The organism is Nocardia sp. NPDC051981, from assembly GCF_040680715.1.
Classification (GTDB): Bacteria; Actinomycetota; Actinomycetes; order Mycobacteriales; family Mycobacteriaceae; genus Nocardia.
This window is the reverse complement of the sequence record NZ_JBFAXK010000001.1, coordinates 286,626-344,296: the sequence shown is the minus strand read 5'-3', so window position 1 is coordinate 344,296 and position 57,671 is coordinate 286,626. Positions and strand designations below refer to the sequence as shown.

At 67.6% G+C, this 57,671-nt stretch carries 47 protein-coding genes and 1 pseudogene (2 of these 48 cut by a window edge); 33 read left to right on the top strand and 15 right to left on the bottom strand.

Annotated elements, in window-relative coordinates; translation table 11 throughout:
* Positions 1-500: the beginning of an AMP-binding protein gene (locus AB0L60_RS01515; RefSeq protein WP_364605624.1), read on the bottom strand. 595 nt of this gene lie to the left of the window's left edge; 500 of the gene's 1,095 nt are visible here — the first part of the coding sequence; the start codon lies at positions 498-500; its stop codon lies beyond the left edge, outside the window.
* Positions 501-689: 189 nt separating this feature from the next.
* Between AB0L60_RS01515 and AB0L60_RS01510 the strand changes: the two genes are divergently transcribed.
* Genes AB0L60_RS01510 through AB0L60_RS01500 form a run of 3 tightly spaced genes read left to right on the top strand, consistent with a single transcriptional unit; the run spans position 690 to position 3,420 of the window.
* Complete coding sequence (locus AB0L60_RS01510; protein WP_364605622.1) at positions 690-1,685, top strand: ABC transporter substrate-binding protein; 996 nt, start codon at positions 690-692, stop codon at positions 1,683-1,685.
* Complete coding sequence (locus AB0L60_RS01505) at positions 1,682-3,049, top strand: SagB family peptide dehydrogenase (protein ID WP_364605620.1); 1,368 nt, start codon at positions 1,682-1,684, stop codon at positions 3,047-3,049. The genes AB0L60_RS01510 and AB0L60_RS01505 overlap by 4 nt, the downstream gene beginning before the upstream one ends.
* Before the next feature lie 35 nt (positions 3,050-3,084).
* Positions 3,085-3,420: an MmcQ/YjbR family DNA-binding protein gene (locus tag AB0L60_RS01500; RefSeq protein ID WP_364605618.1), complete on the top strand. Its 336-nt coding sequence runs from the start codon at positions 3,085-3,087 to the stop codon at positions 3,418-3,420.
* Positions 3,421-3,450: 30 nt separating this feature from the next.
* Here AB0L60_RS01500 and AB0L60_RS01495 read toward each other — a convergent pair whose 3' ends face one another.
* Both AB0L60_RS01495 and AB0L60_RS01490 read right to left on the bottom strand, forming a co-directional pair.
* The gene (locus tag AB0L60_RS01495; protein WP_364605616.1) at positions 3,451-5,505 is read right to left on the bottom strand and encodes a M13 family metallopeptidase; all 2,055 of its coding nucleotides are present in this window, start codon (positions 5,503-5,505) and stop codon (positions 3,451-3,453) included.
* A 78-nt stretch (positions 5,506-5,583) separates the two neighbouring features.
* Positions 5,584-7,623: a M13 family metallopeptidase gene (locus AB0L60_RS01490; protein WP_364605614.1), complete on the bottom strand. Its 2,040-nt coding sequence runs from the start codon at positions 7,621-7,623 to the stop codon at positions 5,584-5,586.
* Positions 7,624-7,968: 345 nt separating this feature from the next.
* On the opposite strand from AB0L60_RS01490, the gene rplN reads away from it, so the two are divergent.
* From rplN to AB0L60_RS01470, 4 genes are read left to right on the top strand one after another with little or no spacing between them, the layout of a single operon-like run.
* The gene (gene rplN / locus AB0L60_RS01485) at positions 7,969-8,337 is read left to right on the top strand and encodes a 50S ribosomal protein L14 (RefSeq protein ID WP_033090674.1); all 369 of its coding nucleotides are present in this window, start codon (positions 7,969-7,971) and stop codon (positions 8,335-8,337) included.
* Positions 8,338-8,339: 2 nt separating this feature from the next.
* Positions 8,340-8,654 (top strand): 50S ribosomal protein L24, encoded by a 315-nt coding sequence (gene rplX, locus AB0L60_RS01480; protein WP_040804283.1) that lies wholly within the window; start codon positions 8,340-8,342, stop codon positions 8,652-8,654.
* 1 nt (position 8,655) lies between these two features.
* Positions 8,656-9,222, top strand: coding sequence for a 50S ribosomal protein L5 (gene rplE, locus AB0L60_RS01475; protein ID WP_120741133.1), 567 nt, complete (start codon positions 8,656-8,658; stop codon positions 9,220-9,222).
* 3 nt (positions 9,223-9,225) lie between these two features.
* Positions 9,226-9,411, top strand: coding sequence for a type Z 30S ribosomal protein S14 (locus tag AB0L60_RS01470; RefSeq protein ID WP_029923637.1), 186 nt, complete (start codon positions 9,226-9,228; stop codon positions 9,409-9,411).
* Positions 9,412-9,498: 87 nt separating this feature from the next.
* On the opposite strand, the gene AB0L60_RS01465 is transcribed toward AB0L60_RS01470, so the two are convergent.
* On the bottom strand, positions 9,499-9,858 hold the full coding sequence (locus AB0L60_RS01465; RefSeq protein WP_364605610.1) for a hypothetical protein: 360 nt from the start codon (positions 9,856-9,858) through the stop codon (positions 9,499-9,501).
* 379 nt (positions 9,859-10,237) lie between these two features.
* Here AB0L60_RS01465 and AB0L60_RS01460 point away from each other — a divergent pair, with 379 nt between their 5' ends.
* From AB0L60_RS01460 to AB0L60_RS01445, 4 genes are read left to right on the top strand one after another with little or no spacing between them, the layout of a single operon-like run.
* Positions 10,238-10,447 (top strand): type II toxin-antitoxin system VapB family antitoxin, encoded by a 210-nt coding sequence (locus AB0L60_RS01460; RefSeq protein ID WP_354830522.1) that lies wholly within the window; start codon positions 10,238-10,240, stop codon positions 10,445-10,447.
* An 8-nt stretch (positions 10,448-10,455) separates the two neighbouring features.
* Positions 10,456-10,863 (top strand): PIN domain nuclease, encoded by a 408-nt coding sequence (locus AB0L60_RS01455; RefSeq protein WP_364605608.1) that lies wholly within the window; start codon positions 10,456-10,458, stop codon positions 10,861-10,863.
* Between the two features lie 28 nt (positions 10,864-10,891).
* Positions 10,892-11,140, top strand: coding sequence for a hypothetical protein (locus AB0L60_RS01450; RefSeq protein ID WP_364605606.1), 249 nt, complete (start codon positions 10,892-10,894; stop codon positions 11,138-11,140).
* Positions 11,125-11,439 carry a hypothetical protein gene (locus tag AB0L60_RS01445; protein ID WP_364605604.1) on the top strand — a complete coding sequence of 105 codons (315 nt, stop codon included), beginning with the start codon at positions 11,125-11,127 and terminating at the stop codon, positions 11,437-11,439. The genes AB0L60_RS01450 and AB0L60_RS01445 overlap by 16 nt, the downstream gene beginning before the upstream one ends.
* A gap of 134 nt (positions 11,440-11,573) precedes the next feature.
* Here AB0L60_RS01445 and AB0L60_RS01440 read toward each other — a convergent pair whose 3' ends face one another.
* From AB0L60_RS01440 to AB0L60_RS01415, 6 genes and pseudogenes are all read right to left on the bottom strand, one after another.
* Entirely contained in the window at positions 11,574-13,058 is a 1,485-nt protein-coding gene (locus AB0L60_RS01440) for a plasmid pRiA4b ORF-3 family protein (protein ID WP_364605602.1), read from the bottom strand.
* A gap of 85 nt (positions 13,059-13,143) precedes the next feature.
* Positions 13,144-13,530 carry a hypothetical protein gene (locus AB0L60_RS01435; RefSeq protein WP_364605600.1) on the bottom strand — a complete coding sequence of 129 codons (387 nt, stop codon included), beginning with the start codon at positions 13,528-13,530 and terminating at the stop codon, positions 13,144-13,146.
* Between the two features lie 391 nt (positions 13,531-13,921).
* Positions 13,922-14,341: a type II toxin-antitoxin system VapC family toxin gene (locus tag AB0L60_RS01430; protein WP_364605598.1), complete on the bottom strand. Its 420-nt coding sequence runs from the start codon at positions 14,339-14,341 to the stop codon at positions 13,922-13,924.
* On the bottom strand, positions 14,334-14,588 hold the full coding sequence (locus AB0L60_RS01425; protein WP_364605596.1) for a type II toxin-antitoxin system prevent-host-death family antitoxin: 255 nt from the start codon (positions 14,586-14,588) through the stop codon (positions 14,334-14,336). Before AB0L60_RS01425 ends, AB0L60_RS01430 begins: the two co-directional genes overlap by 8 nt.
* A gap of 267 nt (positions 14,589-14,855) precedes the next feature.
* A pseudogene (locus AB0L60_RS01420) lies at positions 14,856-15,140 on the bottom strand (C-terminal helicase domain-containing protein); the annotation flags it as partial.
* 6 nt (positions 15,141-15,146) lie between these two features.
* Positions 15,147-15,329 (bottom strand): hypothetical protein, encoded by a 183-nt coding sequence (locus tag AB0L60_RS01415; RefSeq protein WP_364605594.1) that lies wholly within the window; start codon positions 15,327-15,329, stop codon positions 15,147-15,149.
* Between the two features lie 742 nt (positions 15,330-16,071).
* Between AB0L60_RS01415 and rpsH the strand changes: the two genes are divergently transcribed.
* From rpsH to map, 9 genes are all read left to right on the top strand, one after another.
* Positions 16,072-16,470, top strand: a complete 399-nt coding sequence (rpsH, locus tag AB0L60_RS01410) for a 30S ribosomal protein S8 (protein ID WP_364605592.1) — start codon at positions 16,072-16,074, stop codon at positions 16,468-16,470.
* Between the two features lie 14 nt (positions 16,471-16,484).
* Positions 16,485-17,024, top strand: coding sequence for a 50S ribosomal protein L6 (rplF, locus tag AB0L60_RS01405; RefSeq protein ID WP_354830514.1), 540 nt, complete (start codon positions 16,485-16,487; stop codon positions 17,022-17,024).
* Positions 17,025-17,027: 3 nt separating this feature from the next.
* A complete protein-coding gene (gene rplR / locus AB0L60_RS01400; protein ID WP_040855278.1) occupies positions 17,028-17,435 on the top strand; it encodes a 50S ribosomal protein L18 in 408 nt (135 codons plus the stop codon).
* A 31-nt stretch (positions 17,436-17,466) separates the two neighbouring features.
* A complete protein-coding gene (gene rpsE / locus AB0L60_RS01395; protein ID WP_364605589.1) occupies positions 17,467-18,111 on the top strand; it encodes a 30S ribosomal protein S5 in 645 nt (214 codons plus the stop codon).
* A 1-nt stretch (position 18,112) separates the two neighbouring features.
* Positions 18,113-18,298, top strand: coding sequence for a 50S ribosomal protein L30 (rpmD, locus tag AB0L60_RS01390; RefSeq protein ID WP_364605587.1), 186 nt, complete (start codon positions 18,113-18,115; stop codon positions 18,296-18,298).
* Entirely contained in the window at positions 18,295-18,738 is a 444-nt protein-coding gene (gene rplO, locus AB0L60_RS01385) for a 50S ribosomal protein L15 (RefSeq protein WP_364605585.1), read from the top strand. Before rpmD ends, rplO begins: the two co-directional genes overlap by 4 nt.
* A 168-nt stretch (positions 18,739-18,906) precedes the next feature.
* Entirely contained in the window at positions 18,907-20,229 is a 1,323-nt protein-coding gene (secY, locus tag AB0L60_RS01380; protein ID WP_354830507.1) for a preprotein translocase subunit SecY, read from the top strand.
* On the top strand, positions 20,226-20,771 hold the full coding sequence (locus tag AB0L60_RS01375; protein WP_356996993.1) for an adenylate kinase: 546 nt from the start codon (positions 20,226-20,228) through the stop codon (positions 20,769-20,771). The genes secY and AB0L60_RS01375 overlap by 4 nt, the downstream gene beginning before the upstream one ends.
* On the top strand, positions 20,772-21,572 hold the full coding sequence (map, locus tag AB0L60_RS01370; RefSeq protein WP_364605582.1) for a type I methionyl aminopeptidase: 801 nt from the start codon (positions 20,772-20,774) through the stop codon (positions 21,570-21,572).
* A 370-nt stretch (positions 21,573-21,942) separates the two neighbouring features.
* Here map and AB0L60_RS01365 read toward each other — a convergent pair whose 3' ends face one another.
* Together AB0L60_RS01365 and dtd are read right to left on the bottom strand one after the other, a co-directional pair.
* Positions 21,943-22,539: an AAA family ATPase gene (locus AB0L60_RS01365; RefSeq protein ID WP_364605580.1), complete on the bottom strand. Its 597-nt coding sequence runs from the start codon at positions 22,537-22,539 to the stop codon at positions 21,943-21,945.
* Between the two features lie 36 nt (positions 22,540-22,575).
* On the bottom strand, positions 22,576-23,019 hold the full coding sequence (dtd, locus tag AB0L60_RS01360) for a D-aminoacyl-tRNA deacylase (RefSeq protein WP_364605578.1): 444 nt from the start codon (positions 23,017-23,019) through the stop codon (positions 22,576-22,578).
* A 116-nt stretch (positions 23,020-23,135) separates the two neighbouring features.
* On the opposite strand from dtd, the gene AB0L60_RS01355 reads away from it, so the two are divergent.
* From AB0L60_RS01355 to AB0L60_RS01295, 13 genes are all read left to right on the top strand, one after another.
* Positions 23,136-25,124 (top strand): WXG100 family type VII secretion target, encoded by a 1,989-nt coding sequence (locus AB0L60_RS01355; RefSeq protein WP_364605576.1) that lies wholly within the window; start codon positions 23,136-23,138, stop codon positions 25,122-25,124.
* On the top strand, positions 25,121-25,909 hold the full coding sequence (locus AB0L60_RS01350) for an ESX secretion-associated protein EspG (RefSeq protein WP_364605574.1): 789 nt from the start codon (positions 25,121-25,123) through the stop codon (positions 25,907-25,909). Before AB0L60_RS01355 ends, AB0L60_RS01350 begins: the two co-directional genes overlap by 4 nt.
* Positions 25,910-26,005: 96 nt before the next feature.
* A complete protein-coding gene (locus AB0L60_RS01345; protein WP_364605572.1) occupies positions 26,006-26,338 on the top strand; it encodes a hypothetical protein in 333 nt (110 codons plus the stop codon).
* Complete coding sequence (locus tag AB0L60_RS01340; protein ID WP_364605570.1) at positions 26,335-26,829, top strand: YbaB/EbfC family nucleoid-associated protein; 495 nt, start codon at positions 26,335-26,337, stop codon at positions 26,827-26,829. The genes AB0L60_RS01345 and AB0L60_RS01340 overlap by 4 nt, the downstream gene beginning before the upstream one ends.
* A 29-nt stretch (positions 26,830-26,858) precedes the next feature.
* Positions 26,859-49,595: a hypothetical protein gene (locus AB0L60_RS01335; RefSeq protein WP_364605568.1), complete on the top strand. Its 22,737-nt coding sequence runs from the start codon at positions 26,859-26,861 to the stop codon at positions 49,593-49,595.
* Between the two features lie 94 nt (positions 49,596-49,689).
* Complete coding sequence (locus AB0L60_RS01330; RefSeq protein WP_364605566.1) at positions 49,690-50,004, top strand: hypothetical protein; 315 nt, start codon at positions 49,690-49,692, stop codon at positions 50,002-50,004.
* 15 nt (positions 50,005-50,019) lie between these two features.
* Positions 50,020-51,621, top strand: coding sequence for a hypothetical protein (locus AB0L60_RS01325; RefSeq protein ID WP_364605564.1), 1,602 nt, complete (start codon positions 50,020-50,022; stop codon positions 51,619-51,621).
* A gap of 32 nt (positions 51,622-51,653) precedes the next feature.
* On the top strand, positions 51,654-53,480 hold the full coding sequence (locus AB0L60_RS01320) for a hypothetical protein (protein ID WP_364605562.1): 1,827 nt from the start codon (positions 51,654-51,656) through the stop codon (positions 53,478-53,480).
* Entirely contained in the window at positions 53,480-54,271 is a 792-nt protein-coding gene (locus AB0L60_RS01315; RefSeq protein WP_364605560.1) for an ESX secretion-associated protein EspG, read from the top strand. The genes AB0L60_RS01320 and AB0L60_RS01315 overlap by 1 nt, the downstream gene beginning before the upstream one ends.
* Positions 54,268-54,606 (top strand): hypothetical protein, encoded by a 339-nt coding sequence (locus AB0L60_RS01310; RefSeq protein ID WP_364605558.1) that lies wholly within the window; start codon positions 54,268-54,270, stop codon positions 54,604-54,606. The genes AB0L60_RS01315 and AB0L60_RS01310 overlap by 4 nt, the downstream gene beginning before the upstream one ends.
* Positions 54,607-54,971: 365 nt before the next feature.
* On the top strand, positions 54,972-55,289 hold the full coding sequence (locus tag AB0L60_RS01305; RefSeq protein ID WP_364605556.1) for a type VII secretion target: 318 nt from the start codon (positions 54,972-54,974) through the stop codon (positions 55,287-55,289).
* Positions 55,286-56,539, top strand: a complete 1,254-nt coding sequence (locus tag AB0L60_RS01300) for a hypothetical protein (protein ID WP_364605554.1) — start codon at positions 55,286-55,288, stop codon at positions 56,537-56,539. Before AB0L60_RS01305 ends, AB0L60_RS01300 begins: the two co-directional genes overlap by 4 nt.
* Positions 56,540-56,635: 96 nt before the next feature.
* Positions 56,636-56,953 carry a PE family protein gene (locus AB0L60_RS01295; protein ID WP_364605552.1) on the top strand — a complete coding sequence of 106 codons (318 nt, stop codon included), beginning with the start codon at positions 56,636-56,638 and terminating at the stop codon, positions 56,951-56,953.
* Positions 56,954-56,963: 10 nt separating this feature from the next.
* On the opposite strand, the gene AB0L60_RS01290 is transcribed toward AB0L60_RS01295, so the two are convergent.
* The 3 genes in view from AB0L60_RS01290 to AB0L60_RS01280 are tightly spaced (each overlapping or abutting the next) and all read right to left on the bottom strand, a layout consistent with a single transcriptional unit that may run on beyond the window.
* Positions 56,964-57,101 carry a hypothetical protein gene (locus AB0L60_RS01290; protein ID WP_364605550.1) on the bottom strand — a complete coding sequence of 46 codons (138 nt, stop codon included), beginning with the start codon at positions 57,099-57,101 and terminating at the stop codon, positions 56,964-56,966.
* Positions 57,098-57,649, bottom strand: a complete 552-nt coding sequence (locus AB0L60_RS01285) for a hypothetical protein (protein WP_364605548.1) — start codon at positions 57,647-57,649, stop codon at positions 57,098-57,100. The genes AB0L60_RS01290 and AB0L60_RS01285 overlap by 4 nt, the downstream gene beginning before the upstream one ends.
* Positions 57,646-57,671 carry the final stretch of a hypothetical protein gene (locus AB0L60_RS01280; RefSeq protein ID WP_364605546.1) on the bottom strand. 5,428 nt of this gene lie beyond the right edge of the window, so the window shows 26 of its 5,454 coding nt (coding positions 5,429-5,454); its start codon lies beyond the right edge, outside the window; it ends in the stop codon at positions 57,646-57,648. The genes AB0L60_RS01285 and AB0L60_RS01280 overlap by 4 nt, the downstream gene beginning before the upstream one ends.

Genomic DNA, 57,671 nt, shown 5'->3' with positions numbered 1-57,671 from the left:
GTGGCCAGTACCAGGGTCGCGCCGTCGGCCAGCGTGGCCAGCAGTTCCACCGCGGCGTCGGTGGTGCCCCAGCGGATGGCCAGCAGCCGCACGTCCGGCGAGCCGTAGGCCCGGTCGATGGGGCAGGAGCGCTGATCGGCGGCAACCGCGCGGCGATCGTCGGCGGCCGCGGCCACCGCGACCGGCTTCATGCCGGTGCCGTGCGGCCCCAGTTCGGCCAGCACCGCGCCGAATTCGGCGGCCGCGGCGATATCGCACAGCACGCGGGCCAGATCGTCGAGCGTGGGCCCTGCGGTCCCGGTGGCGCCGCCGCCGAGGCGTTCGAAGAGTTCGGCATAGGTGAGGATGTGATCGCCGCAGCGCACGGCGGTCCGCAGGGAGGGCACGCGGCGTCCGCACTCGATGAGCATGGAGACCGACGGCACGTCGTACAGTTCGACGCCATTGGCCCATTCGTCCACGAGCCGATGACGCTCGACCGCGGACAAGGTTTCCGGCACCGCTCGCTCCATCGTTCCAAACCCCCGGATTCTAACTTATGCAACCCTAACCTAATCGATCGAGAGCACAATCGACCACCCCTTAGGGGATCGAATCGGCGACAACGGTCCCCATCTCCCGAGAAAATTAGGCTAGGCTCACCTACCGCTCGCCTCGAACGGGCGGCATCGGCAGACAGGAGAGTCACGATGAAGTCGGCGTTCACCGCGCGTAGCGGGCGATCGATCACCGCGCGAGCCGCGATTGCGGCCGTGGTGAGCGTGCTCGCCCTCGGGCTCGCGGCCTGCGGATCGAAGTCCGACGACTCTGCCGCCGGCGGCGGCGAACCCGTCACCATCACCCACGCCCTCGGACAGACCACCGTGACCGGGACCCCGGCTCGCATCGTGGCGCTGGGCAATCAGTGGCTCGACACCGCGCAGGCGCTCGGCGTCACCCCGGTCGGCTACATCGACAACATCGCGGTGCTCAGCAAGGGCGCACCGCCGTGGGAACCGGCCGCGCTGGCAAAATCCACCGCACTGCAGACCACCGGCAACCTCGCCGAACAGGTGGCCGCGCTGAACCCGGACCTGATCCTGGCCGACCCGTTCATCGCCGACGCCAAGACCTATGGCGACCTGTCCAAGGTCGCGCCCACCCTGCCCGGGCTCAGCAAGGAGGCCGTCACGCCCTGGGCCGACCAGGTGCGCGCGCTCGGCCAGGTGTTGCACAAGACCGACGCCGCCGACAAGCTCATCGCCGACCTGAACGGCCGCATCGACGGTATCGCGCAACGCAATCCGGGCCTGAAGAACAAGACCTTCATCAGCTCCTGGCTGGCCGGGCCGTCGCAGCTGATGGTGCTCACCGACCCCAAGGACGGGTCCAGCCGCCTGTTCACCCAGCTCGGCATGACCATCCCGCGGCACCTGGTGGACCAGGGCGGCTCCGGCGGCCGTCTGGCCCTCTCGCCCGAACGCCTCGACGAACTCGACTCCGACCTGCTGCTGGCCGGCTACTCGCCCGGCATGGACGAGAAGTACCGCGGCCTGCCGGGATTCGGCGCGCTGCCCTCGGTCAAGAAGAACTCCGCGGTCTTCCTCACCGTCCAGGAGATCAGCGCCATCAACCAGCCCACCCCGCTGGCCCTGCCCTACCTGCTCGACAAGCTCGAACCGGCTCTCGCCAACGCCGCCAAATGATCCGCACCGGCGACATCCGCTACGCCCTCCGCCCCGGCGTCACCTGCCTGACCGTCCCTGGCGGCGCGGTCCTGTTGAACCCGCCGCACAACGAGAAACTGACCGGGCTCACCCCGGCCCAGAGCCAGGCGCTGAAGACCCTCAATCAGGGCCCGGCGGCGGCGACGTGTGAGCTCGCGGCCGAATCCGACTCGGTGACAACCCTTCTCGACCGGCTGGCCGGGGCGGGCTGGCTGGAGGTCACCGTCCGAGACGGCGACCGGGACCTCTACACCCTGCGTCCCTTCGCCACCCCGCCCGCACGTCCGAGCACAGGAGACGGGCCGCGCACGGTCCTCTCGAAATTCACTGTCATCCACCGCGATCCGGACGGTCTGGTCCTGGAACACCCCACCTCGTGGTGCGACCTTCGCGTTCACGACCCCCGCCTGCTGGCCCTCGCCGCCGGCGCCGATCCCACCGAACTCGGCCTGCCCGAGGCCCTTTCGGCCCGCATCGCCGCCGACCTGCGCTGGGGCGGCTTCACCGCCGACCCCGCCGCCGAAAACCGCGACTTCACCACCCGCAGCTGGAGCGCCCCCGACCTCTGGTTCCACCGGCGCAGCACGCTCGGCTCCCGCACCGTCACCTGGGACAATTTCGGCCCCACGGCATGGGCGAAAGACGAGTTCCCGCAACGCCCGGCGCGGCGCGCGCCCTACCCGGGCGTCCCGATCGCGCTCCCGGCGCCGGACCTCGCCACCCTCCGCGCCACCGACCCGGCCCTGACCGCCGTCCTCGAGGACCGTCGCTCCTGCCGGTCCTTCGACGACGCCCGGCCGATCACCGTCGCCCAGCTGGCCGAACTACTTTACCGCAGCGCCCGCACCCGCTCGATGGAGTCCACCCCGGACGGCGGCGAACTCCCTTCCCGTCCTTACCCTTCCGGCGGCAGCGTCCACGAACTGGAGCTGTATCCGGTGGTCCGCACTGTCGACGGCCTGGCCCCCGGCATGTACCACTACGACTCCTTCGAGCACGCCCTGCGCCCTGTCGCCCCCGCCGATGCCCCCGCGGTTCAGCGACTCGTGCGCACCACCGCGGCCACCCTCGCCAACGCCGCCGAACCCCAACTGCTGCTGCTGATCTCGGCTCGGGCCGGCCGGGTCATGTGGTCCTACGAGTCGGTCGCCTACGCCAATATCCTCAAACACGTCGGGGTCCTCATGCAGACCCTCTACCTCACCGCCACCGCCATGAATCTCGGCGCTGTGGCCCAGGGCTTCTCCGACACCGCCGCCTTCACCGCCGCCACCGGTGTCGACGAACTGGAGGAATGCAATGTGGGCAGCATGATCCTCGGCACCCGTGCGGGGGACCGCTAGTCCGGGTGTCATACCCGGCTGGGAGCATCGAGATCATGACGGCGACCGGGGATCAGGTGCGGGCCGTGGCGCTCGCGCTGGCGCGCACCACCGAACAGTTCGAATGGCAGATGCCCACCTTCCGGGTGGCCGGGAAACTGTTCCTGACCCTGCCCGAGAACGAGACCTCCATGGCGGTCCGGTGCCCCATCGTGGATCGGGACGAACTGGTGCAGGCCGAGCCGGAGAAATTCTGGATCGCCCCGCACGAGGCCGGGAACGCGTGGGTGCGGGTGCGACTCGCCGCCCTGGACGACCACGATGAGCTGACGGCCATCGTCACCGACTCCTGGCGGCTGGCCGCACCCCGGGAACTGGTGGATCCGGCCTGAACGACCGGATCCCGCCGCGATCGTGGTGGGTCAGAAGGTGACGCGCTGGTCCTCGGCCAGGAAGAGCTTGTCGCCGTCCTTGGTGGTGAAGGCCGCGTGGAACTCGGCCTGGTTGCGGACCACCTGGTTGGCACGGAACTCGTCGGGCGAGTGGGAGTCGTTGGCGAGCAGATTCTCGGTGTACTGCGGGGTCTGCTTGGACCGCCAGTTGCGGCCCCAGGATTCGAGCATGGGCTGATAGTCGGGGTTCTCGACGCCGGCCCGCTTCTGGTAGATGCGATAGGCGGCGAAGGCCATCTGCAGGCCGCGGTTGTCGGCCACGTTCTCGCTGAGGGTGAGGGTGCCGTCTACGTGGTGCGCGGGGTCGAGACCCGCGGGGACCAGGCCGTTGTACTGGTCGACGAGCTTCTTGGTGCGGGCGTCGAACTTCGCCCGGTCCTCGGCGGTCCACCAGTCCTTCAGGTTGCCGTCGGCGTCGTACTTGGAGCCCTGATCGTCGAAGCCGTGGCCGATCTCGTGACCGATGACCGCGCCGCCCGCGCCGTAGTTGACCGCCGCCTCGGCCTTCGGGTCGAAGAACGGCGGCTGCAAAAAGGCTGCGGGGAACACGATTTCATTGTTGACCGGCTGGTAGTAGGCGTTCACCGTCTGCGGCGTCATACCCCACTCGGTCTTGTCGACCGGCTTGTCCAGCTTGTCGAACATCTTCTTGGCGCCGAAAACATTGGCGGCGCGCAGGGATTGGATGAGCTGGCCGCGAGTGATCTTCAGCCCGGTGTAGTCCTCCCACTTGTCCGGATAGCCGATCTTCACGCCCATCTTGCCCAGCTTGACCAGCGCGGCGTCCCGGGTGGGCTGCGACATCCACGTCGAATTGGTGAAGTTGTCCTTGTAGGCCGCGACCAGGTCGGCCACCATGTCCATCGCCCGATCCTTGGCCTCGGGCGGGAAATGCTTGGCCACGTACAGCTTTCCGAGCTGCTCGCCCACCGTGCTGTCGACGGTGCCGACCGCCGACTTCCACCGCTCCGGCCGCTGCTGCTGCCCGCTCATCACGGTGCCGAAGAATTCGAAGTTGGCGTCGGAGAGCGTCTTCGGCAGGAACCGGGCGAACTCCCGCACCAGCGCCAGTTTCAAGTAGTCCCGCCACACCGCGATATCCACGTCGTGCCACAGCTGCCCCGCCGCGGTGACGAACGACGGCTCGCCGACGATCACCGTCGCGAACAGGCTCTTGGGCCGATCGGTGTTCCCGGAAAGCCAGGGATCCCAATCGAATTGCGGCGCCAGTGCCACCATGTCGGTCCACGACATCTTGTTGTAGCTGGCCTCGGTGTTGTGCAGTTTGATGTTGTCCCAGAATCCGGCCGCGATCCGCTTCTCCAGATCCAGCACCCGGCCCGCCATGGCCACCGGGTCCGGGAATCCGGCCCCGGTCGCGATCTTCTCCAGGTATGCCTTGTATCCGGCCAGCTTGTCGGCGTATTCGGGCTTGCGATAGTACTGCTCGCTCAAGCCGATTCCGGACTGACCGACCGAGGCGATGTATGCCTTGGAGTTCTTCCGGTCCACCGAAACGCCCAGCCCGATCAGCCCGCCGATCGGCAGCGCGCCCATCACCTTGGCCAGTTCCGGCTTGCCCGCGGCCTTGTCGATGTCGGCGAACATGTCGGCGAGCGGCGTGAGGCCCAGCTGCTCGATGGTGTCGACATCCATCCGGGCGTCGTACAGATCGCGGATCTGCTGCTCGGGTGTGTCCGGCTTGGGATCCTTGATGTCCTCGATGATCTCGCGCAGCTGGCCCTGGACCCGATCCGCGACATCGTCGAAGGTCCCGAACGACACCTTGTCCGCCGGCAGCTGATACTCCTGCAGCCACTTGCCGTTGACGAACCGGTACAGGTCGTCCTGCGGCCGCACCGTCGCGTCCGACCCGGACATGTCGGGGCCGGTGAGCTGGGTCGAGGTGACCGTGTTCTTCGTATCGCTGCCACACGCCGCCAGCGTGGCGACGGCCGGCGCGAGACCGAGCGCGATCAGAAAACGACGACGGTCCATACCGGCCGGACGATCCGACGAACTCACAGGCACTACCTCTCCCCGAAGCTGCGATACCGACGCGAGGCTACCGGGGACGGCGGCCTCGCGCGGGTTGTCGCGTTCTCAGAGCGTGACGCGCTGGTCCGGCGGCAGGTATTCCTTGTCGCCGTCCTTAAGGTGATAGGTGCTGTAGAACTCGCCCAGATTCCGTACCACCTGATTGCACCGGAATTCGGCCGGGGAGTGCGGATCGGATGCGATCTGACTCTGCAGCGCCTCGGTGGTCATCTTGGTGCGCCAGGTCCGGCCCCAGGATTCGAACATCGGCCGATAGTCGGGAGTGTCCGTCCCCTTGCGCTTCTCGGCCATCCGATAGGCCGACAGGGAAATCTCGAGTCCCCGCAGATCCGCCAGATTCTCGCCGACCGTGAGCTCGCCGTTGACGTGCTGATCAGGCGGCAGGCCCGCCGGCACCAGCGCGTTGTACTGCGCGATCAGCTGATTGGTCTTGGCTGCGAAGGCCGCCTTGTCCTCCGGTGTCCACCAATCCTTCAGATTGCCGTCCCCGTCGTACTTGGAGCCCTGATCGTCGAACCCGTGGCCGATCTCGTGCCCGATCACCGCACCGCCCGCACCATAGTTCACCGCGGGCTGGGCATCCGGATCGAAGAACGGCGGCTGCAGAAAGGCCGCGGGGAACACGATTTCATTCCCGCTGGGGTTGTAGTAGGCGTTCACCGTCTGTGGCGGCATGGCCCATTCCGACTTGTCCACCGGCGTCCCCAGCCGATCGAACATCCGCTTCGCCGCGAAAGTGTCCGAGGCGCGCAGGGATTCGACCAGCCTGCCCCTGGTGACCGTGAGTTTGGAGTAATCCTCCCACTTGTCCGGGTAGCCGATCTTAGCGTTGATCTTCCCGAGTTTCGCGATGGCCGCGTCCCGAGTGGGTGGCGACATCCACGTCGAATTCTGGAAGTTCTCGCGATACGCCGCGCGCAGATCGTCGACCATCTCGAGCGCCCGCTTCTTGGCCTCCGCCGGGAAATGCTTGTCCACGTACTGTTTTCCGAGCGCTTCGCCCACGGCGTCGTTGACCGTTTCCACGGCCCGCCGCCACTGCTCCGGCTGTTCCCGCAGCCCCTTGACCACCTTGCCCATGAAATCGAAATTGGCGTCGGCGATCGCCTTGGGCAGATAGGGCGCGTACGCGCGCACCAGGCTCAGCCTCAGGTACTCGCGCCAGGCGGCGAGGTCGACGTCGGCCCACAGCTGCCCCGCGCCGGTCACGAACGACGGTTCGGCAACATCGACCTTGTCGAACATGTTCTTCGGCCGGTCGGTGTTACCCGAAAGCCAAGGTTCCCAATCGAATTGCGGTCCCAGCGCGGTCAGCTCGGTCCAGGTCATCAGGTTGTAGGTCGCGTCGGTATCGCGAGTTCTGACATTGTCCCAATGGAATCCGGCGATGCGGGTCTCCAGGTCCACCACCCGGTCGGCCATCGCCGTCGGGTCCGGAAATCCGGCTCCGGCGGCGAGGCGCTGCATGAACGTCCGATACGCGGCGAGCCGGGCGGCGTATTCGGGCTTGCGGTAGTACTGCTCTCCCATACCGAGCCCGGACTGCTCGATCGAGGGGAGATAGGCATTGGAGTTCTTCGGGTCCGGGCCCACGCTCAGGCCGATGAGACCCACATTGGTGAATCCGCCCATCACATGCGCGAGATCCGGCTTGGTCGCGGCCTTGTCGATCTGATCGAACATGTCCTGCAGCGGCGTCATGCCGAGCGTCTCGATCTCGTCCCGGTTCATCCGCGCGTCGTAGAGGTCGCGGATCTTCTGCTCGTCCGACCCGGCCTTGGGATCGCGGATCCCCTCGATGATCTCCCTCAGCTGACCCTGGACGCGCTCCTGCACGTCGTCGAAGGTCCCGAACGACGACTTGTCCGGCGGCAGCTGATACTCCTGCAGCCACTTCCCGTTGACGAACCGGTACAGATCGTCCTGCGGCCGCACCGTCGGATCCGAGCCGGACATGTCCGGGCCCGTCGGCGGTTTCGACGACTGGGAGTCAGGGGAGCAGGCGGGCAATACGGCCACCGCGGGCGCCAGGCCCAGGGCGATCAGGAACGTACGGCGGTCGAGAGCGATGGGGCGCTCGGACAACGCGAATCTCCTCTACCGGATGATCGGAACAGCTCGGACGTTGCTCGCGCCGACGCTAGTTGACCCGACTGAGGAAAATCTGAATCCGCGCCGAGCCAGGTGTCTCGCCCCCGATTTCACCCTGAACAGGGTCTTCGCTAAACTGTTCCGGTTGCCTGCGGGAGCTATGCCCGCACTTCGGCCGCGAACCCACAGTGGTTGTTCTCCTGTTCGGTGAAAAACCGCTGGCAGGCGCTGCCCCGCGTACCCGCGGAGCGGGCCATTGGCTCAGCTGAAGGGCAACTGACCATGCCCGTCGGGTCGGCAATCCGGCGTGCATATCGTCCAGGTCTAGGAGGAGCTGAAGTGATTCAGCAGGAGTCGCGGCTGCGCGTCGCCGACAACACGGGTGCCAAGGAGATCCTCTGCATCCGCGTTCTCGGTGGTTCGTCGCGTCGCTATGCCGGCATCGGCGACATCATCGTCGCCACTGTCAAGGACGCCATCCCCGGCGGCAACGTCAAGAAGGGCGAGGTCGTCAAGGCCGTCGTCGTGCGCACCGTCAAGGAGCGTCGTCGCCCGGATGGCTCGTACATCAAGTTCGACGAGAACGCCGCGGTGCTGATCAAGGCGGACAACGATCCGCGTGGCACCCGCATCTTCGGCCCGGTCGGCCGTGAGCTGCGTGAGAAGCGCTTCATGAAGATCGTCTCGCTGGCCCCGGAGGTGCTGTAACCATGAAGGTGCACAAGGGCGACACGGTCATCGTGATCTCGGGCAAGGACAAGGGCGCCAAGGGCAAGGTCATCCAGGCCTACCCGGCGACCGGCAAGGTCCTCGTCGAGGGCGTGAACCGCATCAAGAAGCACGTCGCGAACTCCGCGAACCAGCGTGGCGCCAGCTCGGGCGGCATCGTCACCCAGGAAGCGCCGATCCAGGCCTCCAACGTGATGGTCGTCGACTCCGACGGCAAGCCGACCCGCGTGGGCTACCGCACCGATGAGAACGGCAAGCGGGTCCGCATCTCCCGTCGCAACGGGAAGGACATCTGAGATGACTTCTACTGAGAACAAGGTGCAGCCGCGCCTGAAGACCCGCTACCGCGAGGAAATCAAGCCGGCCCTGAACAACGAGTTCAACTACGCCAACGTGATGCAGATCCCGGGCGTGGTGAAGGTCGTCGTCAACATGGGTGTCGGCGACGCCGCCCGTGACGCCAAGCTGATCAACGGTGCGGTCGCCGACCTCACCCTGATCACCGGCCAGAAGCCCGAGATCCGCAAGGCGACCAAGTCCATCGCGCAGTTCAAGCTGCGTGAGGGCATGCCGATCGGCGCGAAGGTCACCCTGCGCGGCGACCGGATGTGGGAGTTCCTGGATCGTCTGATCTCGATCGCGCTGCCGCGTATCCGCGACTTCCGCGGTCTGTCGCCGAAGCAGTTCGACGGCCACGGCAACTACACCTTCGGTCTCTCCGAGCAGTCCATGTTCCACGAGATCGACGTCGACAAGATCGACCGTCCGCGTGGTATGGACATCACCGTGGTGACCACCGCCACCAACAACGAAGAAGGCCGGGCCCTGCTCAAGCACCTCGGCTTCCCGTTCAAGGAGAACTGATCCATGGCTAAGAAGGCTCTGATCAACAAGGCCAACGCCAAGCCGAAGTTCGCGGTGCGCGCCTACACCCGCTGCCAGCGTTGCGGCCGCCCGCACGCCGTCTACCGCAAGTTCGGCCTGTGCCGTGTCTGCCTGCGCGAGATGGCCCACCGCGGCGAACTCCCGGGCGTCCACAAGTCGTCCTGGTGACTTGCTGGTCCTGGTGACCGCGTAATACCAAACCCGAAGGCCCCCACCGAGATCCGTCTCGGCGGGGGCCTTCGGCGCGATGAGGCTTCAGCTGCCGCCGCTGGGGAGATGGCCGCCGAATCCGCCGCGCAACACCCGGCCGCCGGCCGCGGGGACGCCGCGGTCGAGGACGCGGCCGGTGGCGGGGCGGATGAAGCTGCCCAGCGTCAGGCCTACGACCGCGCCGACGGCGGGGTAGATCAGCGACGAGGAATGATGCAGCCAGAAGCGTGAATACGTGTCCTCGTCGGTGTCGCAAAGGTCATCGTCGACCCGTACGTTGGTTTCCGGGTCCATGCAGATCGCCACATCGGTCGGTTCGGTGTCCGCGTAGGTGGTGGTCGGGGCCTGTGTGGTGGTTGTCGGGACCGTAGTGGTCGGGACTCGTGTGGTGGTTGTCGGTCGCACAGTGGTGAGGGCGATCGGCGGCAGGGTAGTGCTAGGGGCCGCACGCTCCGAGGGGGCGGCGACGCACCCACTCGATACCAGCGCGGCCGCCACCGTCGCCGGTAGCAGATATGACACCCGAAGTGAGCGCTTGCGCGGTCTATCGGTGGCTGTCCCGATCTTCCCTGGCATAAAAACCGGTCCTTCCCCCATCGTCAGAGCGGGGAGCCTAGCAATACGGGCGGGCGACCGACACCGGCTTCCTCGTGACCGACCGATTGCCCAGCCGATTCGATCGGCATTGGCGCAACTACTTGCCGGCTGCGCGCACCGTTGCTCGATATCGAGTATATTTGGATCTGATATCACATATATAGGCGAGTCGGTGAGGAGTTCGTCCATGTCCAAACTTCTGATCGAAGTCGATGATGAGGCACTCGCGGAGGCCCAGCGCATTCTGGGCACATCCACCAAGAAGGACACGGTGAATGCCGCACTCATCGAGGTCGCGAAGCGGATCAAACGAGCCAAGGCTCTCGCGGAGCTAGCGGAGATGGGGGAGCGGGGTGATTTCGACATCCTGCTCGAGAAGGGCAACTACCGCCCATGATCCACTACTTGATCGACACTTCGGCCGCGGGACGGTTGTTCTCGAATCCATCTCTGCGCAAGGCTTGGGAAGAGCCACTGACCGCCGGGGTCGTCGCCAGCTGCGACGTTGTCGAACTCGAGTTCCTCTTCAGCGCGACTTCCCTGGCGGACCGACTGCGCAAGAAGGATCTCATGTCCGAGCTCTTCGGATGGGTTGTCATGCCCGACGATGGATGGCAACGGGCTCATCGCATACAACAATCCCTCACCGAATCCGGCCGACATCGCAGCGTAGGCGTCACGGATCTGCTGGTAGCTATCACAGCTGCCACCCATAACCTCACAATTCTCCACTACGACCATGATTTCGAGACGGTCGCCGGCGTGACCGGCCAACCGACACAGTGGATTTCGCCGCCCGGCTCGATTCCGTGACTCCGCTCCGGCTCGCTCGGCCTGCTTGGTGACCTCGGCAGCACCTCCCGCCGAATCCGATCTCGACGCCGCCTCACGCACGGTCCGTATCCGCGAGCGCGAAACCCCCGGCAGCTCAATGGCGCTCCTCCGCTCCAACACCCCGTCGGCCCCGTTCACGATCGCCACCTACCAGGGCGCGGAACTCGATATTCAAACCATGTTGGCCGAGGCCTCTGCGCCCGGGCAGACATTCGACGATCTCTACCTAGGCTGGTGGTTGTGGATCGAAATCTGAAGGTGGCCGAACCGTTGATGGGAGGTGAGGTCCGCGCGGCGGAAAAAGGCCTGGCCGTTGGTAGTTCGGGGGGTGCTGGTAGCCGCTCGGGGATCTACAGCCGCTATCCGCTTGCGGACGGCGTCCGCCTGGACGGCTTCCAACTGCTGGCCCAAAAGCGGACCGAACACGACGCACGCCACGAGGTCGTCGTCATGGGCGGCAAGTCCAACCGTTCTAACCTCGCACTACAACTGAGAAATTGGCGCGAGAACGCCATTCGATGGCGGATATTGCTAGGTTACACCGGTTGTCGGTGACTCGGCAGGTTCGCCTTCGACGACCGGCCACCGGTGCGGGCGGACGATATCTACGCAGATGGGCTGACTGGCAAGCACCACATGGAGTGGCTGGACTCCGCCCGCCGCAAGGGTCTGCTACTTCAACGTCGAATCTACCTACGCTTGCGTGTATTTCGCGCGCCGCGCATGCGCGCCAATGCCGAGTTGATAGCGTTCTTGTCGAATTGCGCGGGGTCGAAATCGTCGGCGGCGTCGAGGCCGAGCCACTCCAGCAGGTCTTCGTGCTCCTGGCCGCTCGGGTCGGCAAGGGTCGCCAGCAGGTTCTCGTATCCCCAGATTCCGCCGCAGTCTTCCGGCGGAGCGGCGCGCCTTCCGCCGGTGCAGCGAGGGTACTCGGCCGTGGCTTCGGCAGGGCCGATGTGCTCGACGAGAATGGTGTGCTCCCAGTCATCGCCGAAGTCGTAGGTGTAGACCAGCTTCGCGCCGCCGCTGGCGACCTGTTCCAACGTCGCCTTGGTCTCGGCGCGACGACCCAACTCGGGGTCCGGCTCGCCGAAATCGCCGAAATCGGTTTCGAATACGTGCAAATGGTCGTCGTCCCATTCGAACGCGACTTGCAACACATCGTGCAGTTCGTTCAGCGGGATGTCGCCCGGTACCTCGAGTCGCCGCCAGATCGGCGGCTTGGCACCGCGTAGGTCGACCCGCAGCCGGTAGATCGGCGCCCGGCCGTCGCGGGTCTTGCGCTTGGCCGGCAGCTTGCGGGGCCTCGGCGAGCCGAGGGGGCGGCCGGCCGCAGTCGTGAACTGGCGCAGCATGTCCAGCAGGTCGTCGGGTGACGACTGCGGGTGGGCCGGAATCGGTTTCGGTGACTTCGGCAGTGTGCGCAGCCGGGCCTGCAACAGCGGGAGCACGATGTGATATCCGGGGCCGTCCTCGTCGCCCAGGTCGATGATGTCGGCCAGGTCGGCGGTGTCGAGATCCTCGCGGTCGTGCGTTGCGCGGCGATCCAGCGCCACCTCGGCGCGCCAGCGGAATTCGGCTGGGCTGAGCGGTGTTTCGTGGAAGGTGAGTCCGGCCTCGCACGCGTGTTGTCGGACCTCGTCGAGTGCGGCCGGCAAATGGTGCGAGTCGATCAGATTGATGCTGGCCGCTGCGCCGCAGTGGTCTGGTTCGACGAGCAGGATGATCGCATGTGACCGGTCCGCTCGGTCGAAACATGCTGACAGTACGAAGGTTTCGTCGTCGGACTCGGTCATGGCCAGGAAGTCTCGGGCGGTCACCGGTTGGGCCAGTTCCTCGATCCACGGCGCGGATCCGCGCGTCGGCAACCGATCGAGTTCGGCGGCGGCCTCCTGCCCGAGGCGGCCCGTACCGAGGGACGCCAGCACAGCCAGCACCGCGGACGCGTTCTCACCCAGGGCGAGGAGCGCCGGAAGCATTGGGGTGATTCCTGTTTCCTCCAGGTCGTCACCGGCCAGGCGGGTGGTCGCCAGCAGCATTCCGCCGAAGAGTTCGGCCTCTACCGGATCGATGAAGTGCTCGAGCGCGTGCAGGATGTCCTGCCTCGCCGTCTCGGGGTCGACGTCGCCGCACTCGCCGCATTCACACTCGGTGGGAGCCTCCGCCGAGCTCACCACTCGAAGGCTGCCGCGTGTCTCTCGCTTCCGGTTCACCCGCCCTACCCTATGTGCGAGCGGCCGCCCGTTCCATCGATTGCGCTCACGTCCGGAACCCGATCAATCTTGGGGCTCCGGTTGAGGGCTGGACGGCCTCGTCCCCACTCGGTTCCGATGCGGTGGCATCGCGCTCGCCCGCGAGAACCCGCCGGCGGCCAGGGCCGCGGCCCGCAGCATCATGGCCGGGGGTGCCGGGGGCGCGCTGTCGACGGGTTCGCCGCCCATCGCCGCCGGGTTGTGGCTCGATGGAAGGGTAGGTCGTGTGGTTTTCGTCGTCGGTGTCGTGGCCGGATTCGTCGAGGATGTTGTGCAGGAACGGGATCCACGCTCCCGGGGTGAGGGTGATGATCGGCTGGGCCGCTGGGTCGTTCGCGGGGGCGCGTAGGTATTTGCTGTCGCGCAGCAGGATCGGGTCGGCGACCGCATCCACTGGGAAACGAACCCCACGACTGCCGCACCAACCGCTCCAACAAAACCTCCAACGGTCCGTTGTCGCCACGCAGCTCGCACGTTCTCGCCTGGATCGAGAGCCGACCAGTCGATCAACTCGGCCGCCGCCGCTTGCCGGGCGGACCGTGACCCGGCGGGCGATGAGGCCCAGGGCGGGATATCGCGAGTCGCCACCGGCCCGGCATTCGGTTCGACCGCGTGCCCGTGGTGCGACGGCATCCCTGTCGCGGCGGCTACGCTGGTCGCCGAACGCCCCAGTGTCGACTCTGAGCCTTCCTCATGCGCCTGGGGCTACCGTCTGATCTCCTACCCGCGAACCATTGGCCGTGAAGGAGATTGGAGCGGCGGTGTCATGTCACGTACGTGGTGACTCACACTTGTACGACGGTCAGCAGCGGTTCCAAACCCTTGAAGTCGTCCGCGTTGCGGGTGAACAGAGGCAGGTCGTTTGCCGAGGCGATGGCAGCGATCATCAAGTCCATTTTGCGGGGTTTCGGGCTACGGCCTGATGCGACAACGAGTTTCGCCATCGACGTGAAGCGTCGAGCGGATGCGGTGCAAAATGGCAGCGCATCGAAGCCGTGTTCGATCGCTAGTAGACGCTCCGTACGAAGGGCGAGTGCCTGGGGTGTTGCCGCTAGAGCTATCCCCAAACCGAGCTCGGCCAGGGTCACCGTGCTGATCCGCGGTCGCACGGGCAGTCTGGAATCCTCGATGAGATCGATATCGATGAGAACGCAGGTGTCGAACAGTCCCTCGGGGCACCGTCCAGCCGATATCGGATCAGTCATCGAGGCGATCCTCGCCGAAGGCGGAGTCGATCTCCGCGCGTTCTTCGGCGGCGGAGCTGCTGCGTCCGATGCGAGCGAGCAGCGTCTTGAGCTCTGTGGTCGTCATGTCCCGGCGGGGGGATATCGGCCTCAGCTCGCCGACCGGTCGCCCGTTGCGAGTGATGACGAAGTCTTCACCGGCTTCCAGGGCATCCATGACGCCCGCACTGCCATTGCGCAGCTCAGCCTGGGTGATGGTTCGAGTCATGCATCAACTATAGCGAGTGATGCTATGCAATGCTATTGCGCTGGCCGGTTCGGGAAGAAGTTGCTGGCAGCGGTCGTTTCGCAGGTACATGCTGCGGATTCGAGCCAGCTGCGGGCATGGTCCGCGGCAGTGTTGACGGCTGGCAGCCTCGACGAGGTGTTCGGGTAGCGAGCGTTGCGATCCCCGCCGCTGGGCGCCTGCTCGGAGGTCCACAATGTGGACCTCGCAGCACGGTCCCTACGGGGCGACGCCGCCACCCCCTCGCCCCTAATCGAACAGCGCCCGGATGTCCTCCGCGCCCAGCGCGCCGCTGAAACCGCCGCCCTCATCCAGCACGCTATAGATCAGTGCGGCCTTGCGCGATTTGAGGCGCATCACCTTCTCCTCGATGGTGTCGCGCGCGATCAGCCTGTACACCATGACGTTTCGGGTCTGGCCGATGCGGTGGGTGCGGTCCACCGCCTGCGCCTCGGTGGCGGGATTCCACCAGGGGTCGAGCAGGAAGCAGTAGTCGGCCTCGGTGAGGTTCAGGCCGAAGCCGCCGGCCTTCAGGTCTGATCAGTCGTCGCGTACCGCCGGCCCTTTGCCGCGGATCGCGCCTTGCAGTTGCCGGGCCTCGGGCGCCCATTCGGCGGACAGCACCCGCCCCTGCTCGGCGTAGTTCAGTCCCCGCCAGAACGTGGTTTCGTCGAAATACTCTTCGAGGCTCAGATCCTCGACGACGAGCTTGTCCAATGACACGGGCGCAGGCTACTCCGTGAGACTCGACCCGGACGCGGCACCGTTCATGCCACCTGGCCCCGCACGTCGCCGGTATCGCACCGCTCATGGTGCGAGGAGAGCGAAAGCCTGACCGTCCCCGCCAAGTCGCGGCCAGGATATCGCCGCATCCAATCCTGTCAACGCCGCGGTGGGTCCGGTAAGACGCGGGGTTGTCCCAGACCGGTGGTAGACGTCGGGCCGTCTACCCCTATCGCGGGGGAGTCGAATCTCGCACCGGCGCAAAGGGTTCACACATGCAGTACACCCAGACCGACGGGCCCGCTCTGCTGCTGGGACACGGGTTCCGTCATCGGTGGTCACGTAGGGCACCGGCCCAACTCCCTTGTCGAGTAAATTCGGACGACTGGTTTCAAGTGCGACTCGCCGGTCGATGGGTCTGTCGCCGTGGTGCCGGACGGCGTCGGACAGGCCACCCGGTATAAAGCTCGGTGACTCGGTCGAAAGACGCCACGTGGTGCAGGTCACCGGCTTCGGATTCGGGCACCCCGATTTGGGGTGGACCAGGACGATTGCCTACACTGGTCCGGTTGCTTGGGCACCTGTGTGTCCGCAGGCGTCTGTCTGCGGCGTGTTCCGGGCGCAAGCGAATCATCCGGTCGGGCGTTCCCGGCTGGACCGCCCCGAATTGTCGTAGGCCCACGACCGCCGATCTCAGACGGTGCTGAATGGGAACCGCGGCAGGAAGGTACCGGTCAAACACATGACCATGACTGATCCGATCGCAGACTTTCTGACCCGTCTGCGCAACGCCAACTCGGCGTACCACGATCAGGTGAAGGCTCCGCACTCGAAGCTCAAGGCGAACATCGCCGAGATCCTCAAGCGTGAGGGCTACATCGCCGACTTCCGCACCGAAGATGCGACCGTCGGCAAGACCCTGATCGTCGACCTGAAGTACGGCCCGAGCCGTGAGCGTTCCCTGCAGGGTGTGCGCCGCGTGTCGAAGCCGGGCCTCCGGGTCTACGCGAAGTCCACCAACCTGCCCAAGGTGCTCGGCGGCCTGGGCGTGGCGATCATCTCCACGTCCTCGGGTCTGCTCACTGACCGTCAGGCCAAGCAGCAGGGCGTGGGCGGCGAAGTCCTCGCCTACGTCTGGTAAGGGAGGTAGGAACAATGTCGCGTATCGGTAAGAAGCCGATCCCGGTTCCCGCCGGCGTCGAGGTGACCATCGACGGCCAGAACATCACGGTGAAGGGTTCCAAGGGCACCCTCTCGCACGTGATCGCCGAGCCGATCACCGTCGCCAAGGCCGAGTCCGGTGAGCTGGAGGTGGTTCGTCCCAACGACGAGCGCCAGAACCGCTCCCTGCACGGTCTGACCCGCACCCTGATCAGCAACATGATCGTGGGTGTGACGCAGGGCTACGAGAAGAAGATGGAAATCTTCGGCGTCGGTTACCGCGTGCAGGCCAAGGGCTCGAACCTCGAGTTCGCCCTGGGCTACAGCCACCCGGTTCCGGTCGACGCGCCCGAGGGCATCACCTTCGCGGTGGAGTCCCCGACCAAGTTCTCGGTGTCCGGCATCGACAAGCAGAAGGTCGGCCAGATCGCCGCGGTGATCCACGGCCTGCGTAAGCCCGATCCGTACAAGGGCAAGGGCATCCGCTACGCCGGCGAGGTCGTTCGCCGCAAGGTCGGAAAGACGGGTAAGTAAGCCATGGCACAAACCGAAAAGCAGAAGGCCGCTCGCAAGCCGATCGGCAAGGACGCATCGACCGCGCGCCGCCTGTCCAAGACGCGTCGTCACTTCCGTCTGCGCAAGAAGGTCGTCGGCACCACCGCGCGTCCGCGCCTGGTGGTCAACCGCTCCTCGCGCCACATCCACGCCCAGCTGATCGACGACTCCGCCGGCAAGACCATTGCCGCCGCGTCGACCATCGAGGCCGATGTGCGCGCTCTCGAGGGTGACAAGTCCGCCAAGGGCGCCAAGGTCGGCGAGCTGATCGCCGCCCGCGCCAAGGCTGCCGGTGTCGAGGCGGTCGTGTTCGACCGTGGTGGTCACGACTACCACGGCCGTATCGCGGCTCTCGCTGACGCCGCCCGTGAAGGTGGGCTGAAGTTCTGATGATCAACACTGCGAACGGAAGGAACGTCTGATGCCGGGACGTCAGCGGCGCGACGGCGGAAACGGTCCCGCCGGACAGAATGGTGGCAGCGACAACCGCGATCAGCGTGGTGGCGGTCGCGACCGCCGCGGCGGTGGCGACCGTCGCGACAATGCCGCCGAGAAGAACCAGCTCGAGCGCGTCGTCGCGATCAACCGCGTCTCGAAGGTCGTGAAGGGTGGTCGTCGCTTCAGCTTCACCGCCCTCGTGATCGTCGGTGACGGCAACGGTCTCGTCGGCGTCGGCTACGGCAAGGCCAAGGAAGTTCCCGCGGCCATCCAGAAGGGTGTCGAAGAGGCTCGCAAGAACTTCTTCCGCGTTCCGATGATCGGCTCCACCGTCACCCACCCGGTTCAGGGTGAGGCGGCCGCCGGTGTCGTCATGCTGCGTCCGGCTTCGCCCGGTACCGGTGTGATCGCCGGTGGCGCGTGCCGTGCCGTGCTCGAATGTGCCGGTATCCATGATGTTCTGGCCAAGTCGCTCGGTAGCGACAACGCCATCAACGTTGTGCATGCCACCGTTGCTGCCCTCAAGATGCTGCAGCGTCCCGAAGAGGTTGCCGCGCGCCGCGGTCTGCCGATCGAGGACGTGGCTCCGGCGGGCATGCTGCGTGCGCGTGCGGGACAGGGAGCCTGATATGGCACAGCTGAAAGTCACCCAGATCAAGTCCAGCATCGGCGCCAAGGCGAACCAGCGGGAGTCGCTGCGCACCCTCGGGCTGCGCGGTATCCGCCAGACCGTGGTGCGCGAGGACAACTCGCAGAACCGCGGCCTGATCAACGTCGTGCGCCACCTCGTTGTTGTTGAGGAGGTTTCCGCATGACCATCAAGTTGCACCACCTGCGTCCTGCCCCCGGTGCCAAGACCGAGAAGACCCGTGTGGGTCGCGGTGAAGGCTCGAAGGGCAAGACCGCGGGCCGCGGTACCAAGGGTACGAAGGCTCGCAAGAATGTCCCGGTCCGCTTCGAGGGCGGTCAGATGCCGATTCACATGCGTCTGCCCAAGCTCAAGGGCTTCACCAACCCGTTCCGCACCGAGTACCAGGTCGTGAACGTCGGTGACATCGCCCGCGTGTTCCCCGAGGGCGGCACCATCGGCAAGGCCGAGCTGGTCTCCAACGGCCTCGTTCGCAAGAACGAGCTCGTGAAGGTGCTCGGCGAGGGCGAAATCGCTGTGGCCGTTCAGGTCTCGGCCGACAAGTTCTCCGGCTCCGCCAAGGAGAAGATCACTGCGGCGGGTGGCACTGCCACCGAGCTGGCCTGACGGTAACCTGAAATAGCAATGGCACCGGGCGAGTCGCGAGCTCGCCCGGTGCCGCTGTTAGAGTTCAAGTGTTGTCTGCCAACACCGTCATGGTTCTCGGCGTTTTTCGGCTAAACCAGCCCATCGCTGAATCCGTGGCCTGACCCATGTCGTTAGCCAGGAGGATCTGTGCTTTCCGCCTTCGTGTCGGCTTTCCGGACCCCGGACTTACGGCGGAAGATTCTCTTCACGCTGGGACTGATCGCGCTCTACCGGCTCGGTGCGTCGCTGCCATCGCCGGGCGTCAGTTACAAGAACGTTCAAGAATGCATCAACCTGGTCAACGGCGGCAATGACGCCGGTATCTACCAGCTGATCAACCTCTTCTCCGGCGGCGCGTTGCTGCAGCTGTCCGTGTTCGCGATCGGCATCATGCCGTACATCACGGCGAGCATCATCATCCAGCTGCTGACGGTCGTCATCCCGCGGTTCGAGGAACTGCGCAAAGAAGGCCAGTCGGGTCAGAACAAGATGACCCAGTACACGCGGTATCTGTCGATCGCGCTGGCCGTGCTGCAGTCGACCGGTCTGGTCGCGCTCGCCTCCCGCGGTCAGCTGCTGCGCGGCTGCCAGAAGGACATCCTGGACGACACCTCGATCTTCGGCATGATCATCATCGTGCTGGTCATGACCGCGGGCGCGGCCCTGGTCATGTGGTTCGGCGAGCAGATCACCGAGCGCGGCATCGGTAACGGTATGTCGCTGTTGATCTTTGCCGGTATCGCGGCGCGAGTTCCGTCGCAGGGCAAGCAGATCTACGACAGCCGTGGCCTGCTCACCACCATTCTGGTCGGTTTCGCCGCATTCGTGGTCATCGTCGGCGTCATCTTCGTCGAGCAGGGCCAGCGCCGGATTCCGGTGCAGTACGCCAAGCGCGTGGTCGGCCGGAAGATGTATGGCGGGTCCTCGACCTATCTGCCGTTGAAGGTGAACCAGGCGGGTGTCATCCCGGTCATCTTCGCCTCCTCGCTGCTGTATCTGCCGAACCTGTTGGCGCAGTTGACCCAGAAGAGTTCCGGTAACCCTGCCAAGTGGCAGGAGCTGATCCAGAAGTACCTGGTCAACCCGAGTAACCCGGTCTACGTGGCGATCTACTTCGCCCTGATCGTGTTCTTCACCTACTTCTATGTCGCGATCACCTTCAATCCGGAGGAGCGCGCGGACGAGATGAAGAAGTTCGGCGGCTTCATTCCCGGCTACCGCCCGGGCAGGCCGACCGCCGATTACCTGAACTTCGTCCTGAGCCGGATCACCCTGCCCGGCTCGCTCTACCTCGGCGCTGTTGCGGTGCTCCCGAACCTGCTGCTGGGCATCGGCTCGGGAGGTGGCGGCGTGTCCAGCCTGCCGTTCGGTGGTACCTCCGTGCTGATCATTGTGAGCGTCGGCCTCGATACCGTGAAACAGATCGAGAGCCAGTTGATGAACCGAAACTACGAAGGGTTCCTGAAGTGAGACTCGTACTGCTCGGACCGCCCGGTGCCGGTAAAGGCACCCAGGCCGAACTGTTGTCGGAAAAGCTCGGTGTTCCGCACATCTCCACCGGGAACCTCTTCCGCACGAATATCGCGGAGCAGACTCCGCTGGGCCGCGAGGCGCAGCAGTACCTGGACGCCGGCAACCTGGTCCCGTCGGACGTGACCAACCGCATGGTCGAGGCGCGCATCGCCGAGCCGGACGCGGTCAACGGCTTCATCCTGGACGGCTACCCGCGCACCGTGGATCAGGCCGAGGCGCTGGAGAAGATGCTCAAGGAGGCCGGCAAGGAGCTCGACGCCGTCATCTCCTTCGTGGTCGACGAGGACGTGGTGGTCGAGCGCATGCTGGCCCGCGGCCGCGGCGACGACACCGAAGAGGTCATCCGCAACCGCATGCGTGTCTACCGCGAGGAGACCGAGCCGCTGCTGGAGCACTACGACGGCCAGGTCGTCTCGGTCGAGGGTGTCGGCGATGTCGCCGAGGTCAACGAGCGGGCGCTGAAGGCCCTGGGTCGCTGAATGGTCTTCGGCCGCAAGAGCAAGCGGGTGGTGCCCTTCCGGACCGCCGGTGAACTGGACGCCATGGCGGCGGCCGGCGCTATCGTCGGCCGCGCGCTGGTGGCGGTGCGAGCCGCCGCCAAGCCCGGCGTCTCCACCTGGGAACTGGACGAGGTGGCCGAGCAGGTCATCCGGGAGGCCGGGGCGGTCCCGTCGTTCAAGGGCTACCACGGTTTCCCGGGTTCCATCTGCTCGTCGGTGAACGACCGAGTGGTGCACGGCATCCCGTCCAAGGACGAGATCCTCGTCGAGGGCGACCTGGTGTCCATCGACTGCGGCGCCATCCTCGAGGGCTGGCACGGCGATTCGGCGTGGACCTTCGGCGTCGGCACCATCATCGAGGCGGACCGCCTGCTCAGCGAGGCGACCCGGCTCTCGATGGAGGCCGGCATCGCCGCCATGGTCCCGGGTAACCGGCTCTCGGACGTCTCGCACGCCATCGAGCAGGGCACCTACGCCGCCGAGAAGTTGCACGACCGCAAGTACGGCATCGTCTCCGGGTACGGCGGCCACGCCATCGGCCGTGAAATGCACATGGACCCGTTCCTGCCCAACGAGGGCGCACCCGGCAAGGGCCCCGAACTCCGTGTCGGCTCCGTCCTCGCCATCGAGCCCATGCTCACCCTCGGCACCACGGAAACCCATGAGCTGGACGACAACTGGACCGTCGTCACCGACGACGGCACCCGAGCCGCCCACTGGGAGCACACGGTCGCGGTCACCGAAAACGGCCCGCGCATCCTGACCCTGCGCCCGGAGTAGGCTCCGCACAACAATTTCCGCACCCGCTTCAGCCCCCGGCTGAGGCGGGTGCGGTCGTTTCCGGCCCATGCGAGTCGGTGATACCGGGTATGCGGGATTCTCGCTGTTCGCATGCCCGCACCGCTCGTAGCGTCGACCGTATGAGCAACACGGGCAACCGAGAAATCATCCGGGCCGTCTTCGAGCAGCTGGCTCTGGGCAACGGTTGCGCCCTGACCGACGCGATGGCCGACGAATGCCGCTGGACCTTTCCCGGATCGTGGTCCTGGTCGGGCACCCGGGGTCCGAAAACCGCTGTGGTGCAAGGTCTCCTGCGTCCTCTCATGGGCCCGTTCGCCGACGGCTACCCTAGGTCCGCCGACAGCGGGATTCAGGACAGTCGAATATGCCTGACCCCCACCAGGATCCGCCGTAGGTCGGTGCGGAGTCTGCCGTCGGTGTTAGGGGCCAGGGTAAGGCCGGAGGCGGCAGCGATGTGGTCGGCGACCTCACGCAGCGAGAGCTCGTCGGTGTGGATGTGGTCGGCGAATTCCGGTCGAGCCAGGGCATTCAGGCAATGATCCACCCGGTCGATGGCGAAGCTCTCGTGCCGCAGCCCGCGCGCCCGTTCCCGCAGCCGCCGCACTACCGTCTCCGGACGCGCCATGAGCGCGAAATGCCGTACGTCGTGACCCTTTTCGCGCAGCCGCCCGACTGTTTCGGCGAAGTAGACGGGCTCGACCACTGTCATCGGCGCGATCACCGGCCCGCCGTGCTTGCTCAACACCAGATCGAATGTCTCGAAGACGCCCTGTCGCCAGGCCGGTAGATCCTGGAAGTCGGGTCGAAACTCCTTGGGGATAACCCGATGCAGCCCGAACCCGACCTCCTCGGGATCGCAGACCACACTTCCGGGCAACCGACGATGCAGCTCGTACGCGGTGTGCGTCTTCCCTCCGCCGAAGGGCCCATTGATCCACAGCAGCATGCCCGCCACCCTAGCCGCGGGGGTTGTTGTCCCAGGTCAGCCTTCGAGCAGGATGGTGACGGGTCCGTCGTTGACGAGCTCGACATGCATGTGCGCCCCGAACCGCCCAGTGGCGACAGTCGCCCCGAGCTTGCGCAGGGTGCTCGCGAAGGTATCCACCAGCGGTTCAGCGACCGGCCCGGGCGCGGCCGCATTCCAGGAGGGGCGGCGGCCCTTGGCGGTGTCGGCGTAGAGAGTGAATTGGCTAATTACCAGTATGGGTGCGGACAGGTCGGCGGCCGAGCGCTCACCGTCCAGAATTCGTAGCCGGAAGAGTTTGTCCGCCAGTGCTTTCGCGGTGGCCTCGGTATCGGTGTGGGTCACCCCGACCAGCGCGACCAGCCCCTGAGGCGCGCCGTGCGCGGCCGGGTCGATGCTCCCGACCACCTCGCCGTCCACCGTCACCCGCGCCGAACTCACCCGCTGCACCAGTATCCGCACGGCAACCATCCTCGCAGAGCGACCCTGAATTTCCTTGCGCGCCATGGCGGGTTCACGAAAGTAGGCTGTGCTGGCATCTAAAGCTCAAACACCAGGCGGAGCGACAGTAGTTAGCGATGGCACCTGACAACAAGAAGCAAGTGTGGGGCACGGACCTGCGGACTCAGATCGACGGGCACACGTTGCAGTTCGAGCCCGAGGCCGCGAAGACCGGGATGAACAAGAGCGCCGACATGATTCAGGCGATGCTCGCGTACAAGCAGGCGGTGAGCGACCTTCAGCTCAACGCGCTTCCGCAGATCGGTTCGGAGTTGGCCGGCAAGGACCTGGCGGAGGGCCTGTCTCGGCGCGGCACCGAGTTGCAGACGATCTTCGGCCAGCATGTCGACATCCTCACCGGAATGATGGACACGTTCCAGGCCGCCGGAGAGGCATACCGGTACGCGGACGATGTCTCGAAAGAGCAGCTGGACAAGGTCGCGGGCACCATCAAGGGACTGGGTGACATCAAGGTTCCGACCACGGCGTCGAACGAGGGACTCGCGCCGCAGAAGGGCTACCGGCTGGGCATGCTGGACGACCACCCGGATGACGACTTCCCCGATGGTCTGAAGGACTGGAGGGACAAGCACAACAAGGACGCGGCCTTCCACGACGACGTCTTCTGCAATTGGCGCAATGGCCAGCAGATGCAGTGGGAAGACCTCATCAAACTGGGCAACACCATCAATCCCGACCCGTATGTCTGGGCGAGCCAGGACTACAAGACGATCGCGGACAAGGTCAAGGGCCGGGTCCAGACCTTCGTCGGCGAGATCGAAGCGCTCGGCAACAGCTGGAAGGGGACCGGTAGCCAGGCGGCGCGCGAGGCGGTCCGCAAGTACGCCACGGACATTCAACCGCTCCTCGATCAGATGGGCACGATGAGCCAGCTGCTGGACTACACCAGCAAATGGATGGCGTGGACCCGGTCGACCATGCCGAAGAAGGTCGAGGACAAGGCGTGCACCGACGACCTCGGCAACTACCGCCGCTACTACGAGCGGGACTACATGCATCCGGGCCAGAACACCCAGGCCTGCATACCGATCATGCCGACGCCGAAGATGGACGCGCCGAAGCCGCCGCCGACGCCCAAGGACGATCCGAAGAACGACCCCAAGGACGATCCGAAGAACGACCCCAAGAACGATCCGAAGAACGACCCCAGCAATACCGGCGGTGGCGGGGGGAGCAACGGCGGCGGTGGCGGGAGCAATGGAGGCGGCGGGGCGAACCAGCCCAAGGGCCAGACGCACCCGCAGAACCCTTACGACCAAAAGCACGACAAGACCGATCCGAACAAGACCGACCCCAACAAGAACCACCCGAGCCAGAATCAGAATCCGAACGGGACCAACCCGAACGGAACGAATCCGAACGGGACCAACCCGAACGGAACGAATCCGAATGGCTCCTACCCCAACGGAACGAATCCGAATGGCTCCTACCCCAACGGCTCCAATCCCAACGCGAGCTCGCCCAATGCCTCCACCGGTAGCTCGGGTAGTTCGGACATGTCGCAGATCACCAGCGCGCTCACGTCACTGCTCACCGGGATGACCACGGGCGTATCGACGCTGTCGCAACAGCTGCCGACCCTGTTGCAGCAGTTGCAGTCAGCCCTGCAGACCAGCGATACGTCCACGCTGGCCCACCTGTTCGGGGTGTCCGAGGACAAGGTGACAACGGCGTTCGCGGCGGTCGAGCAGGATCCGACGAAGCTGGCGCAGCTGGGCCAGCTGCTCGGCCTCACCACCGCGCCGGACACGCCGCAGCCCGCCGCCGGAGTGCCCGACGCGTCGCCGGCGGGTGCCGTGATCACCCCGGTCACCGCGAGGGCCACGGCCGCACCGTCGTTCACCAATTTGTTCGGCGGCACCGCTCTCGGCGGTGACCCCGCCCAGCCGGTGATCGCGGCGGGCGCTACGGACGGTGCCTCCGGCGGGGCCGTCGCCGGGGCCGAGTCGGTGGCCGGACCGGTGACCTTCGTGGAGGCGCTGGCACGGGACCTGGAACAGCGGCTCGAGCTCCCGGAGGCGGCGGTTCCGGTGGTGGAGCAGTGATTTGGGAGTTCACCGACGATGAGTTCAAGGTGCTGTGCAACCGCTACCTGGACGGGTGGATGCCGGTCCCGCTGGCGTACACCAGCCGCACGGAGCTTTACGACGATTACCAGCGTGAACTCGCAGCTCTGGAACCTCAACTGCAAGAGCGCATCAGCGCGGGTCTGAGCGCGGTGTTCGAGGTGGTGCGAGATCCGGAGGTGTTCGTGATCTCGTCGGCGTGGTGTGACAGCGATGTTGACAATCCGGACAAGCGAATTCGGGTGCACGGTGCGCAGCGCGGCCACCGTGCCGTGATGATCACCATGACGCCGGGTGAAACCATTTATCACAGCAGAGGTTTCACGGTGACCGAATGCGAGCCGTCGGAGCTGCCGGGGCTCATCGGCGCACAGTTGCCCACCGCGGACGCGGCCCGCGGACCCTCGGTGCCGATCGTGGTGGAGCCGCAGGAGCGAGATCCGTACGAGGTCAGGCAGTCGTTCGCCTTCGATTCCTTCGACGATTCGAACGATGCGCTGAGCCTGGCCTTTTGGAACCGGCCCGCCGAGTGGACCGGATTCGTCCGGGTGCTGCAGGGCCGGTCCATCTACGGTCCGCGCGGTGTCCTGGAGACGACCGTGTTGTGGCGCGATCTGCCCGGTGACGGGCGGTATGTCATCGACCTGGACGAGACCGAGATGCGGGCGGTGGGCATGAGCACGCAGCAGCTGGTGGATCACATTGCGGGGCGGGTGGAACGGGTGCTGCAGCATATGGAGGCGCGCGGGGAAGAACTGGTGTGACGGCTTCGGGTGGAGCCCAGGCTCCGCCCGAATCGGCACTCTCCGTTAATATTCCGGCTACTGACTGGTTGCCCTGGGCTGACAAGGTCAACTCTTATGAGCGGCAGTCGGCTGGAGTCCTACCATGATTTGCTGATCACGGCCTCGCGGAAGACCGGCGAGGTGCGAGACGGAATCCAGGGTGTCGTGGACGATTTGGAGTCCCGCAGCGCCGCGCTCGGGCAGCCGTGGGGCACCGACAGCCTGGGTAGCCAGTTCGCCAATGGTGCACAGGGATACCTGGCCAGCAAGAAGAACATTGTCGAGGGTGCCACGAACATGGCGGGCACCTTCGGGAATTTCTCGAAGGGGCAGCTTGATTCGGCGGCCGAGCTCGAGAAGACCGAGCAGGCCAATGCCGACGCGTTCAAAGGCCAGTCGCAGCAATGAGCAATGAGCAGGCCAAGGACGATCTCGCGACCATCCTCGACGGATTCGCCGAACAGATGCGCACCATCACCCGGCTGCAGCGCGAGCGCGCGGCGTTGACCGCCTCGGCGACGGCGCGCGGCAAGCGGGTCACCGTCACCGTGAACGCGGACGGCACGGTCATCGAGACCCGATTCGGTTCCGGCATCGAGGATCTCGACTATTCGGAAATCGCCAAAGCGGTTACGGAGGCTGCCCAGCAGGCCGCCGCCGAGGTCGCCCGGATGGGTCGCGATCTCATGGCTCCGGTGTCGCAGAACCGGAACCGACTGCCCAAGCTGGCCGATCTGGTGCCCGGAATGCCCGATCTCAGTAAGGAATTGGCGATTCCGGAGCCGCCGGTCGTCTCGACCGCGCCCCCGAAGTCCCCGGAACGGCTCGGCGGGTACCGGGAATCGACTACCGATACCGAGCAGCCGCGGCGAGGCGGAGCCACCGATTCCGGATGGTGATGCGAACCCGCCGGGTGAGGTAGCGCCGCATGGCCCTCTACCTGCCCCCTGAACTCGAAGGGCTGGGCTGGCTCGTCGGCGTGGAATGGCCCGACGGCAACGAAGACCAGATGTGGGACCTGGCGACCCATTGGAAGGACGCCGCCGAGGGTCTGCGCAGCCAAGTCTCGAAGATGGACGACGCCAAGTACGCGACGTTGGCGGCGTATGTGGACGGCCAGGGCCGCGAATCGATGGCCAAGGTATTCGACGACATGGCCGGGGTCGGAGGCAAGAAGGACGGCAGTACCTCCATCTTGGATTTGGCGGAGTACTACGACCAGATCTCCGAATCCGTGCATGAGACCGGCACCGAGATCGAGTCGACCAAGCTCATGTTCTGGACCTCGCTGGCCATGCTGGCGGGCGAAATGATTGCGGCGTGGGCCTTTCCGCCCACCGCGCCCGCCGTGGAGGCGGCGGCGCAGGCTGCCACCCGTGTCGCGGTGCGGATTATCGCCAAGCGGGCGGTCGCCGCCATCGAGAGGCAAGTCGCCAAGCTGGTGGGTTCGACGCTGGCGAAATTCATGGTGCGGCATTTCTTGCTGGACGCAGGACTGGGTCTTCTCCAGGAAGTGGGCATCGAGGCGTACCAGAACGCGGCCGGGCATCGCAGTGGCATGGACTGGGGCAAGATCGGAGTCACCGCCGTCAGTTCGGCTGCCGGTGGCATCGGGGGTGCCAAGGTCGGCAAGATGCTGGGCGAGCGGTTCGAGAATTCCGCGATGAACCACTTCAAGGCCGCCTTCATCACCGGCACCAGCGCCGGATTGGCCGGTGCGGGAACGGGATTCCTGGCCGGTACCGTGACGCAGTTCGGTCTCGACGCGTACCAGCACGGCTGGGGCGACGCCTGGAAGAACATGGGCAACGCCTTCACTCATTTCGATCCGCGCATGCTGACCGGCGGCATGGCCAATGGCGGTTTCTCGGGAATGAATCACACTGCCGCCAGCAATTTCTGGGAGCCGCGCGTCTCCCGCTGGAGGGCCGGCGTCCCGACCGATCTCGCGAACGTCGGCTCTCATCCCGGTGGGACCGGTTCGGGCGATACCGGCCATGTCGGTGGCGGTGATACCGGCCATGCGGGTGGTGGCGATAACGGTCGAGGTGGTGGTGGCGACAACGGCGGTCCCCGCACCCACCCGGCCGGATTCACCGGGGACTCCACGAATTCCGAGTCGGGAGGACGCCGCGCCGGCGACGGCAGTACCGAGCACCCGCAGAACCACGACGTCGGTGGTGTGAACGCGGGCGGCCGCGACAATTCCGACCGCGGAACGCCCACCGGCGAGCAGCTGGAGACCTCCGGCGACCACGGCCAGCCCGGCAGTCCGCAGCGCGCGCCCCACATCCCGTCCGACACCGGCGCGCCGGTCGAGTCGCACAGCACCCAGCCCCACCCGGGCACTCCCGAAACCACCGGCGCACCGGAGTCCGGCGTCCAAGCGGGTAAGCACGAAAACACGGCCCCGGTAGCCGATTCCGGGCCATTCGCGCAGAACACGGGTACCGCGAACCAGCCCGCCCCCGTCGCATCCGACTCACGTCCCGCCGCGTCCTCTGCCCCGGCCGCCGACTCCCGGTCCACCGCCGCCCCTGCGGACTCGGGTTCCCGGCCGTCCAACACGACGGCGGATTCGGGTGCGCGCCCGTCCGCCACCACGGCGGATTCGGGCGCACGCGATACGTCCGCGCCTTCGGCACAGTCCGATTCCGGCGCGGACACCTCCGGCTCCCGAGCTCCCGCCGATTCCGGCGCGGGCACGACCTCCGGTGCGAGTCCGCACCCCGCCCAGAGCGCCGCACCGCACGAATCGCCCGCCGCTGCGACTTCCTCGCCCGCCGCCCCAGCCGAAGGACCGATCGCCGCGGCCTTGAATGGCGCTGCACCGGCCGCGTCGAGTGGCGCCGCTATCGGTGGAGCGGACCGGTCCGGCGTCCCCACCGCCGCGTCTGCGGCCGGGAACACCCCGGTGAGTGCCTCGTCGACCTCGATCCCGCAGCACAGCGGCTCGACTCCCGAGCCCCGAACCGCGACCCCGGAGGCCCGTCCGTCCCCGACTCGCGCGGGCGACGCCACCGGCCTCCGCCCCGACACCGTTCGCCCGGAAGGCGCTCGCCCGCAAGCAGGTACGGACGCCCGCCCGCAATCCGGTACGGACGCCCGGCCACATTCCGCCACGGGCTCGCGTGCTGCCGCGGCTCAGTCCCGCCCGGACGGTCCGGAAGCCACCCGCCCAGCCGCCCCGGAATCGACTGTCACTCGAGAACATGTCACCGAAGCCGACAGCGGTGCGGCACCCGCCGACGGCACGGGTGACGGGACCGTCTCCGAACGCTCCGAGTCCGAAATCACTGCGGGACAGCATGATTCGCCGCAACGTGCCGCCGATCCCACGGAATCCTCCGAAACGGGCCACCGTGCCGGTGAAGCATCCGCCGACCGTCCGGCCACCGCACTCGAGGAATCGGATCCCCGCCGCGATCAGGATTCGCCCGCCGAGCACCCGAATTCACGCGATGCCGCCGACGAAGATGCCCCGGTGCGCGACGAATCGGAGCCGCACTCCGAGACCCCGCAGCTCGACGAGCAACCCACCGAGCAGCCGAATTCGCGTCATTCCGCCGACGAATCCGATCGCGCACCACACGAATCCGAAACGCGACCCGAAGCCCCGCCGATCCGGGACGAGACAACCTCGCGTGATGAGACGACCCCGCGCGCCGAGGAGACCCCGCATGATGAGGTGACGCCGCGCGACGAGACGGTGTCTCACGACGAGACGGTTCCTCGGGACGAGATGGTGGTCCGCGACGACGTGGTTCCGCGCGACGCTGCCGACTCGCGACCGGAGGAATCCGGTCCGCACGAGGATGATTCGCGCGCGCGGTCGGAGGACGCGCCGCTCGATTCCGAGGATCGGCCTCGCGGCGACGAGGCGACGCCAGCGGATAGCGAGAGCCGTTCGCGCACCGAGGAGGCCGCGGGTGAGCCGGTCGATCGCGCTGTGGACGATTCGGATTCGGGACGATCCGAGTCCCAGCCGACTCGGCGGCCCGACGAGGCCGTACCTGCCGCCGATCGATCCGAACCTGTCGGCGACCACCTGGAACCTGCTGGGAATCGGGCGGAAATCGACGGGCTAGTGTCTGATTCGCCCGAGTCGCGGACGCCCTCGGAGCGTCCCGGCGACGGCGCAGACCACCCACGTCCCGCCGGTGCACACCCCGAATCCGAGTCGCTCGAGGTAGGGGAGTCCACGCACGATCGCGACCGGGACGGACGAGGCGATCACGGTGCGTCCGAGGACGGCCTGCTGGTCGCGCCGATTCCCATGGGGGACCACCCGGTTGCGCGCGCCGGGGAGGGCGACCGCCGGGCCGGCGAACGGCCGCGTGACGGGGCCGAGGAAGGACAGCGCCCTACCGACCGTCCCGCACCTGCGGATCGACGCGGCCCGGCGGATCGGTCGGGCGAGCGACGTGCCGGGCCACCGGAGCGCGGCGACGGCACGGCGGAGCACCCCGGCACCGTGCACGAACCGTCGGATCATCCGGTGTCAGCGCATCCGGACGAGCCCTCTGATCAGGCTGCACCGCAGCAGGATCGGACCAAGCCGGACGCGCACCCGAACCGCGGCCGCTGTGGCGAACTGGCCCTGAAGCTGCTGCGCCAGCTCACCGGCAACGATTCGATCCGGGTGCCGGAACGTCCCGTCGGCCCGGAGGGCATGACCGCGAAGCAGTTGGTCGCCATGGCGGGCGGCAAACTGCGCAGCTACGACGGCGGCCATGACGCGATAGCGGACCAGCTGCGGGAGCTGGGCCCCGGTTCGTCCGCATTGGTTATCGATCACTACGCCGGCCCCATCGACGAACACGGTGTGGGCGCGCACGCCTACCTGCTGGTCAATGAGGGCGGCAAGATCGTCGTGAAGGATCCGGCGGCGGGCCGCGAGCACGGCTTCCCGCCGGAGGTGCCGCGCGAGACCCGGGGCACGCACGCGATCCTGTTCAAGGACGATGGCAAGGCGGTGGATCCGCTCAGCGAGCGGACCCGGCACGGCCTGGATCCGGCCCGGGCGGGCCGTGCGCGTACCCCCGATCAGCCGGACGATATGCGGGCGCAGATCGTGCGCGCACACCAGGTCGCCCGCCACAACCTTCGGGAGGCCATCGAGAACCTGCGCAAAGTGACGGGCCTGCGGGTCGCCGAGTCCGACCTGACCGCGGGCAAACTCGCCGACACGATGCGCGACCTCGAAGGCCGCACGGTGCGCAGGCCCAAGGGCGACCCACAGGCAGCCTTCACCCAATTGCGGGATGCCGCAGCGCGTTTCCACCGCGTGGAAACGCTCGAGCGGTTGGTCAGCGCAGCCGATCTTGCGCAAGCGGCCGATCTGGCTCGTGCCGCTGATCCGGCCCGTGCCGCTGATCCGGCTCGGACATCAGATCCGGCGCAGGCGGCCGACCCGGCTCGCGCTGCTGATTCAGCTCCGACATCCGATCCGGCGCATGCGGGTGATCGAGCTCGCACCGCCGATCTGGCGCATGCCCTCGATTCGGCTCATACACCCGATCCCGCCCACCCGACCGATCCGGCTCACACATCCGACCCCGCGCACGCCGGCGACCCGTCCCACCTGTCCGATCCGGTGCACACACACGCACCCGATCCGGTCGCGGAGGCACGGGAATTCGACCGGCAGGTGTCCGAGGCGATCCGGTCCGGTGAGGTGACCGTGGAGGTCATCAGTGAGGGCGCGCTCAAGAGTGCCCAGCGGGTCGAGATCGTCACCTTCGAAGACGGCACCCAGCTGATTCGCAAGGTGGTCACCACCACCGCGCACGCTGACGCGGAGGAACTCGCCTCCCTGGTCGGCCGGGCGGTCGGGGTGGAAGTTCCGCGCGTTTACCGGGACCCCGAGAACGACCGCATCATCTACATGGATCTGATGCCCGGCGACACCGCGGCGTATCACCATGACGGCGAGGTCAATCCGGCTCTGCTCTATCACGGCACGCCCGAGGGCCTGCACATGGGCCTGTTCGACGCTCTGCTGGAGATCCCGGACCGCAATCCCGGCAACTGGATGGTCAGCCCCGACGGCCACCTCATCGGCATCGACCACAGTCTGGCCTTCGGCAATGATCCCCGGGCCCGCAATCCCATCAGCCAATTCGCTCGCCAGTTCGCCGAGCACGGCCCGAACGGCGAAACGGTTTGGCACGAACACGAACTCACCCGTTCCTGGCTGGCGGAGATCCGCACCCGCCTCGACGCGCTGGCCCCCGAGTTCGAGCGCGCCGGTCGCCCCGACTGGCACGAGGCCATGCGTCGGCGCCTCGATGCGATCGAGCAGCACGCCCGCCCCGACGAACCCGCTGGACGGCCGCATCCGGTGCGGTCCAGCGAAGTCCCGCCGCATCGTGATTCCGAGAACTCGCGGGCCCCTCACGCGGAGGACTCGGTGTCGGGGCGGCGTGACGGTGATCCCGTGCACGACCGCTCGCCGCTGCCCGCGGAGCACGAGGAGCAGCCCGCCGGCCAGGCGGGCCACGAGGGACCGGATTCCACTGCGCACCAGCCCGATTGGTTGTCGGGTATCGACGACGTCTGGTCGGGACTGGATGCAGAGCAGATTGTATCGAGGCTCGAAGAGCGCTGGGGTATAGAGGTTTTCGGGTTCGACTCGGATATTCATCCCGAGGTGCTGCGTGAATACGCGCGAGCCATCGACGGCATGCTCGAGATGTTCCCCGCGACCAATATCCGGTCGATCGGGATCGAGGAGCTGCCGCACAACGTCTATGCCCGGTCGTCACCGGAGAAGGGCCCCGACGGCTGGTACTGCGACAAGATCTCTCTCAATTCGAGTCTCGCGTACGATCCCGCGAAACTGACCCGGATGACCGCCCAGGACGAGAGCACCGGGTTCCACCCGCCGGGTGCGGCCGCCCGTCCGGTCTTCACGCATATCGTGCACGAGTTCGCGCACGCCATGGACTTCACCACCCAGGGCAAGGTCCGCAACAGCATGATGGACGCGTTGGGGGAGCACTATCTGGCCGAGAACGGCGGCAAGATAGTGGGATTCCGGTTCTGGCTGCGGAAAGAGCTCTCGGGCTACAGCCATGACGGGCAGGGCGGCTTCGACCATGCCGAGGCCCTGGCGGAGGCCTTCAGCGACGTCGAAATCAACGGTGCCAACGCGAGCGCACCTGCCAAGGTGATCCACCAGGCCCTCCTCGAAGCCATGGCCGAACGTGAAGCCAAGCACCCCATCGAAGGTCGCCCCGCACCCCGCCGACCCGAGGAGAACGCCCACCCCGCCTCCGATCGGGCTACCCCGCGTGAGCCGGAAAAGCCACGCGATCCGAAGGTACTGCACGATCCGGAAACGCCACGTGAGCCGGAGCCGCCGCATGCCCCGGAGACGCCGCGTGATCCGTCGGTCGCCCGCGACTCGGCCATGGCCCGTGATTCAGGGGACGACCGCGGTCCGGTCGGTGTTCGCGATCCAGACGCGCTTCACGAACCGGCTGTCTCCAGCGAACCTGCTGCGCCACAAGAGAAGTCGATCGAACCGGAGCGGCCGGGCGAGCACGAGCCGTCCGCTGGGCAGAATCGCCCGGACGAGTACGAGCCGTCCGGCAAGGCCCGGCCCGAGTCCGAGGAGGCCGGGCAGCCGGATTATACGACGACGAATCCCCGTGCAAAGGAGGAGATTCCAGTCGTGGGCGGACGGCGCGAAGAGCCCGGGCCGGGCGAGCGGCTCGCCGCGGAGCATCCGGCCGCCGCTGAACCTCGTGGCGAGGAGGTGCGGCCGGACCCTGCGGGGACCGAGCAGCGCCACCGCGGCGAAGTGCATCCGCAGGAGCACCCGGTGGGTGATCCTCATCCAGAAGTAGGGCAGCCCAGGGATTCTCGATCTGGGCACGATGAGGGTCCTGCGGATCGGTGGGCTGATGATGAGGGGCCGCAGCCGGTCGGGCATGAGCCGGAGTGGCTGTCGCAGCCCGAGGACGTCTGGTCGGGTCTGGACTCCGAGGGGATCGCCTCCAGGCTCGAAGAGCGTTGGGGTATAGAGATTTTCGGGTTCGACTCGGATATTCGTCCCGAGGTGCTGCGCGAGTACGCGCGAGCCATCGACGCCATGTTCGAGCTGTTCCCTTCGACGAATCTGCATTCGATCGGGATCGGGGACCTGCCCGAGGGCGTGTATGCCCGGTCGACACCCGAAAAGAGCCCCGAGCACGGCTGGTACTGCGAAAGGATTGTTCTCAACCGGGATCTCGCGCGTAATCCGGCTCTACTGACATGGATGGCCGCTCATGACGAGAGCAGCGGTCATAGCGTGCCCGGTACCGGGTCTCGGCCGGTCTTCGCGACGATCGTGCACGAGTTCGCGCACGCCATGGACTGGACCAGCCAGGGCAAGGCCCGCAGCGCCATGATGGATGCGCTCGGGGCGCACTATATGGCCGAGAACGGCAATATGGCCGGGTTCCGGCAGTGGTTGAAGCGGAATCTCTCGGACTACAGCTACGACGAAAAGGGGAACTTCGACCGCCCCGAAGCGATGGCGGAGGCCTTCTGCGACGTCGTACTCAACGGTGACAACGCAAGCGGGCCCGCCAAGGTGATGCACCGGGCACTCCTCGACGCAGTGACCGACCGCGTCGCCGAGCACCCCGGCCACGACCGCCCCGGAACCCGCCACGACACGGAAACCATCCACGATCCCGCAGCGCCACATGATAAGTCGGCCGAGCCGCAGCGGACGGGCGAACACGTGCCATCCGCCATGCACGATCGCGCGGGCAAGCATGAACCGACCCGCGAAGTTCCCCTCGAAGCCGCCCGCCGCGGCGAGCCGCTGCCGGGCGAGCGGCCGACGCAGGAGCGGCCGACGCAGGAGCGGCCGACGCAGGAGCGGCCGACGCAGGAGCGGCCGACCGGCGGTGGACCCCGGGGCGAGTCCACGCGTCCGGAATCGTCGCGCACCGAGCAGCGTCGGCCCGGCGAATCGAACCCGTTCGATACGCGACCCAGGGACCGTGGGATTTCGGAAGGGGAGGGTCCTGCCGATTCGCGGATCGGTCGGTGGTGGAAGCGCCTCGGCAACGGTGGGGACGCGCATCCGGCTGCCGTTCACGACGGTTCCACTCCGGGTCACGCGCATGAGGGCGGGAACTCGGCTCATCCGCACGAGGGCGAGCAGCCGTCGACCGCGCAGGGTGGCCCGGAGAACGCACCGCCCGCGGAATGGGCCAGGGTTCTGGAGAATCCAGATCAGTTGGGGTCGGTGCCGGTCGATGAGTGGACCAGGATGTGGCCGAACGAAGTCGCGGCGGAGCTGGGTCGGCGCTGGAACCTCGAGGTGCTGGGCTTCGACAATGCGACGGTCCACCCGATCGTTGCGCAGGAGTTCGCGCGCGCCATCGACGACATGCTGCGGCGTTATCCGGTCGGCCGAAACCTCAAACGGGTCCAGATCATGAAGTTCGAGGATGGCCGCCTCGCCCAGGTCGATCCGGGCGTCTCACGCTCCACGCCCGGCAACCTGCTGACGAGCGCCGACGCGATCCAGTTCAGCGCGAAACATGCTGGTGATCTGGCGAATATCTACCGCCTCGCGGAGGATCCGGGCGGTTTCCATCCGCCGAATTCCGCCAGACGCCCGGTGTACGCGACGATCGTGCACGAGTTCGGCCACGCACTGGACTTCGAATCCGGGCAGCCGGGCACCCAGGCGTACCACCGCCCGTCCGATGACGCCCAGCGGGTCCTGCGGGAATACTTCGAGGCCACTCGGCCCGATCTGGGCCGGGAAGAGTTCCGCGCCGCGTTCGAGGACTTCTTGGGCCAGCTCAGTGGCTACAGCCTCTCGGCCAAGGACGAGAACGGGAATCCCGGTATCGGCAACACGGACAGTTTCGAGCCTGTCGAGGCCATTGCCGAGGCGTTCATGGACGTCGAGTACAACGGCGAGCACGCCTCCGAGCCCGCGAAGGTCCTCTACTGGCACCTCATGGACGAGATGGCGAAGTACGGCCGCAACCCGGACTCGTTCCATGTGCCTCCCGACGCGATCTCCAGGCCGACCGTGCCGGCCCGGATCGAGGAACCGAAACTGGCTGTCGCCGAGCCGAACTCGACCACACACGAGCGGACGTTGGTCGACGGCGAGCTGTCAGTCGAGCGCGTCGGTCAGGACGGCGAAACCACTGCCGTGATCCCGAAGCCCGGCGACCCGTCGGGGGAGGAGCCGGTCTCGGGTACGGAACCGAAGGAATCGAACCCGGCTGTCCCGGAGGCCGAGCATCCCGCCGAAACGCCCGACGCCGGTGATGCCGGTGCCGGGGGCAAGGAGCCGCCGGTCCCGCCGCACGGCGACCAGTCCGAGCCGGACCCGGAGAAGGACTCGAAGGGCGGCGACAATGGCACGCCCGCAGGCAAGGACGTGCAGCCCTCTTCGGAGATCGAAAAGCCTATACCCACAGAGCAGTCGGAGCAGCCGAAGTCCGACGAGGAGAACGCCACACCTCCCGACAAGGAGGAGTCGACCCCGGCGGAGGGTGAAAAGCCCGGGCCGACTGGCGACAACGAGGAGCAGCCCGGCGGCAAGCAGGAGCATCCGACGGAGGAGCACGAGTCGACGACCGTACGGAATGAGCCTGCGCCACAACCTGATCCGGCCACACCGGAGCCCGTGGGTTCCGACGGTTCCGGGGCGGTCGTGCCCACCTCCGAGGCCCCGACAGTCGAGCTTCCGCTGCCGGACGGTGAGTCAGGTTCGGGGCGGCCGGATTCGGTGAACCCGGCCGTGACCTCACCGACTTTGAAGGCGGTCGCGGAGTTCTTGGCGCATGCCCCGCTGGAACACAATGCGCGCCAGCGCACTCCGGACGAGCTCGCCTATCTGGCGCGCTTGGCCGATGCGCTGGGCATGGTCGAACCGCTGTCGAAGCGCGCCGATGCACTGGCCTCGCTACAGGAGCTGGCCGAGATGGCCAGGGCACGCGGATTTTTCGGCGACCCGGAGAACGGAACGCCGCCCGCTTCGATGCGGAACCCGCAGGACTTCCGTCCGCTCAGCACCGACGAACGCTATGGCGGTGAGGAGTACTGGCGGTCCGAGGTCGATCCGCGTGAGCTGGCCGCGATCGAGGCGGAGCACCGTGATCTGGGTATCGCCGATCGCCTGAACCGCGCGGAGGCGGAGGAGGCCGCCGCACGACAGGCGTTGGAGCAAAACGTCTCCGGTCCATCGAATGAGCGGCGAGACATCCCGCTGGAGCCGTGGTCGGATCCCGCACACCACGTCGGCGAGCCCCGCGCCCTGACTCTCGACGAGCTCCGGCACGATATCGCGCGGCGTCTGGGGCTTTCGGACGCGGATATCGCGAGGGATCGCCTGCCGGAGACCGCAGGTGAGTTGCAATACCGGAACATGTTGCGCGCCGGTGGAATCGAGGCGCTGGACGAGGCCGCGTCTCGTCATGACGCGGCGACGGATCCCGAGCAGCGCGCGGAGACGGCGAAGGTTCGTGACGAGTGGGCGCGCCTGCTCGGTGTCGATCCCGAGCGTCTCGCGCCGGAACATCGGGCCGCGACACTGGCCGAGCTGCGCAACGAAACCATCCGCCGCGCAGCGGATATCGCCGATCTCATGGCGGCGACCTACCACGAACCGGATCCGTCTGCACCGCAGCGGATGGTGCTGGAGGTCGGTGGCGATCGCGTCCACGTCACTGTCCGCACCGATGCCGCCGGCGTTCGGCACCTGGAATCCGCCGCTCGTCCGACACTGCCGGGCGATCGGCTCCCGGCCACGCGGGAAGCGGTGCGCCCGCCGTTCCTGCGCCGTCTGTGGGATTTCATCCGATCCGGATTCAACGATCAGTACCCGAAGTACGCCTCTGGTTCGGGCCTCGATGGCAAGGGCCAGAAGGAGGTCATCCATGAGGTCGGCGGCTGGCTGCACAACGACTTCCTCGAGCACCTCGACATCAACCCGGCCCGCCTGGGCAAGGAGTTCGCAACCTTCTGGAAGCAGCGCGAGGATCTGCCGTTCTTCAATCGACTCACCGCGCGGGTGGCGGATGTGGCGTCGGAGCTGGTGCCGATGCGCACCCGCGACGGCGGCGAGTACCAACCCTGGCGCAGTGAGGTCGATCCGGCCACGGTGGCGCGCGCCGCCGAAGACCTGCGCAACGCCGGTATTTCGGAGGCTGATCCGCCGGTCGCCGGACAGCACCGCGAAATCGAACCGGCCACCGATCCCGCCGCGATCGCCCAGCGAGAGCACCTGCCGCAGTCGCCATCTGGTGATGAGCACACCGGTGCTGGTCCTGAACACGCTGGTGGACAGCATGATCCGGCGTCCACACAGCCGCGCGAGCATGAGGCCGACCCGCGGGACGCGCTGCCGAAGACCTTGGCCGACGGTCTCGACGTCCGCGATCAGGCATTGCGGGAGGTACTGAATCAGGCTGCGCGCCAGGGCATCGACCTGCGTGCCGCCGATCCGGCGACGCTGCGCCGCCTGGTCGACGAGGCGACGTATGTGCTGCTGCGCCGGGCGGGCGCGGTGGAGGCGCTGTTCGAGGCCGCGCAGCGCTACAACGTGGAGGACGCCCGCGTTCCCTTCAGCCGCAGCGTCAACTTCTTCGACAAGGATCCGCTGGGCCGCTTCCTGCGCGAGCTGGTGCACAGCGATCCGACTCGCAAGGACTGGGCGATCACGAGACTCGCCCGCAAGATCGGGCTGATCGGCAAGGACGATCCGCACTACACCGCGCTGGAGTGGGACGGCACCCCCAATGGCGGCGAACCGGCGCGCAACTTCGACGACCCGTCCCCGGAAGAGCTGACCACCCGCAAGGAGGGCGTGCTCTTCGAGAACGCCCTGATGCGCGACCAGATTCGCGAGGAGCGCTCGAACTGGGCGCAGCTGCTGGGCGTCGGCCTGGACGAGCTGAGCCCGGAGCGGTTGCCGCACACCGTGTCCGAATTGCGCATGGCGGTACGCGAACACGCCGACCAGATCGCCGATCTCGGTCGCGCGGTGGACGAATACCTGCGCGCCGACACCGAAGTGCGCAATACGGCGCAGGGCATGGCCGATGACGCGGCCCGCATCTGGGCGGACGAGCACGGCGGCGTTTCGCTGGACCCCGGTATCGCCGTCCTGCCCGGCGAACCGCCGCGGCTGTTGGTGATCCGTGCCGGTGGTGATCACGAGCAGGTGCTGGCTGCCTACCTGGCCGAGCATCCCGAGGTCGGCCATCAGCTCAATGACGGGCGGCTGCGACCCGATTTCCACCTGGTCACCATGGATGATCAGGGCCGCCTGCACGTGGTGGAGGAATACACGCCCGAGGTCCGCTTCCACGAAGCGGAGATCGGCGGTGAGAAGGTCCCGGCCACCACGGTGCGCGACCATCCATCGCAATCGTGGCGGGTCGTCGAGGGGCGCGGGTCCGGGGAGTCGGTCCCGCACGAGGAACCCTCGACGCCCCCGCGCTCGGTGGACGAATTGCGCACGGCACGTGACGAACTGGCCAAGAAACTGGCGGTCTACCATGAGGATCTCACCCCCGAGAAGCTGGTCGACACCATCAAGGCCATGCAGCTCGACAACGCGCTGCGCGCCGCGCAGATCGAGGGCATGGCGGACTTCATCCGCAGCAGTGACGGCATCGAGTCGTTCCACGATCTGAACGACGCCCTGCAGCAGCTCGCGCACCGCTTGGACCTGGATCCGTCCGAGTTGAGCCCGCAGCGCATGGCCGAGGCGCTGGCCGATCCGGGTCTGCGCAATGTCCGCCGCCTGCAGGCGGTTCAGGATCTGGTCCAGTACGCGGCGAAGGTGCGCGGCATGGACGGGCCCGCCTCGCTGGCCGCGCGCGATCGGCTGGCCGAACGCCTCGGTGTCCCGCCGGAGTCGCTGTTCTCCGACAAATACAACAAGGACACGGATCGGTTCGAGCCCGACCCCAAGAGCATCGAGCCGGCGGCATTGCTGCGGGCGATCAACGACATGATGCACCGTTCGGCGGAGCGGCCGGAACTGATTGCCGCGCTGGCCGAATACGCGCACAGCCTCAGCGAGATCGATCCCTACCACCACGAAATGCGATTCGATCCGGCCACGGATCCCCGGGTCGCCGAGGGCGAACTGCCCATCCACGACGCGGACGCGCCCGCGTTGCTCCGCGACTTCAACAACGAATTGATCGGTGAGGCACCGCGTTCGGATGATCCGTCGAAGGCCGGTTCGGTGTGGGCGCGGCTGCAGGGTCTCGAACTCGGTGACGATCCGAAGCGCCTGGCCAAGGCCTACGAGGCCTATCGTGACGGTAAAATCGAGAAGTTCGAGCGTCCCACCGACGCCGAGACGCGGAAGACCGTGGAGGAACTGCGTGCGGAAGCGCGCACCCGGGCAGCCGATCTCGAGGCCCTGCGGCGAGTCGCGGAGGAATACAACGCGGCGATCGCGCCGATGGAGTCGGAACACCCGCCCGTCCGGCCGAGCGCAGCAGCGGCCGAACTCGACAGCGCGCGTGGCGATCTCGATCGCGCGGGCAAGGCCCGTGATTACGCGCTGTCCCGCATTACACATCCTGACGAGCACGAGCCGCACCTCGACGGCGCTCCGGGCCGCCGGATCGGCCTGGAGGATCTGACGCCGCAGCGGTTGGCGGCCACGATCGAACACCTCGAGCGGCTGCCCATGCCTGGCGCGCAGCGTCCCGGCCATGAGCAGCGGATCGCCGAACTACGCGCTGCCGCAGAGCATTACAACGCCACCGAGGCCCGTGTCCGGGCGGCGGAGCACGAGCTGAACCGGTCCCTGATGGCGGGCGCCCGCCCGGGCGAGGCCCCGATGGACACCTTGCGCCGCGAGCTCGATCAGGCGCTGCGCGATCGCGATCGTGCGCTGCGGGGCGTGCGCGTCGACGCCGCGGATCTGACACCGGAACGCTTCCGCGACGCCCTGGACGAGGCGGCCCAGTACGCGCGCACGCCCGAAGCTCAGCAGGCGGCCGCCGCCCGCATCCAGGGCCTGTACGACGCGACGGTGCGGGTGCATCAGATCGAGGAACTTATCGCGGGCCACGAGTCGGCCGCCGCGGAGCGGGCCCGGGCCGCCGAGTCGTCGCTGGACACGGCCCGCCGGGAATCGGCAGCGGCACAAGAGCATCTCGCCGCCGCCCGCGCCGAGCGCGATGCCATCATGGCCGCCCCGAAGCCGCAGGGCGCCGAGGAGTTCGCGGCTCACAACGAGGCCCTGCGCGCGGCCCTCGACCGGGTCGATCGCGCCCAGGCCGTTGCCGATCGCTGGTCGGCCGAGGCGCGCCGCCTGGAATCCGCCGCCGCCCGTGCCGCCGTCACACCGCACGAGGCCGCCGCCCGGGCTCGAGACGACGCCCGCGCGGCACTACGCCGGGCGGTCACCGACTTCCGTGCCGCGACGAACCTGCGCGTCGCCGAGTCCGATCTCACTCCCGCCCGCCTCGATTCGACCCTCGAAGAACTCCAGGGCAAGACCGCCCTCCAAAACGGCCCCGGCAGCGCGACCGCATTCGAGGACCTGCGCCGGGCCGCCGAAGCGTCCCACCGCGCCGACGCCCTGGCCCAATGGGTCGAGGACAACGTCCCACACCCCACCGACCCGACCTCCACCCCGCCGCACTCCAGCCGCACCGACTCCGGCAAGACCCTCACGGGTTCCGACGAATCCGGAAGGGGCGCTGGCGATTCTGGGCGCCGGCCTGGCGATTCCGACCCGGATGCGTCGGGGCGCTCCGGCGAAGATCCGACCGTCGGCGGGTCGGCGAAGCCGGCCGACCCGACCGAACCGAACTCCGGTCCTTCCGCCGCAGAGGAGGCGGGCCCGGAAACCGCCGGTCCCGGGAACGGCGGGCCGAAGGACCTCTCCGGCGGGGAGCGAGGGGCGGAGCCGAACTCGGATGCCGAGCCGGAACAGTCCGGCGGCCAGGGCGATCCGATCGAGGAGTCGGTACTGCGGCCGAAGGCGGACCCGAACGATCCGGACACCTGGTACGACCGCATGCAAGCCGCGCAGGCCGACTGGTCGGCGCGGATGGAAGCCAAACGCGCGCAGTGGCTGCACGAGATCGCCGATCGGATGGTGCCCGGCAGCACCGAGGAGCGCTTCGCTCGGCTGCGCGCCGAGAACGCCGACATGCTGGCCCGTATCGCCGCCAATCGCGCCGATTGGTTCTGGGAGATGGCCGGTGGCCGTCCCGAGGAGGGGCCCACCACGCCGCACCAGGGCGATCCGGGCGACGAACCGCCCACACCCACCGGGTCCGGAGCGGGCGGCAAGGAGCCGCCGAACCCGCCGCACGGCAACACATCCGACCCCGAAGCCGATCCGACCGGCGACCACGAGTCCGGACCCACAGGGGGAGGCGAACACCCGCCATCCGCTCGCGAGGGCGAACCGCCGCACGGCGCCGAGCGGACGCCCGGCGGCGAGAAGGCCGAGCCCACGAGTGGCGAGCAGCCGCGTGGCGAGCATGAGGCCACTGAGCCGCAGGGCGAGCATGAGGCCACTGAGCCGCAGGGCGAGCATGAGACGGCCGAGCCGCAGGGTGTGCGCGAGGCGACCGAGCCGCAGGGTGAGCATGAGGCGACCGCGCCCAGGACGGTTGAGGAGCCGCGGGCCTCGAATGAGGCTGGGGCGGTGGCGGCTTCGCATGAGGCCGAGGCCCACACCCTCGAGATGACGCAGCCGGAACAGTCGGCCGAGGAGCCGCCGCTCTCGGTGAACCCGGCCCACGCTTCTCCGACCCTGAGGGCGATCGCCAAGTTCCTCGCGGGTGCGCCGGTCGAGCACAATGCGCATGCGCGCACCCCGGAGGAGCAGGCATACCTGCGTCGTCTGGCGGACGCGCTCGGCATGTCCGAGCCGCTGTCGAGGCGCGCGGATCCGCTCGCTTCGCTGCAGGAGTTGGCCGAAATGGCCAAGGCGCGTGGCTTCTTCGGTGATCCGGATACCGGTGACCAGCCGACTCCGATGCGGAACCCGCAGGACTTCCGCCCACTCACCGTCGACGAGCGCTATGGCGACGAGGAGTACTGGCGGACCGAAGCCGAGGAGCCGCCCGCATCGCCGGCCAATAAGGCCCCTTCCGGCGAATCACCTGCCGGCGAATCGCATTCCGGTGCACCTGATCATCTTCCGCTGGAGCCGTGGTCGGAACCGGCGCACAATCGGGACCACGAACCCCGTGCGATGACCCTGGACGAGCTCCGTCGCGATATCGCACGGCGTCTGGGGCTTTCGGACGCGGACATCGCGAAGGAGCGCCTGCCGGAGACCGCCGGTGAGCTGCAGTACCGGAACATGTTGCGCGCCGGTGCGATCGAGGCCCTGGCGGAGGCGGCGGCTCGTCATGACGCGGCGACCGATCCCGAGCATCGTGCGCAACTGGCGAAGGTCCGTGATGAGTGGGCGCGACTGCTGGGCGTCGATCCCGAGCATCTCGCTCCGGAGCATCGGGCCGCCACGCTGGCCGAGCTGCGCAACGAAACAATAAGGCGCGCCGAGGATGTCGCGGATCTGGTGGCGGCCACCTTCCATGAGCAGGATCCCTCGGGCCCGCGCCGACTGGTCCTGGAGGCCGACGGTCAGCGCGTCCACGTGCTGGTCGGCGAGAACCCGGACGGCTCGCCGCGGCTGCAGCGCACCACCCGTCCCGCCCTGCCCGGTGACCGTGAGCCCGAGGTGCCGGAGGCGCCCCGCAAGCCGTTCCTGCGGCGGCTCTGGGATCTCGTCCGCGGCGGATTCATGGATCCAACCCCGAAGTACGGGTCGGGTTCGAGCCTGGACTCCAAGGCCTTCGCCGATTGGGAGAAGGGTGCCGCAGTCTGGTTCCACAACGAACAACTGGTGAAGCCCAACGACGACAGCAACCCGTTCCGCCCCGCCAAAGAGATTGGGACGCTGTGGAAGTCGCGGGAACGGTTGCCGTTCCTGAAGAACGGGAAGATACCGATCCTGGGCTGGAAGTTGGTCGGCAAGGTCCACGAGGTCAGTGGCCTGTCGGAGCCGATGCGGACCCGCGACGGCGGCGAGTACGAACCGTGGTTGACCGAGGTCGACCAGAAGGTGCTGGCGGAGGCCAATGAGCGCCTGAGACTGGCGGAACTGCCGGTCGGCGCGGAGCAGCGTCCCGAGCACCGGCCCATCGAAGGGGCAGACCCTGAGCAACCGGGCGAGCTGTCCGCCCGGGAGCCGCGGCCCGAACTGCCGTCCGGCGAGAAGTCCGCCGCTCATGAGCCGATCGTCGAACCGGAGGTCCCTCGCGAGGCGCTGCCCAAGTCCTACGCCGATGCGCTCGACCTGCGCGACGCGGCCTTGCAGGAGGTGGTGAAACAGGCTGCGCGACAGGGCATCGACCTGAGTGCGGCTGATCCCGCGACGGTCCGCCGACTGGTCGACGAGGCCAATTACATCCTGCTCCGCCGTGCCGGTGCGGTGGAGGCATTGGCGCTCGCCGCGGACCGCTTCAATGCCCAGGACGCCCGCATCCCCTACACCAAGGAGATCAACTACTTCGACAAGGATCCGCTGGGGCGTCTGCTGCGGGAGCTGATGGCCAGCGATCCGGTGCGCAACGATCCCAACCGCGAAGTCGGCTTCTGGACCCGCGCCGGGCGCAAACTTCATCTGCTCGCACAGGATTCGCCGCCGATCACCTTCGTGCACTGGGAGGCTGTCGGCAATGGCGAGGAATCCACCCCGCACTTCTGGGACCCGTCCCCCGAGGAACTGCTGAACGTCAAGGAGGGCGTCCTCTTCGAGAACGCGGTGCTGCGCGATCAGATTCGGGAGGAGCGCTCGAACTGGGCGCAGCTGCTGGGTGTAGGCCTGGACGAGCTGACGCCGGAGCGATTGCCGCACACCCTGGCCGAGCTGCGCATGGCGGTACGCGAGCACGCCCGCCAGATGGCCGATCTGGCGCACGCCGCCGACGGCTATCTCCACGCCGAGGCGGAGGCGACCGCGCGCGGCACCGAGATCGCCGACGACGCCGCCCGCTTGTGGGTGCGCGAGCACGGCGGCACCAGCCTGGAGAACGGGATCGGCGTCCTGCCGGGTGAGCCGCCGCGCCTGACGGTGATTCGCGGCAACACCGATCATCTGGAGGTGCTCGCCGGGTACCTGGCCGACCACCCGGAGATCGGCCGCCAGTTGAACGACGGCCGCCTCCACCTCGATATTCGTAGTGTCGACCTGGACGAACAGGGCCGCCCGGACGTCTACGACGAGCGTGCTCCCGAGGTGCGTTTCCACGAGGTCGAGGTGAACGGCGAGCGGACCTCGGTGCTGCTGGCGCGCGACAGTGCCGCCGACCCCTGGAACCTGGTCGAGCGCGCGCCCGATCCGTCCGCCACGCCGGTCGAACACCAGCAACCGACCCGCACCGTGGACGAATTACGCGCGGCGCGTGACGAACTGGCGAAGAAGCTGGTGGTCTACCGGGACGACCTCACGCCCGGTGAGCTGGATCAGGCCATCAGGACCCTGCGGCACGAGAATGCCCTGCACGCCGCGCAGATCGAGGGCATGGCGGACTTCATCGGCACCGCCAGGGCCATCGAGTCCTACCACGGCCTCAACGACCTGCTGCACAAGCTCGCGGGCCGTCTGGACGTCGATCCGGCCGATCTCACGCCGCAGCGCTTGGCGGAGGCCATGGCCGATCCGGGCGTGCGCAAGGTGCGCCGCCTGCAGGCCATCGAGGATCTGCTGAAATACGCGAAAGCCCTTCGCGGCGTGGACAAGTCGGCGGTATTGGCCGCCCGTGACCGGCTGGCCGAACGTCTCGGCGTCGCCCCCGACCAGCTGTACGGCGAGAAGTACGACCAGAAAGCGGACCGCTGGAATCCGGACCCCGACAGCCTCGCGCCGAAGGCGGCGCTGCGCGCGATCAATGATCTGCTGCATCGCTCCGGCGAACGGCCGGAACTGCTGGCCGCGCTGGCCGAATACGCCCATAGCCTGGCCGTGCTGGACCCGTTCCACACCGATCTGCATTTCGACCCGAGCCGCGATCCCCGCATCGCCGAGGGTGAATTGCCGATTCACGATCGGCACGGACCCGGGTATCTGCGCGACCACCGCACCGAAGACCTCGGCGAGGCACTGCCCGTGGACGAACCGTCGCACGCCGAGTCGGTCTGGTCGCGGCTGCAGGGCCTGGTGCTCGACGGCGATCCCGAGCACGTGGCCGGGCTGTACGAGCGCTACCGGGACGGCAAGATCGAGGCGCACGAGATCCTCGACCAGGAGAAGACCCAGAAGAAGATCGACGACCTGCGGGCCGAAGTACGCCAGCGCGCAGCGGATATCGAGGCGCTTCGGCAACTCGCCGAGGAATACAACCGGGCTACCGCGCCGCCCGAACCCGAACCCGTGCCGGCCCCGCACCCGAAGGACGCGGCGGCCGAACTCGACAGTGCCCGGCGCGAACTCGAGGTTGCGCGCACCATGCGCGATTACGCGTTGGGCAGGCTGGTGGCCCGGCCGGACCAGCACGCACCGCACCTGGATGGCGCGCCGGGTCGCGCGCTGACCGACGCGGATCTGACTCCGAGGCGGCTGCCGGGAACCATCGAGCATCTGAAGAATCTGCCCGTGGCCGAGGTGGCGGATCGCCCGCTGCAGCAATCCCGGGCGGAGGATTTCCAACGAGCCGCGGAGCGGTACAACGCGGCCGAGGCCCGGGTCCACGCCGCGGAACGGAGTCTGGAAAACTCCGTCCTGGCTGGTGCGCGACCCGGTGAGACCCCGACGGACACGGTGCGTCGTGCACTCGATGAGGCGCTCGCCGAACGCAAGTCCGCGATCCGCGGTGTCCGGGTCAACGAATCCGAGCTCACGCCCGAGCATTTCCGTGACGCGCTGGACGAGGCGGCTCAACAAGCCCGCACGCCCGAGGAACAGCAGGAGGTCGGCCCGCGGATCGAGCGCCTGCGCGAAGCGACGGTGCGCGCGCATCAGCTCGAGGAGTTGCTGGCGCGACACGAGGAGCAGGATCGCGCGTCGGCCCGCGCCGCGGAGTCGCCGCTCGACACCGCGCGCCGCGAATCCGCCGCCGCGCAACAGGAACTCGACGCTGCCCGCACGGCTCGTGACGAGGTCATGGACGCGCCGAAGCCGAGCGGCGCCGAGGAATTCGCGGCCCGCACCGAGGCATTGCGGGAGGCTGTCGATCGCGTCGACACCGCCGCGGCCGCCGCCGACCGATGGTCGGCCGAGGTGCGCCGCCTCGAGGACGCGGCGGCCCGCGCGAACATCTCCCCACACGAGGGCGCCGCCCAGGCGCGCGACGCCGCCCATGCCGCGCTGCGCCGAGCAATCATCGACTTCCGCACGGCCACCGGGCTCCGGGTCCACGAATCCGAGCTCACCCCTGACCTTCTCGGCCCGACCATCGACGACCTGCGCGGCCGCACCGCCCTCCAGAACGGCCCCGGCAGCGCCACGGCCTTCGAAGACCTCCACACCGCCGCCGCAACCTTCCACCGCGCCGACGCCCTGGCCCACTGGGTCGACGAGAACATCCCGCGCCCCACCGACCCCACCACGCCCGGCCCCGAAGAGGGCCCCACCGGCGGCGCCCCCGCCACCCCGCACGACCCCACCCAACCCGGCTCCGGCTCCGCCTCCGACCCAATCCTGAAAACCCCGGAGCCCGAGGGAAATCCGAAGCTCTCCGGCAACGATCACGAACCCCCCACCCTGGACCCGAAGCCGCGCGGCAACGAGCCCGACCCAGGCTCCGATCCCACCGCGGTCCAGCGCGATCCGGAGAACCCGGAAGGCGACCCGGCACAACGGCGGCAGAGTCCCGAACCCACCCCCGAGGGCGACGAGCACTCCGGCCCAGCCGATCCCGACCGCCGTCCGGTCAAGTCCGAACTGAAGCAAGAGGAACCGCCGGCAGCCGGAAACAACTCCGGCGTCCCCGGTGAGTCCGACACCAACGGTGGAAAGGACTCCGGCGGAGAGGAATCCGGCCACCGCTCGGTTCAGTCCAACTCGAAGCCAGAGGAACCATCAGCGGGCGGAGACGAATCCGCGGCCCGTGGGGACGAGCCCGTTATCGCTGGCCATGAATCCGCTGTGCCCGAGGATGAGTCCGGGGTGCCCCGGGATGAGTCCGGGGTGCCCGGGGATCTCGACGGTAACGGTGAAAAGGACTCGAGTGGAGGGGATTCCGGGTCTCGTCGGGGGCCGGTGAAGCCGAGTGAGCCCGACCCGGAGCCATGGTCCGAACCGGAGTCGGAATCCGAGCACGAGGCGCAACACGATCCCGAGGCGGAGCCGGATGGCGACCCCGAGCCCGGGGCGCGGCCCGAATCCGAGCCGGCGCCGGACCCCAACAGAGGGCGGGAGCCCGAGTCCGACGGGTACCGGTGGAATCCGAATTGGCGGTCGCATGTGCCGCATCCGCCTCGGCCGTTCAATCCGACGTTCCCGCAGTACACTCCGCAGCCTTCGCAGCAGGCGTCTCCGTGGACGCTGCCGCCGGATGCTCAGCAACCGCAACCGCAACCGCAACCGCAACCTCACCCGCCGCCGCAGAGCGGGCCGACCCCGCCGGGTGGACCCTCATGGCCCGGTGGTCCTGGTTCGCACGGCATGCCCACGCCTCCGCAGGCGCCCACACCCACGGTGCCGTCGTACCCGGTCCCGCCGCTCCCGCCCGCCGGGCAGCCGCCGAACGGTTACTGGCCGGAACCGCCGATGCTTCCCGGCACGGGTTGGCCCGGTGGTCAGGTGCCGCCGAATGGTCAAGTGCCGCCGTGGGGTTCGTGGCCACAGCCGGGCACACCGCAACTGCCCGGTGGTTTCCCGGAGATTCCGGGTGGCTCTTCCCAGATTCCGGATGGCTCTCCACAGGCCCCAGGTGAGTCTCCGAACTGGCCGACCTCGCCGAACGGAGGCCTACCGCAACCGGGTACGCCGCCCCTGCCCGGCGGCCCCGGACACCCGGGTGGTGGTGCTCCCCACGGTCCCGGTGCTCCGGGCGGATCCGGTCGACCCTCCCTGCCGGGGCTGCCCCTCGGCAATATGCCGCAATCGCCCGGCGAATCACCGGGGTGGAACGGCTATCCGGACAACGGATCCACCGGCACCGGTTCCTCGGGTACGCCGATGGGTTCCGGCTTCCCGGGCGCCGGCCCCACGGGTTCGCCCGTCGGGCAGCGGCCGGGTGGGAGCGGCGGCGGGTCGCGCGGCGGCAATCGCTTCCCGCGTGCGTCGTCGGGTCCGGCGTCCTCGGGCAGCGACGTCTACCTGCGCTCGCATTCGGGTTTCGGCGAATTCGCGATGCTGAATCCGTTGACGGGCGACCTGCAATCCGCGCCGGTCGGCGCGGGCTCCCTCGCGGGCGTCTACGACCAGATGGACGGCCTGCGGGTGGTCTTCTACCGGGATCCACAGGCCGGTCTGGTGCTGCGGGTCGGTGATCAGGTCGTCGAGCTCGATCGCTTGGGCGCGGACGTGCACTGGGAGCGCCACCAGCAGGGCTTCAACCGCCTGCTGGTGGCGGTGGCCGGTACGCCGCAGTGCGAGGTGCGGTATCGCACGCCTGCCGTGGACGCGGACCTGGGTCTGCTGATCCGGGACGTGCTCGCCGACCCGGTGCGCCGGTCGGGAATCTTCGGATGACAGTGAGTTCGGGCAACGTTGTGATTCTGGAAATGACCGGATTGCACGCCATATGTGATGCTGAGACTCGGCTCGGCCGAGGGAGGAGAGGGACATGCGCCACGGCTATCCCAGTGACGATGAGTTGCGGCAGAACTTCGACGAGGTGCTGTCGCATGTGATGCAGGGTCGCGGTGTCCACACCGCCACCGGCCTCGATGACGACACCCAGACCGCCCTCTGGGCGATCGCCGAGGCGCATCCGAATATCACCCCCGAGCTGATCGACGCGGCCCGGCGGGCCTTCGCCGGTCAGCTGGACGGCAGCAATGCCGCGCGCTGGCGCGAGGACATGGACAACTGGTTCGAGGAACGCGAACAGCGCAAGGCCGCGCGCGAACAGCAGCAAGGGTCCGCGGACCAGGGCTGACGGAGACGATTGCGCGTGACGATTTCCCACGAGAACAGCGAGAACCGCTCCGGTGCGGCCCCATCCGCAGATCTGGCAGCACAGTCGGCGACTGCGCTCCCGGCCTTCGGCAATGACACCGATCTCCCCGAGTTCGACCGTCTGGCCGCCGTCATCGGGATGACCCCGGAGCCCGGCCCCGCCGCCGCACCGGACGACTCGGCCCCTGACATCGGATTCACCATCGGCGCGACCGAATCGGATATCCCGCAGCGGGCGCGCCGCCTGGCGAACCGTATCGCCCAGGAGTTGTGCGAGCTGGCACCGGAGGGCTGGGACCGCCTGCACGCCGCGTTCGCGGTGACCGTGAGCGCGCGGGTCGCCCAGGTTGTCTACTCCGATCCGGAGCAACGGCAGGCCCGGATCTCGCCGCCGGTGGAGATCCTGGCACTGGTCGACCAGCATCGCGAACTGTCGGCCCAACTCGGTGACCCGTGGTGGCGGCTGGAGCTCGAGGTGACGGCGGCGGGTGAGCTGAGCGTGGACCACGATTACGGTGATGAGCCGTTTCCGGGCGACCAATTGCTTTCCCCGCGGGACTATCTGGCAGATCTCGAGTCGTATCCCCGTGATTCCCTCCCCCTGTGGCTGGCCGCATACCTGCGCCACGACGACCGCCAATCTCGCACTCCGCGGCAGGCGGCGGCCGCGGCCCGCGCGGATAGCGAATCCGGTTATCTTCCCGTGGTTTCCGAGAACGACTTCCCGGATTTCCCACTGCTGTGGTCGCGGTGGGCCGCCATCGCGGCAGCCTTCGTCGCCATCGATTCGGAATGGGGTCCGCGGGTGCTGCCCTCGTTCGGCTGGTTCGAGGGTTCCCGCCGGTCGGGCTCGTCGCTGTACATGTTGCCCGGAGGCCGCGCCGTGTTGTCCGGAGGAGTCTGGAACGCACCGGAATTGACGGCCGCCTACAACGGCGAGGCCCCGCATCCGCAGCTGTACGCCGGCGCGCCGGAGTGGGTTGCCAACCCCGTGTTGAATACGCGCGCCAGCGGCGGCATGCTCACCTTCTGCTATTGGTGGGAGCGCGGCCGCTGGTATCGCGGTGGGTCCCCCGCCGCCGCCCATCTCGCACCCGCGGTGCCCGGAATCTGGACCGCGGCCACCGTCGCCGGCGTGATCAGCGATCTGGTCACCGCCGATCCCGAGGGTGAACAGCGTTCCGCGATAGCCGAATTCGTCGCGGCGGCCGAGCGGCGGGATGTCACGCAGGCGGTGATGGAGGCGGCCTTCGGTGATTCCGCCCAGCTGGATGCCGCGCACTACCAGCTGGCCATGGCCGGGGTGGCCCGTATCGGCCCCGAACCGCTGCCGGAGCCCGAGGCGCTGGACGTGGTCCGCCATCACATTCGCACCGAGGGCATCGACACCACGGCCTACCCGCTCGATCAGCTTCGCGCGGAACGGCTTCCGGTCGGCTGGATGGTATACACCCCGACCGAACCCGATGAACCGATGCTCGACCGAGCTCTCTACTACGTCGCCGATGACGGTGTGGTGGAGGCGACCACCTCCAGCATGCCCGCGTCCGTCTATCTGCCCGGGATGGAACAGCGCTTCCGCCAACGACATTCATAGTGATGGAATGGTGCGCGAGTGAGGAGTGAGACGTGACTGACAACGACAACAACCGTTGGCCCGCGCTTGCCCAGCTGGCAGGCCAAGGTGGTCTCGAGCTGACCCCCGGGGCGGCGCGCGAGGGCGCGAAACTGGCGGCCGCCGCGGCGAACGCGCTGATCTACGCCAAGAGCTACCAGGAACTCCTGACGAAGCACACCGGCTTCAGCGATAACGGTTCGTTGGATCAAATCCTGATCCTCAAGCGGCGCTTCAACGATCAGGCCACGGCTCTGGGCACGATTCTCGATCACTACATCGACCTGGTGAATGCCATGGCCGACACCATGATCCAGGCCGACAAGACCTACGACGCGGCCGAGAAGGACTCCAAAACCAGGTTCGACGACCTGAAGAAGGCGGCCGACGCCGCGGACACCGACCCGGCCAAGCCGAGCATGGCCACCGGCAAGATCCCGGACCTGGGCGGGGATTCCGCGCCGCGCGTCGACGAGGACAAGAAGGGCAATCCGGCGCTGTACGACATCGCCCACAAGGGCGGGCACTACGACGCGATCGATCCGGAGAACCCCTACTCCCACGACGATCTCGACTGGTTCTATGCGGCGGGCCAGGGCATGCAGCCGCAGACGGTGGCCGACTTCGGCGCCACCTGGACCAAGGTCGCCGACAAGATCGACAAGAGCTTCGACGGGCTGACCAAACAGCTCACCAAGATGGTCGACGACAAGGACTGGTCCAGCGCGGGCGCGCAGAGCGCCGTCGACGCCGCGAACACCTTCAAGACGCAGGCGAGCGATCTCACCGGCGATCTCCGTGCGATGGCGGCGAACCTGACCAATGTGTCGGGCTGGCTGGCAAACACCAAGATCCATATGCCGCAGAACAAACCCACCGACTTCGACTACGAACACTACGACCGCATGGAGCGAATCATCAAGGCCGCACAGCTCGCGTTCCACAGCTGGTACGTGCCCGGCCTGATCGGCGCGAGCCAAGCCGTGCCGAGACTGGGCGATCCGACCGCCCCGAAGCCGAAACTGGACGGCCCGGCTCCGCGCCGGGATGGCGGCGGTGGCGGCAACGGTGGCGGCGGCAACGGTGGATCGAAGAACCAGTTCGGTTCGGGTACGCAGCCCTATGTTCCGCAGAATCACCCGCAGCCGAAAATCACCACGGATCCGAACAAAACGGACCCGAACAAGACGAATCCCAATGGGACCAATCCGAACGGCACGCATCCGAACGGAACCGACCCCAAAGGGAGCAATCCCAACGGGACCGACCCGAAGGGCACCAATCCGAACGGCACCAATCCCAATGGCTCGAATCCGAGTGGCGCCAACTCGAATTCGAGCACGAGCGGCCAATCCAGCCAGGCCATGTCGCAGCTGTCGAGCGCGCTGCAGCAGGGCATGCAGGGTCTGTCGAGCTTGCAGTCCACGAACCAGCAGAACAAGCAGCAGGACGACCTGAAGGACAAGCTGAAGGATTCGCTGGCCGCGATGCCCAACCTCGATGACCTGAAGAGCCAGCTGGGCGGCGGTGGTGGCGGCGGTGGCGGTGGTGGCGGTGGCCCCAAGCCGGCGCTCGAAGCGGCGCGACTGTTCCCGCGCGCAGCGCTGGCGGAGACCGTGGAGGCGAGCGCCACCGGCGTGGCGCGCGCGGGCGTCGCGTCCGGCCCGAGCGGCATGGGCGGCATGGGCGGCGGTATGGGTGGCATGGGCCACGGCGGCGGCGCGCACGGTGCGCAGGGCGGCAAGGACCACAAGCGTCCGGAATTCCTGGATTCCGCCGAGTATCTGGACGAGGCCATGGGCACGCCGCCGGTGGTGGCGAAGCCGGTGGTCGAGGGCTGATGTTGCGATCCTGGTCCTTCACCGATCTGGAATTCCTGGTGCTGTGGGAGGAACTCGGCGAGGAGCTGCTGCCCGAGCCGCTGTTCTTCTCCAGCCGCGCGCCCCTGTGGAACTCGTTCCAGGACAGCAAGATTCGCGCTCGCGAGGGTCTGCGCGATCGAGATCCGGATCTGGCCGACGTGCTGCGCGCACTGCATACTCCGGACGTGCGCGTCGAGCTGCGCGGCTGGGACGGCGGCGACTGGCGCGTGCCCGAGGCCAGTATTCGCGCGATCGGCGTGCGGTCCGGCGATGCCGGGTATCTGCTGGTGCAGCAGCCGGGCGAAACCGTCAGGCACGCGGCGGGATTCACCATTACCGAGTTCTGGGCCAATGACCTGGCCGAGGAGATGGTGCGCATGCTGCCCGACGTTCCGATGGGGCGCGGCCGCGAGATCGTGCTCGCCGAGGCGCGGGACGTCGCGGAAACCGACTACGACTTCGGCCTGTCCCCGGCGCACGAAACGCTCGAGGGCGGAGTCGTGGACCGCGCCACGGACTTCCTGTCCGCCGCGGCGTCGAGCATGGGCACCATCGATGTGGTGCAGGGGCGTTCGCGCTTCGGCCCGCGCGGCATCACTCGCCATCATCTGGAGTGGCGAGATCTCGCCGAGGACGGCCGGTACCTGATCACCGCGGACCATCCGCCGGTAGCGGTGCCCGCCGATCACCGCCGCATGGTCGCCGCCGTGGACACCCGAATCGCGGAAGTGGTCCTGGTCGTCGCCGACGAATGGGAGGTAAATCAGTGACCGGAGACGAATTCCCGACCGAGTTCACCCTGTCCTCGCGGACCGGCGCGATCGTGGTGACTACGACGGAAGCCGGTCTGCCCCGGGCGATTTCGGTCGAGCGTGACCGCCTGCGCGAGGATCCCGAACTGCTGGCGGCGGAGATTCTGCGCCTGTGCCGCCAGTCCGCGGCCCGTGCCGGCATCGAGCGGCGTGCCCAGCTGCAGGCGACCGGGCTGGCTCCCGAGCTGCTGGCCCTGACCGGCCTGCCGACCGCCGCGGACGTGACGCGCCAGGAGTACATCGAGGAACAGGAGTACGAGACCGAGCCCGACAGCTGGTTGCGTCCGATCTGAGCCGATCCCGGCGGTGCGGTCGACCCCGCTACTGTGTTCGGTGTTCGATCCGGGCTGCCCGGCCCCGCCGCGACCCCGTGACGGAGTGAATCCTTGGAATCAGCGGCCAGATGTCGGAGCAGGTCGTCCTGGACTCGAACGGCGATCAAAGCGCTGGAACGCGGCCGGTGAGCTGACCGAGGACGTCAGGATCTGCTGAGCGTGATGAAATATACGGTGCGCCAACGTATCCGGCGCAGGCCAGGTAACCTGCGGAATACCCTGTGTTCACCGCGCTGTTCTTCAGTTCGTGAACTCTTCGCTATGCCGGGCGAATATCCGCTCTGTATAGTTCAATTCGAAATGATCTTCCTGATGGGGGTCTCATGAGCCACCTCGTTGCCACACCGGACGCGATTCGCGCCTACGGAGAGGCCTCGGCCACGATGGCGAGCGCTGTCGCCGGCGCCGCCGCGGTCGACCAGGTCGCCACGGTCGCCGGGCTGGTGCCGGTGTTCGGGCTGATCGGTCAGGACTTCTTGCTGAGTTACGCGGGCGCACAGGGCAATCACCTGACGTCGGTCGCCGAACTCGCCGCTGTGCACGCGGGGACGGCGGTCACCGCCTACGAGGCGGCAGCCAGCTACGAAGCCGTCGACGATGCCGCCGGAGTCGACTTCCTCTCCCTGTCGCGGGACCTGTGAGTACGCCCTTCGACCAGGGCTCGACCGGAGCCGTGCAGGCCACGCCCGCTGCCGCGAGCGCCCAGTCGGTGGCGGATGCTCTGCGTGACACCAACTTCGCGCCGCTGCTGGACAGCCCGGTCGGCGATGTCCTGCAGACGCTGGGCCTGCCCGCGCTGCCACAGCTGCCGGCCATCCCCCCGCTGCCGGACATGCCGCCGCTGCCGACCCTGGATCTGACCGCGCTCACCAAGCCGCTCACCGATCTGGCGTCCGCGTTCGGCACCGGCCAGCTGGGTCAGGGGCTGGACGCGTCGAAGATGCTCTCGGGCGTCTCGAGCGCGCTGCAGCAGGTGATGTCGATCGCCCAGTCGGTCATGTCGCTGGCCAACTCGAATTCGTGGCAGGGCTCCGGCGCGGCCGGCGCCGCCGAGAAGGGCGCCGCGGCCCAGACCAACGCGCTGGAGCTGGAAGGCCAGAACCTACATCAGAAGACGGTCATGGCCGGCGCGGCGACCTCGGTGGCCACCGGTGCGGCCCTGATGTCGGCCATCATCACCAAGTTCGTCACCGGTGTCACGGTGGCGGCACCGTTCATCGGCACCCCGCCCGGGCAGGCGTTCCTGCTGTCCCTGGCCAGTGAGACGGCGGCCGAGGCGACCGCGGTGGTGGCCAAGACCCGCACCGAGATGACGGTGCACAGCGCCAATATGACCACGGCCGGACAGAAGGTGAAGGTCACCGACGCACCGAAGGGCGTGGACTCGCTCTCGCAGGTGTCGCAGCTGCTGGGCCTCATCTCGCCGCTGAGCAGCGCGGCCAGCACGGGCGTGCAGCAGTTGCAGCAGCTCCAGTCGATCAGCCAGACCGCTGAGGTGCAGCCGGATCCGGATACGGAAAAGGTTGCCGCGCCGTCGGATTCGGCTGCGCTCGGCGGTGGCGGTTTGGCCCCGATGGGTGGTCTGGGCGGCGCGGGCGCACCCTCGGCCCCGCTGGGTCAGGCCAGCCCCCGCACCATGAGCGCGGCCACCACGCCGCCCGCCGTCGTGCCCACGCCGATGCCGGCGACCGGCGCGGCCGGTATGGGTGGCGGCATGGTGCCGCCCATGGGCGCCGCGGGCGCGTCCGCACAGGCCGGTGACGCCGATGACGAAGTGCGCACCAATATGGTCACCGCCGAGCACGGCGACGAGGTCGTCGGTGAGCTGGGCTACACCGGTGTCCCGGTGGTCGGCGCGGTCGGTACCAACGGCCCGCGCCCGGCCCAGTGATCGTTGCCAATCGGCACGGTGATCGGTGAGGGCGCGGAAACCCGGTCGGTGTATGTCGCACCGACGCGGTAGGATTCGCGCGGAAAGGGAGGGACGATGAGCGAATTCAACTTGGGCGGCGTGCGTTTCGACGCGGACACGGTGCGATCCGCCGCCGCTGACCTGGAAGCCGTGGCCGATCGGCTGGAGGCCGCGCTGGGCGCGGACACCCATGCCCTCTCGGTGCCCGCGGCGGGCGCGGACAAGGTCTCACTGGCCGCCGCCGACACCCTCACCGCGGTCGGCGCGTCCTTCGTCACGCAGAGCGGCCGCGGCGTGGACGAATTGCGCAAGCTGGCCGCCGTGGTGCGCGGTCAGGCCGACGCCTTCGGCCAGGTCGAGACCGACAACGCCGTGGACTTCACCAACCTCTGAGCACATCGGCTCAGTATCGGGTGACCGGGCCGTTGTAGGTGATCTGTTGGCGGCCTCCGCCTTCGAGCTCGAGATACGGGCAGTCGGCTGCGCCCGAGCGCACCGCGAGCAGCGCCCGCCGCGCATCCAATCGCTCGGAGGACGTCATCGGGGCTCGATATCCGCCGCCCACGTCGGAAGGTCGTGTCCCAGTTCGGCATTCACCTCGAGCATGTCGCGGCGGGACTCGATATCGGGATCCATGGCGGCGAACCAGGCGGTCACCGATCGCCAGCGCGGGCGGGCCACCTGACCCTCGACGATCTCCCAGACCGGGGGGTCGTCCTGGTCCAGGTCCGTGCCGTCGATGACCTGGTAGGTGTAGGCCTGATGTGCGCTGAGCACCAGCATGCCCGCCGGATCACGCAGGGCGTGATCGAGTCCGCCCAGGGTGGCCAGCGCGTGCCGTTTGGTCTCCGCGGTGACGGCGTCGACCCCGAAAGCCGTTCCGGCCAGCCACAATCCGTGCCTCTTCCCGATCAGCCGCAGCACTTCGCGCACCGCTTCGGGCACCTGGGCGATGTCCTGCCGCGCGGCAAACCCGTCGATCTCCGCCTCGGTCGCACCCTGCACCGAGTCGCGTCGCAGCCCGTCGGCGACCACGTTCTCGAAGACGATCCGTATCCGTCCACCGGGTCCGGTCCGCCATTGGCTCATCGGGGATGCAACCTTTCACCTG

Coding starts and splice junctions, on each gene's coding strand:
- AB0L60_RS01500 (WP_364605618.1), top strand. CDS start 3,085: ATGACGGCGACCGGGGATCAGGTGCGGGCCGTGGCGCTCGCGCTGGCG.
- AB0L60_RS01315 (WP_364605560.1), top strand. CDS start 53,480: ATGTTGCGATCCTGGTCCTTCACCGATCTGGAATTCCTGGTGCTGTGG.
- AB0L60_RS01345 (WP_364605572.1), top strand. CDS start 26,006: ATGAGCGGCAGTCGGCTGGAGTCCTACCATGATTTGCTGATCACGGCC.
- AB0L60_RS01330 (WP_364605566.1), top strand. CDS start 49,690: ATGCGCCACGGCTATCCCAGTGACGATGAGTTGCGGCAGAACTTCGAC.
- AB0L60_RS01460 (WP_354830522.1), top strand. CDS start 10,238: ATGTCCAAACTTCTGATCGAAGTCGATGATGAGGCACTCGCGGAGGCC.
- rpmD (WP_364605587.1), top strand. CDS start 18,113: ATGGCACAGCTGAAAGTCACCCAGATCAAGTCCAGCATCGGCGCCAAG.
- AB0L60_RS01340 (WP_364605570.1), top strand. CDS start 26,335: ATGAGCAATGAGCAGGCCAAGGACGATCTCGCGACCATCCTCGACGGA.
- AB0L60_RS01505 (WP_364605620.1), top strand. CDS start 1,682: ATGATCCGCACCGGCGACATCCGCTACGCCCTCCGCCCCGGCGTCACC.
- rplF (WP_354830514.1), top strand. CDS start 16,485: ATGTCGCGTATCGGTAAGAAGCCGATCCCGGTTCCCGCCGGCGTCGAG.
- rpsE (WP_364605589.1), top strand. CDS start 17,467: ATGCCGGGACGTCAGCGGCGCGACGGCGGAAACGGTCCCGCCGGACAG.
- AB0L60_RS01365 (WP_364605580.1), bottom strand. CDS start 22,539: ATGCTGCTGTGGATCAATGGGCCCTTCGGCGGAGGGAAGACGCACACC.
- AB0L60_RS01305 (WP_364605556.1), top strand. CDS start 54,972: ATGAGCCACCTCGTTGCCACACCGGACGCGATTCGCGCCTACGGAGAG.
- rplE (WP_120741133.1), top strand. CDS start 8,656: ATGACTTCTACTGAGAACAAGGTGCAGCCGCGCCTGAAGACCCGCTAC.
- AB0L60_RS01425 (WP_364605596.1), bottom strand. CDS start 14,588: ATGACTCGAACCATCACCCAGGCTGAGCTGCGCAATGGCAGTGCGGGC.
- rplX (WP_040804283.1), top strand. CDS start 8,340: ATGAAGGTGCACAAGGGCGACACGGTCATCGTGATCTCGGGCAAGGAC.
- AB0L60_RS01430 (WP_364605598.1), bottom strand. CDS start 14,341: ATGACTGATCCGATATCGGCTGGACGGTGCCCCGAGGGACTGTTCGAC.
- AB0L60_RS01290 (WP_364605550.1), bottom strand. CDS start 57,101: ATGACGTCCTCCGAGCGATTGGATGCGCGGCGGGCGCTGCTCGCGGTG.
- AB0L60_RS01295 (WP_364605552.1), top strand. CDS start 56,636: ATGAGCGAATTCAACTTGGGCGGCGTGCGTTTCGACGCGGACACGGTG.
- map (WP_364605582.1), top strand. CDS start 20,772: ATGGTCTTCGGCCGCAAGAGCAAGCGGGTGGTGCCCTTCCGGACCGCC.
- AB0L60_RS01355 (WP_364605576.1), top strand. CDS start 23,136: ATGGCACCTGACAACAAGAAGCAAGTGTGGGGCACGGACCTGCGGACT.
- AB0L60_RS01285 (WP_364605548.1), bottom strand. CDS start 57,649: ATGAGCCAATGGCGGACCGGACCCGGTGGACGGATACGGATCGTCTTC.
- AB0L60_RS01335 (WP_364605568.1), top strand. CDS start 26,859: ATGGCCCTCTACCTGCCCCCTGAACTCGAAGGGCTGGGCTGGCTCGTC.
- rplO (WP_364605585.1), top strand. CDS start 18,295: ATGACCATCAAGTTGCACCACCTGCGTCCTGCCCCCGGTGCCAAGACC.
- AB0L60_RS01510 (WP_364605622.1), top strand. CDS start 690: ATGAAGTCGGCGTTCACCGCGCGTAGCGGGCGATCGATCACCGCGCGA.
- rplR (WP_040855278.1), top strand. CDS start 17,028: ATGGCACAAACCGAAAAGCAGAAGGCCGCTCGCAAGCCGATCGGCAAG.
- AB0L60_RS01470 (WP_029923637.1), top strand. CDS start 9,226: ATGGCTAAGAAGGCTCTGATCAACAAGGCCAACGCCAAGCCGAAGTTC.
- rpsH (WP_364605592.1), top strand. CDS start 16,072: ATGACCATGACTGATCCGATCGCAGACTTTCTGACCCGTCTGCGCAAC.